This window comes from Halorubrum sp. 48-1-W, from assembly GCF_003287355.1.
Taxonomy (GTDB): Archaea; Halobacteriota; Halobacteria; order Halobacteriales; family Haloferacaceae; genus Halorubrum.
The window spans coordinates 1-55,567 of sequence record NZ_QMIM01000021.1; the positions used below are offsets into that span (position 1 = coordinate 1).

Below are 55,567 nucleotides of genomic sequence, written 5' to 3' on the forward strand. Positions count from 1 at the left end.
CGCCCTCCGGGCGCTCACCGGCACGCCACCGCAGAATCGTTCGTTCCTTCACCTGAATCGAGCGATCCTCGTTCGGATGTGAGAACCGTTCTCTGACACCCCCGACCGATCGGCATCGTACGACGTCTCTTCGGCGCGTCCGTTCGGCGTCCGACCGGGGCGTCCATCCCCGCCACGGGCGGACACACAACCCCTTTGACCCGTCGCGTCGTATCGACGGACGTGTTCTTCGACGAGGACGACGAGGGCGAGGTCTCCTTCGGGGAGAGTTCCGACGCCGAACGCGAGATGACGCCGGACATCCCGAAGGCACCCTCGGTGAAGACGTTCGACGACGACGGCGACTTCTCCGCTGCCGGCGACGTCGATAGCGACACCCTCCGTGCGTTCGTCGTCGCCGTGATCTACGCGAACGTCGCGGTCCTCCTCGTCGCGCTCGGCCCGCTGGTCTGGTACTTCGAGGGGTGGGGGCGGATCGGCGCGGGCCTCCTCGCGGTCGGGCTGGTGGCGGGGGTCCGGACGTACCAGACGTATCGCGCGTGGGACCGGTCGCGCGACGACGACGACGCGGACGAAGCCGGCGAGAACGACGACGACGTGGACGCGGATGCGGGTTCGATCGACGCGGGTACGGGCACGGCGGACGACGACGCGGACGTGGACCCGGCGGCGGCCCCCGACACCGATCGATCCCCGGAACGATAATCCGTGCCGGCGCCGTACCCGCTTCCCATGCAGACGGTCCGCGACGCCGACGGCGACACGTACCTCCTCGTGAAGCGGTCCGGCGAGTCGAGCCGGGTTCGGGATCCCGAGACGGGCGAGGAGCGGTACGTCGCGAACGACGCGCTGGAGGTCGTCGACGGCGAGTCGCCGCTCGCGACCGCCGCAGGCGGAGTACCGGAGCCGGTCCGCCGGACGATCCGGGCGGTCCACGACGACCGGACGCTGGGACTGCTCGTCGAGTTCGTCGACCGGGGGCCGCTATCGGTTCTCGCGCTCGGTGACGCCTACGACATGTGCGAGTCCGACCTCCACGGCCGGCTCGCCGAGTTCCGCGTCGCGGGGCTGATCGAAGAGGCAGACGTGGGCGGTCGCCGGGGATACGCCGCGACGCCGACGGCCGAGGAGGCGGTCCGGCTACTGCGCAGCGAGGGGACGGCAGAGGGGCCAACCGACGACGCGGAGCCGACCGACGACGCGGAACCGACCGACGACTCGGCGCCGGCTGAGGGCGGCTCGTAACGGGTCACCCCCCTCGGCGGTCTCCGTTCGGCCCGGTTCAGTCGTCCGCGAGCGACGCGACGTCGACCCCGGCAGCGTCCTCCCGGGTGACGGTCGACCGGTTCGTTCGCGGGTCCTTCTCGACGGTCACGAGCTCGTCTGCGGCGCCGACCAGCTCGTCGTCGTGGCTCACGATAACGATCTGTTTGACGCCGAACCCGCGCATCTCCTCGACGAGGTCCACGAGCCGGGAGACGTGTCCGGAGTCGAGGAAGACGGTCGGCTCGTCGAGGATGAGCGGCGGCGTCGGCGCGGCCCCCTCGATCCCCTCCGCGAGCAACCGGTAGATCGCACAGCGCAACGAGAGATTGAAGAGCGCCCGTTCCCCGCCGGAGAGCTGTTCGGGATCGAGCGCCTCTCCGTCCTTCTGGTAGACGGTGAGCGCGTACTCGCCGTCGAGTTCGATGTGCGAGTACGCGTCGTTGCCGTACACCAGCTCGAACGTCTCGTTGAGGGTGCGTTCGAGCTCGCGGACGTTGCGCTGGCGGAGCTCCGCACGGAGGTCGCCGTAGGTCGCCTCCAGCTCGGTCGCCTCCTCGTGAAGCGACTCGAGCCCTGCGACGGTCTCGGCGAGCGCTTCGCGTTCCTCTCTGAGCTCCTCTAACGCCTCGATCTCACCTCTCACGCCGCCGATCGCGTTCTGGAGTTCGGTTCGTCGCCCGTCGAGCCGGTCGAGCTCCTCGTCGACCTTCTCGAGGTACTCCTCCGCCTCCCGTTTCCGTTCCGTCGCCGTCTCGACCGCCGCCTCGTCGACCGTCTCCCGCAACGCGTCGCGTCGCTCGCGCTTGTCGGCGAGCCGGTCGCGCCGCTCGTCGTTCACCGCCTCGAGGTTCTGCCGCTTCTCGCGGCGACGCTCGATCGTCGCGTTCAGCTCCTCGACGGTCGACAGCCGGTCCTCGACCACGTTCACCGCCTCGCGGGCGTCCTCGACGGTCGCTAAGGCGTCCTCCAACTCGTCCACGTGCTCGGCGGCTTCCTCGGCCTCCTCGCGTTTCTCCACGGCGACCTCCCGGGTCGATTCGGCCTCCTCACGGAGCTCCGCTGCCCGTTCGCGTTTCTCCGCCACGGCGTCCCGCTTCGATCCGGCCTCCTCGCGTCTCTCCGCGGCTCGTTCCTCGAGGGTCGCGGTCCGCTCGTCGATCCCGTCGAGCCGTTCGGCCGCCTCGACGAGCGCGTCGAGCGACCCGATCCGATCGTCGAGGTCGCTCGCACGCTCGCGGGCGTCCGACAGCTCCGTCTCCAGCTCCGCGACGCGCTCGCGGTCCGCCTCGATCCCCGTCGTGTGGGGAGAGTCTTCGACGGGCTGGCCGCATTCGGGACACTTGTCCGCTGCGAGCAGTTCCTCGGCCTCCGCGACGCGCTCGCGGGCGTTCTTCAGCTCCGCCTCCAGCTCGGCGACCCGCTCGCGGACCTCGCCGTGTCGCTCCCGCAACGTCTCGCGACGCGTCCGCACCTCGTCGCGGTCGACGTCGGCGTCGACCGCCTCGAACCGCCCGCGGAGCGTCTCCGCCTCCGCTTCCAGCTCCTCGATCGCGGACTCGTGCTCCGCAACGGCCGACTCCGCGGCCTCGGCCTCCTCCGCGAGGTCGTCGGCCTCGTCCGTCATCTCCGCTGCGCGGTCGGCGAGGTCGTCGGCCTTCCCCGCGAGGTTCGTCGCCTGGTTGCGGAACGCCTCGGCGTTCACCCGCCGGTCGTCGAGCGACTCGCGGACCTCGGTTTCCCGGTCATCGAGCGCCTCCCGGCGCCTCGCTATCGCCTCGTCGGTCGCCGTCTCGAGGCCGGCCGCGTCGAGCCGCTCGTCGATCCCGGACTCGACCGACTCGATCCGCTCGCGGGTCTCGCGGATCGCCTCCCGGTGCTCGTCGCGTTCGCGTTCCGTCTCGCGGATAGCCGACTCGATCGCGTCGATCTCCTCCTCGAGTTCCGCCAGCTCGGTCCGTTTCTCCGCGTGGGTCGCGAGCGTCTCGGCCGCCTCCGCCCGCGTCTCCTTCGCGCGCTCCCGCTGGTCCTCGTAGCGGTCGATGTCCCCGGTCACCTCGGCGAGGTCGCTCTCGAGCCCGTTGAGCTGTTCGTGGAGGTTCTCGTCCTCCTTGCGTTCGATCCGCGCCTCCTTCTCGTCGAGCACGGCCCGCTTGGCGTTCAGCACGTCCTCCACGCCCAGGCGGGCGTCGCCCGCGCGCTCGCGGTACTCCTCGAGCGTGCCCAGCTGGAGGAGGTCGTCGATCACGTCCTGGCGCCCGCTCGGCGTGGCGTTGATGAGCGCGTTCACCTCGCCCTGTCGGACGTACGCACAGTTGACGAACGCGTCGGCGTCCATCCGGAGGAGCTCGGTCACGAACCGCCGAACCGCCGTCGCGCCGTCGCGCGTCGCGTCGCCGCCGGCAGTCGTCTCGAGCGAGCACGCGTGGTCGACGCGGTCGTCGTACCGTCGGAGCTGTCGCTCGATGTGATAGGCGACCCCGTCGTGGGTGAACCAGAGGTCGACCCCGGTCTCCTCCTCGCCGTTCGTGATCACGTCCTCGAGGGTCCCCTCCAGTGCCTTCGAGCCGTAGAGGGCGAAGAAGCAGGCCTCGAGCAGCGACGACTTGCCGCTACCGTTGATCCCGTGGATGACGGTGACGCCCTCGGAGAGCCGGAGGTCCGCGTCCCCGTACGGCTTGAAGTTCGAGAGCCGGATCCGGTCGAACCTCACAGGTAGTCCTCCATGGAGACCTGTCCGTCCGCCGGCGTCGGCGACTCGGTCGGTTCGTCGTCCGCGTCTTCGCCGTCCCTGCCGTCGCCGGCGTCGTGCTCCGTGTCGATATCGTCGGCGTCGTGCTCCGTGTCGATATCGTCAGCGTCGTCGTCAGCGTCGGCGTCACCGTCCTCGACGACCGTGTCGCCCTCGTCGTCGTCAGCGTCGGTGTCCCCGTCGTCCTCCGTGCCGTCTCCTTCCGTGCCGTCCCCTTCCGTGCCGACGAACGCGCCGGGATCGTCGAGTCGTTCCTCGACGCGGCCCTTCACCGTCTCGCGGACGTTGCTGTCGACGACCGTGTCCGACCGGACCACGTCGTCGACGTCGAGCCCGGCGGACGAGAGCCCCATCCCCTCGATCCGATCGCGGACGGCCGCCTCGGGGTCGGCGAAACTCACGTCGAACTCCTCGTCGGCCTCGACCGTCCGGCGGTCGGTGACGCGCGCGACGAGCGCGCCCTCCGCGTCCGCGAACGCCTCGACCGCCGCCGGGGTGACCGGGTCGCCCTCGCCCGTTATGTCGACGAGGACGACCGCGTCCGCGAGGTCGTGCTCGCGGACCCGCTCGCGGACGCGCGCTTCGCCCTCCCCGGGTCCGAGATCGACGCTCACGAAGACGAACTCCCGGGTGTCGAGCGCGCGCCGGCGGATCCCCACGCGGTCGTCGCCGCCGACTGCCGCCTCGTCGAAGGTGACGAGGTTGTAGCCGCGGCCCTCCCGCTCGCTAGCGCTCGCGCGCTCGGTCGACCCCGGATAGGTGACCCACGTCCCCGCGACCTCGGCGCGGTCGGGGGTGTGGTTGTCGCCGAGGAGCATCGCGTCGAAGTCGACGTCGCTCTCGGCGAGGACGGCCTCGGTGTCCCAGTCCGCGTGCGCGAAGGGCTCGAAGAGACCGTGGGCGACGAGCGCGGCGTAGTCGGCGTCGTGCGGCTCGAACGCGTACTCGAGCTCGTCGCGCCGGGAGACGGGGACGTGGTCGAGCCCGTAGAAGGCGACGTCGCCGACGACGGTCGGCGACCCGTCGAGCCGGGTCGCGAGCCCCAGCCGCTCGAGGAGGTCGAGCCACTGGCCCCCGCGCGTCGACTCGTGGTTCCCCACGACGGCGAGGAAGGGAACGCCGGCGTCGGCGAGCCGACGGAGGACGCCGATCGTCCCCATGAGGTCGGGGAGCTCGGGCCGGCGGTCGTGGAAGAGGTCGCCCGCGTGGACGACGGCGTCGACGTCGTCGTCGACCGCGTCGTCGACGACGGCCCCGAACGCGTCGAGGAAGTCCTGGCGTCTGACCGGCGAGTGGTACTGCTGGTACCCGATGTGGGTGTCGCCGGTGTGGATCACCCGTGTCATCTGGTCGGCGGTTGGCCCGTGTCGGATTTAGGGGTTCCGGGGCGGTCGGGGGCGGCGGCTTCGGGGCGGTCGGGAAGAGTGAGTCCGGGGCGGTCGGGGGTGGCGGCCTCGGAGCGGTCGGGGGCGGTAGCTCCCGACCCGTGGGGCCGGCCGTCGGCTCCCGAGGCTGCGGCCCGGTACCGGCGGTACGCCGCCAGCGCCTCCCGCCCGCGGTCGGCGAGGTCGTCGTCGCCGGCGCGGTCCGCCTCCGCGACCGCCGCGACCAGCCGGTCGAGCCCGACGGACTCGACGAACCCGGCCGCCCGGCGGAGGTCGGACCGGGCGGCGTCCGCCTCGTCTATCACCGCCACGTAGGGGCGGGCGCGGTGTCCGTCCGGGTCGCCAGCGCGGCGAGCGCTCGCTTGACGTCGTCTGTCGAGACCACACGGCGGCTGGGGCGACATGGGAATTAAACCCTCGGACGGCTGGCCAGTCGTCCACCGTCGACCTGCTCGTCGCGCGAGGTTTTTTCCCCACCCGGGTCGGGATCGGTTCACTAGATGACCGAACCCATCCACGAGCTACCGGACGAAACGCGGCGGGAACTCGAATCGTTCGTCACCGACTGGGTCACCGACGACGAGATCCCCGGAGCGAGCGTCGCTATCGTCCGTGACGACCGGATCGTTTACGCCGACGGGTTCGGCGCCCGCGACCTACGCGACAACGCCCCGGCGAGCCGGGACACGCTGTACGGGATCGGGTCGTGTACGAAGTCGTTCACGGCCCTCTCGGTCATGCAACTCGTCGGATCCGGCGACGTCGATCCGGCGGACCCGATCTCGGAGTACGTCCCGTACCTCGACAGCGTCGAGGGCGAGCCGATCACGATACACGAGCTCATGACACACACCTCCGGGATGCCGAGCGACGGGAGCGCGGTCGTCCTCATCGCGCGGTTGATGGGTGCCGACCCGATCGAGGTCCCGCTGAGCAGCGAGCAGGACTTCAGGCGTCACCTCGAGGGCTCCCTCCCGGAGCGCGTCCTCGAGGACGACCGGTTCTTCTACTACAACTCCGGGTTCACCGTCCTGGGTCACCTCGTCGAGGAGGTAACCGGACGCGCGTTCCCGGAGTACGTCGAAGCCGAGGTGTTGGACCCGCTCGGAATGGATCGGTCGACGTTCTCGGCGGACGCCGTCGCCGCCGATGACGACGGGCTCACGCCGTACTATACGGACGACGGGGCGACCGTCGAAGGGGAGTTCCCCGACGACGGGAACCTCCACGCGCCCGGCGGACTGTTGAGTTCCGTGACCGAACTGTCGGCATACCTCCGTATGAACATGAACGGCGGCCGGTACGAGGGGACTGAGCTACTGGATCCCGAGCTGCTCGCCAGGATGTACGAGCGGCACTCGACACGACGGACGACCCTCGACGGGTCGAGGGAGGACTACGGCTACGGGTGGATGATCTCGGACTTGCTCGGCGACACGCTCGTCGGTCACGGCGGGTCGGTCGGCGTTTCGAACGCGTTCGTCGGCTTCCTCGAGGAGGCCGAAATCGGCGTCGCGGTCGCCTGTAACACCAGCACGGAGACACATCCGATGTTCGTGGGTCCCGCCCTGCTGTCGCTCCTCGACGGTACCGACCCGGCGGAAACAGTCCCGATTTTCGCCCTCCGGGAGAAGCTCGGGGCGGTGACCGGGGAGTACGAGTCGTATCGGGGGATCCAGTCGGCAACGGTCGATCGGCGGGGCGGGATGCTCGAACTGACGCTGTCGACGGAGCTATCGAGCCAGACGTATCAACTCGTTCCCGAATCGTTGGATCCCACCGAGTACCTGTTCTATACGGTTGCCGAATCGGGCCACCGGATCCCAGTCGAGTTCCGACGCGAAGACGACGGGCTCTCGATGACGATCCAGCGGTGGCGGCTTCACTCCCGGGAGTGACACACCGACGATCGCGTCGTCGCCACGCCGATCGATCGGCAACCTCGTTTCCACTGCCGGGCGGACACGATCTCTCTCACGTCTTCCCCCTCACGTCTGTCCCCGGTACAGCGTTCGACTCACACAGCTAGCGAATACAGCCGCTTCCGGGCGTCGGTGAACGAGAACCGGGCGTCGATCACGTCCTCCTCCTCGAGCCGGGAGAGCGCGTACCGGACGGTCCGCGGCGGGAGGAGCGTCTCCTCGGCGAGCTGGCTCTGGGTCAGCGTGTCGTTGTAATCGAGGACCTTCGCGACGAGCTTGGCGCTCGGTGGCAGGTCGCGAACGGGCTCCCAGCGGTCCGAAACGTCCTCGTCGGCTGCGACGGGTTCCGTGGTGCTCATGCGTGGCCATCAGTAATTCATGCCGTTAAATAATATTTACTATCCTCTTTTATTACTATTGGGCATTCATTCTCCCGACGGGGCGGGTCCCGAGTGCCCCCACCCGAAACCTCTTATCCGCGAGACGCTTTATCCTCGACAATGAGCGACACCGTCGACGACGTCGACATGCCCTACGACGAGGGGTCGGCGTCGAGACAGGAGAAGATCGAGACCCTCCAGGAACGCCTGGAGGTTCTCGAGACCCAGAACGAAGAGATGCGCGACAAGCTCCTCGACGCGAACGCCGAGAACAACAAGTACCAACAGAAGCTCGAGCGGCTCACCCACGAGAACAAGAAGCTCAAGCAGTCGCCGCTGTTCGTGGCCACCGTCCAGGAGCTCACGGAGGACGGCGCGGTGATCAAGCAGCACGGCAACAACCAGGAGGCGCTGACGGAGATCACCGACGAGATGCGCGAGGAGATCGACCCCGACGACCGCGTCGCGGTCAACAACTCGCTTTCCGTCGTCAAGAAACTCGAGAAGGAGACGGACGTCAGGGCTCGCGTCATGCAGGTCGAACACTCCCCCGACGTCACGTACAACGACATCGGCGGGCTCGAAGAGCAGATGCAGGAGGTGCGCGAGACCGTCGAGATGCCGCTCGAACACCCCGAGATGTTCGAAGACGTCGGGATCACGCCGCCCAGCGGCGTCCTCCTGTACGGCCCGCCGGGAACCGGCAAGACGATGCTGGCGAAGGCGGTCGCCAACGAGACCGACGCCACGTTCATCAAGATGGCCGGCTCCGAGCTGGTCCACAAGTTCATCGGGGAGGGCGCGAAGCTCGTCCGCGACCTGTTCGAGGTCGCCCGCGAGAACCAGCCCGCCGTCCTCTTCATCGACGAGATCGACGCGATCGCCTCCAAGCGGACGGACTCGAAGACGAGCGGCGACGCCGAGGTCCAGCGCACGATGATGCAGTTGCTCTCGGAGATGGACGGCTTCGACGAGCGCGGCGAGGTCCGGATCATCGCCGCCACCAACCGGTTCGACATGCTCGACCCCGCCATCCTCCGGCCCGGCCGCTTCGACCGGCTCATCGAGGTCCCAAAACCCGACACCGCCGGCCGGGAGATCATCTTCCAGATCCACACCCGCAAGATGAACCTCGCCGACGGGATCGACTTCACCGAACTCGCCGCCATGGTCGAGGACGCCTCCGGCGCGGACATCAAGGCGATCTGTACCGAGGCGGGGATGTTCGCGATCCGCGACGACCGGACGCAGGTCACGCTCGAGGACTTCCTCGAGGCCTACGAGAAGCTCCAGGAAACCGACGACACCGGCGCCGACGACTCGCTCGCGTTCGCGTGATCGACCGGTCAGCGTCGAGTACTTCTCTCGATCCGATCGAGCTGTCGCCGACCGAGCCGTCGCAGACCGAGCAGGCGTCCGCCGGGCGAACGAATCGAAAGGCAGTGGTTTATGTCGAGCGCCGTCGTGCCCCGATCAACGAGGGACCATCGTGACGACCGAAGAGTTCTCGTGTCCGGGCTGTGACCAGACCATCGAGGTGAACGACGAGATGCGCGAGACCATTCTCGAGGTCGGCTGTCCGGTCTGTACGGCCGTCGTGAGTCCGGACGACTTCGTCCAGATCTCGTCCGGCAGTTCTTCCTGAGGGCCCGTTCTCGCTACTCGTCGCGGTCGACGGTGACCGTCCGGCCGGTCAGTCGGTCGGGGGCGAGCCGGTAGAGCTGGATGTCGAGAGCGGGCTTGTCGTCCGCCCAGATCTCGAAGAGCGGGCGGCGGGTCTCGCCGTACTGGGCGATCCGCTCGGGGGTGAGTTCGGCGGGGTCGACACGCTCGAGCGTCCCGACGGCGACGACGCTCGTGTAGGCGTCGCCGTCCTCCTCGTACACCACGATCCGAGCGTCGGGATCGGAGCCGAGGAACTCGCGCTTCTCGCTGTCGACGGTCGAAACCAGTCGCAGGAACGTCTCGCGTGTGTCCCCGTCGTAGCCGTAGGAGATCGGGATCGCGTACGGGGCGTCGTCGCGGGCGAGCGAGAGCACGCCGGTCTCGTGGCGGGCGAGGAACGCGTCGATCGCCGACGTGGACATCTCGGTCTCGCGCTTCGTCGTCATACCCTACGTCTCGACATACGGGGGGATAAACCACACGAGACCGACCGACGGCCGCGGCGCTCGCCGGGCTGGAGGCCGTCTCGCCGGCGGGTCACTCCACCGTCGGGGCGGTGAGGTCGGCGTCGACGACGGGCGCGCCGCAGACGACACAGCCGGCTTCGAGCAACGCCTCCCGCATCGCGTCGTCCACCTCGAAGGAGTGGCGACACTCCGGGCAGACGAACGTGTGTGTGGGTGTCGTCATGGATACGGATAGCACGGGCGTTCCTATCAAACGATCATCGAGTTCTCACGCCGTCAGAATCCGACCCGGCCGAGCACGGTCGCGACGTCGTCAGTCGAGCACGGTCGCGACGTCGTCAGTCGAGCACGGTCGCGGGCGTCGTCAGTCGAGCACGGTCGCGGGCGTCGTCAGTCGAGCACGGTCGCGAGGATCTTCCGTTGGGCGGCAGCGATGTGCTCGCTGAACGTCGACCGATCGATGCCGAGGTCCGCCGCGACCTCGCCCGCGTTCGCACCCTTCGGGTGATCGAAGTAGCCGGCGTCGTACGCCGCCGAGAGGACCTCCCGCTGTCGTTCCGTCAGTTCACTCCGGTCGAAGGTGACCGGGTCGCTCTCCTCGGGCGTCGTCGACGACTGTAACAGCCGAAGCACCTGCATGTCCGCACACGACTCCTGGAGTTCCTCGAGGACCGTCCGCAGCGTCGGGAGGTCCGTCGCGTGAAACGTCACGAGGAGCCGACCGTCGCGGACCGCCGTCTCCGTCGCCGGGACCCCGTGGCGGTCGAGCACCGAGAACGGCGACTCGTCCACGCAGGGCACCTCGAACCGGTATGCCGCCTTCCGGCCGTAGTCGAACACCGTCTCGACGTTCTCGGGGACGTCGAGGTCGGCGTCGGCGAGGAACTCGATGACGACGGTGTCGCCGTCGGGAGCCTCGTCCCCGTCGGCCACGGCCGACGCGGGGGTAACCCGACTCCGCGCCACGCTGTAGATCGGGATCGACCCGTCGACGACGCCGTCGAACGGCGACGGCGACACCGTCGGCAGCGAGACCTCCGCCCTGATACCGGCTCCCATCGTTCGTTACTCCCCGCCACCGGACAAAACGTTGGTGGCCCGTCGCGCTCGCGGGGTGTCGTATAAAACACCCCGCATATACAGGGACGGGGTTCGGGGGGATAGAGCCCCGATCGGTAGGTATGAAACGCAACCCGTCCCGCGTGGGTGGACCGACGACGCTGACGGAGGCCGACGACCTGGATACGGCGTTCGACGCGCTCTCGGACGCCGACTGCCGGCGGATCCTCGCCACGGTGGACGAGCCGATGACCACGAGCGAGATCGCCGACGACTGCGACATCGCGCTCTCGACGGCGTATCGCAAAGTCGAGCGACTGAGCGAGACCCCGCTTCTCACCGAGGGAGTCCGGTTCGACCCCGACGGCGACCACGCAGCCGAGTACTCGCGGGGAGTCACCGACGCCACCGTCGAACTCACCGACGCCGGCGTCCGGCTGACGGTGGAATCCGAAGCGATCGACGCCATCGGTACAGCCTTCGACACACCGGAGATCTCGGCCGACTGAACCGGAACGACCGACGACGCGGTTCGTTTTCGATCCTGAGAACTGGACGACTACGGTTATATATCCCTTTCGCGGAACGTCCCCGTATGACCGGTCCGCCGGACGCCGCCACCCTCCTCGATCTCACTCGGGAGACGGTCGCCGTGACCGACGGGGAGGGCGTCTTCAGCTACCTCAACGCGGCGGCCGGCAACCTCCTCGGCTTCGATAGGGACGACCTCGTGGGCCAGAACGTCTTCGAGCTCGTCCATCCGGACGACGAGCCCCGGTTCCGGACGGTCTTCGCCGACGTCGTCGACGGCGGCGTCTCCCCGCGGGAACCGTCCGAACTCCGGTACGGGACCGCCCACGGCGACTGGCTCTGGGTACAGGTCGATCTGTACCCGCCCGAGGAGACCGGCATCGACGGATACGTGTTGAGCCTGCGGGACGTTACCGAGGAGGTCGAGTCGATCCGTCGGCTGGAGACGATCGTCTCGAAGTCGCCGGACGTCCTCTGGATGTTCGACGCCGACTGGTCGGAGCTGTTGTTCGTCAACGGATCCATCGCGGACGTGTTCGGCCTGACGGCGGGCGAACTCCGTGTTCACCCTCGGCGGTTCCTCGAAGTCGTCTACCCCGGCGATCGCCCGTTCGTCGAACGCGCGATGGCCCGGCTCTCGGCCGGCGAGACGGTGCGGATCGACTACCGGGTCGTGCCGTCCGAGGGGGAGATCAAGTGGCTCCGTGTGCCCGGCGAGCCGGTCTACGCCGACGACGGCGACGAGATCGTCGCGGTGGTCGGGTTCGCCCGCGACGTCACCGACGAGTACCGACGCAATCGCCAGCTCACGGTGATGGACAACCTGTTGCGTCACACCGTCCGCAACGACATGAACGTCGTGATGGGGACCGCAGCGCGGATCGCCGACCGGACGACCGGACGGCCGGCGGCGGACGCCGAAACGATCCGGGGGGTCGCCGAGGAGTTGCTCGAGACCGCGGAGAAACAGCGGGACGTGATCGATCTGCTGGGGCGAGGCGGCTCGCCCGGCCCGACCGCGGTCGAACCGATCGTGCGGGACGCGGTCGACGCGGTGCGGGCTGAGGAGCCGACCGGCGAGCTCTCCGTCTCGTGTCCCGCCGACCCGGTCGTGCTCGCGATCGACGACCTCGAGTACGCCGTCGTCGAACTCGTCGAGAACGCGGTCGACCACGCCGAGTCGACCCCCGTCGTCCACGTCGAGGTCGACGTCTCCGACGACACCGTGGAGATCGCGGTCCGGGACAACTGTCCACCGATCCCGGCCGAACAGCGCAGGGTGATCACCGACGAGTGGGAGATGGACCACCTCAGACACACCGTCGGAATGGGGTTGTGGCTGGTGTACTGGGTCGCCGACCGCTCCGGGGGCGAACTCGCCTTCGACAGGCATCCCGACGGGAACGTCGTCTCCCTCTCGCTCCCGAGGGCGTCCGCCACCGCACTCGACGATGCTCCGGTCGCAGACGACGTGGGACGCGACGGGATAACGGCAGGGAGCGGAACGCCTCGAACGAGCGGGAACGTCACTGACGGCGGGAACGTCGCTGACGGCGGGGACGTTGTGGACGACAGGGAGACAGCCGCGGACGGGAGCGGTCCCGGTTCGGGACGCGAACGGGACTCCGGGGGCGGGGTCGCCCCCGAGTGACGGGCGGGACTCGACCCGTCGCGTCGACCGGCGTTCCCCGAACGGTAGCGTGGATTCTCGGCCCCGGGAATCAGTCACCGTCATTAAAGCCGTGGTCCCCGTAGACGGGAGACGATGGGTACGCTCAACGAACTGTTCGACCCGGACCGGGTCGCGGTCGTCGGCGCGACGGCCCGCGAGGGGGCGGTCGGCCGCGCCGTCACGTCGAACCTGCTCGCGGACTTCGACGGCGAGACGGTTCCCGTCAACCCGAACTACGACGAGGTGCTCGGGACGCCCTGCGTCGACGAGGTCGGCGACGCCGACGCCGACGTCGCGGTCGTCGTCGTTCCCCCCTCGATCGTGTTGGACGCCATCGAGGCGTGCGGCGAGGCGGGGGTCGGCAACGTCGTCGTGATCACCGCGGGGTTCGGCGAGACGGGCCAGGACGGCGCGGCACGCGAGCGCCGCCTCGCCGAGATCGCCGACGAACACGAGTTGAACCTCGTCGGCCCCAACAGCCTCGGGATCATGTCGACGCCCTCGGGCATGAACGCCACGTTCGGCCCCGAGAACGCCCTGCCCGGCGGGCTCTCCTTCATGAGCCAGTCGGGTGCGTTCGTCACCGCGGTCCTCGACTGGGCCAACGACAACGGCGTGGGGTTCAAAGACGTCGTCTCGCTCGGGAACAAGGCCGTGTTGGACGAGACCGACTTCGTCGACCACTGGGGCGACGACGAGGGGACCGACGTGATCATCGGCTACCTCGAGGGGATCGAGGACGGCCGCGGGTTCATCGAGACCGCCCGTGAGACCGCCGCCGACACCCCGATCGTGGCCGTGAAGTCCGGTCGGACGAGTGCGGGCGCGCAGGCCGCGTCCTCACACACCGGCACGCTCGCCGGCTCCGAGAAGGCCTACGAGGCGGGTCTCGACCAGGCGGGCGTCATCCGCGCGGAGTCGGTCGACGAGCTGTTCGACGCCGCGGGCATCCTCGGTAGCCAGCCCCTTCCCGACACCGACAGCGTCGCGATCGTCACGAACGCCGGCGGCCCGGGCGTGATGGCGACGGACGCGGTCGGCGACGCCGGCCTCGAGCTTGCCTCCTTCACGGCCGAGACCACCGACGCGCTCCGCGAGTCGATGCCCGACGGGGCGAACGTCCACAACCCCGTCGACGTGATCGGCGACGCGGACGTCGACCGGTTCCGCGAGGCGCTCGAGACCGTCCTCGCCGACGGGGACGTCGGGGCTGGGCTGGTGTTGGCCGCGCCGACCGCGACGCTCCAGTTCGACGAGCTGGGCGAGGCGGTGCGCGAGACCGTCGCGAACGTCGACGCGCCGGTGGCCGCCTGCCTGATGGGCGGCGACCGGACCCGCGAGCCGAAACGGAAGCTCCAAGAAGCGGGGATCCCCTGCTACTTCGATCCCGCCCGCGGGATCGAGAGCCTCGCGACGCTCGCGGAGTACCGCGACATCAGAGCGCGCGAGTACGCCCAGCCGATGTCGTTCGACGTCGACCGCGAGCGCGCCCGCGAGGTGCTCTCGTCGGTCCGTGACCGCGACGACAACCGCCTCGGCGTGGAGGCGATGGCGCTGCTCGACGCCTACGGCATCCCCACCCCGACCGGCGAGATCGTCGGCTCGCCGACGCGCGCGAGCGAGGTCGCAGCCGGGATCGACGGCGACGTGGTCATGAAGATCGTCTCGCCGGACATCCTACACAAATCCGACATCGGCGGCGTCGCGGTCGGCGTCGCCGACGCGGACGTGGCCGACACCTACGAAGACCTGATCACTCGCGCGCGGAACTACCAGCCGGACGCGACGATCCTCGGCGTCCAGGTCCAGGAGATGGTCGACCTCGACGACGGCGTCGAGACCATCGTCGGGATGAACCGGGACCCGCAGTTCGGCCCGCTCGTGATGTTCGGACTCGGCGGGATCTTCGTGGAGGTGATGGAGGACACCGCCTTCCGCGTCGCGCCGGTCTCCGAGCCCGAAGCGCGCGGGATGACCGAGGAGATCCGCTCGGCGCCGCTGTTGCGCGGGGCACGCGGGCGCGACCCGGTCGACGTCGACGCCGTGATCGACACGATCGGCCGGCTCTCACAACTCGTCACCGACTTCCCCGCGATCATGGAACTCGACATCAACCCGCTCGTCGCGCTGCCCGACGACGACGGCGGCGCGAACGCCGCCGCCGTCGACGTGCGACTCACCGTCGACCCGGAGGAACTCGACTTCGAGGAACCCAACCAATGACAGACACCACCACACTCGTCACTGCGACCGGAGAAGGCACGGGAAAGACCGCGATCACCCTCGCGCTCGCGCGACTCACGGCCGACCGCGACGGGAGCGTCGGATACATGAAACCGAAGGGCACCCGCCTTCAGTCGAACGTCGGCAAGACGCTCGACCGCGACCCGATGCTCGCCCGGGAGGTGCTCGACCTGGACGCCGAGATGCACCAGATGGAGCCCGTCGTCTACTCGCCGACGTTCGTCGAGGGCGCGATCCGCGGGACCGAGGACCCGACCGCCCTCCGCGAACGGATCCGCGAGGAGTTCGACGAGCTCGCAGCCGACCGCGACCACATGTTCGTCGAGGGCGGCGGCGACTGGACCACCGGGGGCGTGGTCGACCTCACCGACGTCGACGTCGCCGACCTGCTCGACGCCCGGGTCGTCCTCGTGGCGGAGTACGGGACGCCGGCCGACCTCGACCGGGTCCTCGCCGCCGCCGACGCGTTCGGCGACCGGCTCGCGGGCGTCGTCTTCAACAAGGTGGGCGACACCGCCTTCGATTCGCTCGATCACGACGGCATCCCGTTCCTCGAGTCCCGCGGTATCCCGGTGTTCGGGGCGCTCCCCCACGAGAAGGAGCTCGCGGGCGTCACCGTCGCGGACCTCGCCGACGAGCTCGGCGCGGAGCTCCTGACCGAGGGCCCCATGGACGCGTTCGTCGAGCGATTCCTCGTCGGCGCGATGGGCGGCGACGAGGCGCTACGGCACTTCCGGCGCGCCCGCGACGCCGCGGTGATCACCGGCGGCGACCGTGCGGACGTCCAGGCCGCCGCCCTCGACGCCTCCGGCGTCAAGTGTCTCGTGCTCACCGGCGGTCACCGGCCCTCGGGCGCGGTACTCGGCCGGGCCGCGGAGGCCGGGACGGCCGTGCTCGCGATGAACACCGACACCGCGACGGCGATAGACCGGGTGGAGGCGGTGATACGCGGCGGCCGGACCCGCGACGCCCGAACTGTCGACCGGATGGCGGAGCTGCTCACTGCGCACGCGGACCTCGACGCGATCGTCTGAGCGTCCCCGACGAACGCGGTCGTCTGAACGTCCCCGACGAGGGACGACGACGTCGACGAAGCCGACCCCAGATCGGGTGAACGTCTGACGTACTGTTTTCACGATGGGAGACGAGGGGGGCGTATGACTAGTCTCTCGGAGGCGTACGGGGGGAAAGGGCGCTCCGAGGTCGACCCGCGGCGGCTGTCGCTCGGTGCGGGGCTGTTCGGCGGCGGCACGCTACTTCTCGTCGTGGGGATCCTCGTGGCCGCGGAGGTGGTCGTCCCGAGCGGGTACAGTTCGGGGGCTGCGAGACGTCTCGGCGGGATCCTCGGCGGCATCGGCGTCCCGCTCGTCACGCTCGGCGTGATGGCCGTCCTGCCGGCCGACCGGCGCACCCGGGCAGCGGCCGTCGTCGGGGCAGCGATCATGACGCTCGGCGTGGCGCTGTTCTCGCAGGCGTACCCGAACCACTGGGTCGGCGGCCCGCGCCCGGAGCTCGTGGACCTCACGCTCCCGACGGCGGGCGTCTACTTCCTCGGGGCGGCGACCACGATGTGGTGCGTGTTCGTCGGCGTCGCCAACTTCAAGACCCGCAACGACCCGGGCGGGACGGTGACGATGGAGGTGACCCACAAGGGCGAGACCAAGGTCATCGAGGTCGACCGCGACCAGGTTCGAGGGCTCGGCGGCGGGGTCGGGCTACTGGGTGGGACGCCCGACGGCGACGTCGAGACGCAGACGAACCGGTCGGACGCACCGACGGGTTCCGGTGCGGACGGCGGCAGGTCGACCCAGAGCGGTGGGATCGGCGGCTCGGCCTCGGGCGGCGGGGTCGGCGGCTCGGCCCCGAGCGGTGGGGTCGGCGGCTCGCTCGGCACGCCGTCGGCGGCCCCGTCGGGTCGCAGCGACGGCGGGAGCTCGGCGACCGACCTCTCCTCGCCGCTGGACGGCAGTGGGTCGGGCGGGGATGATGGCCCCGCATCGACCGTTCCGACACCCGACACGCCGACGGCCCCGAACGGTTCACGGGGTCGGTCACCGGAGGAGAACGCCGTCGCACGCGACGGTCCCGGCGACACCTACTGCGGGAACTGCGCGGAGTTCGACTACGTCCGGACCGACGACGGGATACAGCCGTACTGCGGCCACTACGACGAGCTGATGGACGACATGGAGGCGTGCGAGCAGTGGACGCCGCGGTGACCGTCCCGTTCGGCTCCGTTGAGATCCTCAACGAGTGACAGGTACGGAATTCGTTCGCGGATGCTCACTACAGGTGAAGGAACGAACGATTCTGCGGTGGCGTGCCGGTGAGCGCCCGGAGGGCGCGAACCGACCGCGAGGGAGTCGGTGGTCCGACGCGAAGCGGAGGACCACCGACGAGGCTGGGGAGGTGTGAGGTGCGGTGCTGTGCGGTGCGGGTGGGATTCAAAGGGGCAGTCGTGAGGACGAAGCACGGCGACGTAAGCACTGGAAGGAGCGAGCAGTGCGAGCGACTGAAGCGCACAACGAGCCGCGCGAGTCCTCGCGACTGGGGCTTTGGAGGTATTCACCTCGCCAGCAACGATCTCGTTCCTATCAAGTCGATCTCTCACGAAACAACGGTACTATTAGCATTCGGTATAGACTGACTGTTTCAGGCGATTACACGCCTAATTAATAGAATTTCAACGAAGCCTCCCGTCCCGTGTTCAGCCTTCAGGTCGGCTCCCCGGTCGGGAGCTGTGACTCGGCGATCGCGAACGTGAGCGTGCTCAACACGCCGAGCAGGGTCCCGACCGCGAGCGCCATCGCCAGGTCCGCGAGCTCCAGCGAGGTGACGCCCGGCGCGGGCGGGAGGAGGAACCCGGACACCGCGTACAACACGACCGCGATGGCGACGACGTAGAACGGGGCGTTGAGGTACCGCCACCGGAAGCGCCCGGCGAGGTACTCGTCGGTGATCTGCCCGAGGCTGGAGGTCACGCCCGCCACGGCGAGCCACTGGACGAAGCCGTGGACGAACGCGGTGACCGTCGCGGTCGCCGGGAGGCTCCCGTCGACGACGCCGCGGACCGCCTCGACCGTCTCGGTCCCCTGGACGCCCCCGACGAGGATCAACGCGAGCGCGACGACGTACGTGATGAGCGTCACCCGACCGGCGTAGAGCACGTTCCGGACCGCGTCGGCCGCGCCGTCGACGGTCTCCTCCAGCCCCAACCCGCGGAACAACGAGTAGAGGCCGACCCCGCCGGAGATGAGTCCGAGCACGGCCGCCCCCTCCACGTCGAAGAGGTTCGCGACCACGACGAGCGGGTAGATGAGGAGCAGTATCCCGAGCGGAACGAGGATGGTCCCGCGGGTCTCGGGGTCGGCGAGCACCTGCTTGATGGTGTAGTACAGCGACTCGAGGTCCTGTGCCTGTCGGACGACGACGCGGCGGACCCCGTCGATCCGCATCCGCGAGCGGATCACGGGGAGCACCGACTCGTCCTGGGCGCCGTCGGTGATCACGATCGCGGAGACGTCCTCGCCGGTCGACAGCTCGGCGAGCACCCGATCGACCTCCGCGCCCACCGCGCGGTTGGCCTTCACGTCCGGGCCGTCGACGCCCGTGACGGCCGCGACCTCGACCGTCTCCCCCTCGCCTGCCAGCTCGTCGTGGACCGTCACGCCCTGGAACAGGACGTTCACGTCCGAGTCCTCGGGGTCGGCCGTCGCGAGCGCGACCGCGGCCTCGGTGACCTCGTCGTCGCCGATGACGGGGGTGGGGATCCCCGTCTTCCGGCCGAGGTCGTCGTCGAGGTCGACACAGAGGACGAGCAGCATTCACCGGGGGTATGCGAGGGGTCGGCATATGCTTTCGGCTCGGCGTGGCGGCGTCCGGAGACGGACGGTGAGTACGACCGTCGTCGCTCTCGCCGGTCGTGTAGCGCGGACGCCACTCCGGACGGGCCTTGATGACGCTGGCCGCCGTTGACCGGGACATGCAGGAGTTCGATTTCCTCGTTATCGGGTCGGGATCGGGACTGGACGTGGCGAACGCGATGGCCGGCCAGGGGAACTCGGTCGCGGTGATCGAGGAAGGCCGGCTCGGCGGCACGTGTCTCAACCGCGGCTGTATCCCCTCGAAACGGCTCCTCTATCACGCCGAGGTGCTGGAGACGATCGAGGCTGCCGGCGAGTTCGAGATCGACGCCGAGGTGACCGGTGTCGACTTCGCGGAGATCGTCCGGAAGGTGAACGACGACGTCTCCGGGAGTTCCGAGTCCATCCGTCGAGGGCTCTCCTCATCGAACAGCCACGACCTGTTCTCGGGGACCGGCAAATTCGTCGACGAGCGCACGGTCGAGGTCGTCGACGGCGACGACGAGGGCGCCACGCTGCGGGCCGACACCGTCCTGATCGCCACCGGCACGCGGCCGTCGATCCCGCCGATCGACGGGATCGAGGCGGTGGAGTACCTCACGAGCACGGAGGCGCTCCGGCTCGAATCGCCGCCGGACCACCTCGTGATCGTCGGCGGCGGGTACATCGCGGCCGAGCTCGGCCACTTCTTCGGGACGTTCGGCAGCGACGTGACGATCGTCGGCCGGCGCGATCACCTCCTCCCCGAAGCGGACGGGGAGGTCGGCGAGGCCTTCACCGACCGCTACGCCGACCGGTTCGAGGTGTATACGGGCTACGAGGCCGTCGCAGCCGACGAGGCTGGCGGCGAGGTGACCGTCGAGGCCTGCCCGTACCCCGAGGCCGACTCGGTCCGGGCGGGCGGGGAGACGGTCGGGGCGCCCGGGGACGCCGAGGACGTCACCGTCACGGGCGACGCCCTGTTGGTCGCGGCCGGTCGCCGCCCGAACACCGACATGCTGAACCTCGACGCCACGGGCGTGAAGACCGACGCAGCCGGCTTCGTCGAGACCGACGAGTACCTCCGGACGGACGCCGAAGGGGTGTGGGCGCTCGGCGACGTCGTCGGCGAGTACCTGCTGAAACACAGCGCGAACCACGAGGCCAGGACGGTGATCCGGAACCTGCTCGGCGACGAGCCCGAGCCGGTCGACTACTCGGCGATGCCGTTCGCGGTGTTCGCCTCGCCCGAGGTGGCCGGCGTCGGCGCGCGAGAACGGGACCTCCGCGAGACCGACGTCGAGTACGCCACCCGGACCTACCCGTACGACGAGACGGCCCGCGGGAGCGCGATGCACGCCGAGGGATTCGTCAAGGTCCTCATCGACCTCGACGGCACCATCGAGGGGTGTCACATCGTCGGCCCCGAGGCGTCGAACCTGATCGAGGAGGTCGTCGTCGCGATGACCGCGGGTTCGGGGACCGTCGCGGACATCCGTGAGGCGGTCCACGTCCACCCGGCGCTCTCCGAGGTCGTCGACCGGGCGTTCTCCGGGCAGTTCTCGCGAGGCGGCGGACACGACCACCAGCACCACCACGACTAACCGTCACGGCCACTCTACAGCCGAACACGGCCACTTCCCGATCGGCCGAGCGGTTTTGTCGCTCCCCACCGAACGGCTCGTATGAACGATCGCGGTCACCTCCCTCGGCGTCGGCTGTTGGCCGGCGTCGGGAGCGGCGGCGCACTGGGAGCGCTGGCCGGCTGTGCCGAGAGCGACAGCGACGACGACACCGACACTGACGGTGACGCGGTCGACGGAACCGGATCGGAACCGCCCGGTGCTGACGAACTCGACCTCCGAGAGGCGAACGTCGTCGACGTCGCGTTCGAGCCGGCCGACGACGGCTACGCGTTCGACGTGACGCTCCACCACGACGACGACGGCGAGGAGGGCTACGCGAACTGGTGGCAAGTCGAGCGCCTCGACGGGACACGGCTCGGCCACCGCGACCTGCTCCACGCCCACTCGGAACAGCCGTTCACGCGGTCCGAGACGGTCGAAATCCCCGACGACGTGACCTGTGTCGTCGTCCGCGGACACGACGAGACCCACGAGTACGGCGGCGTCGCCGCCGTGGTCGACCTCGACGCGAGGGAGGTGCGTCGCGTCGATCAGGGTCCCGAGCCGCGGTCGTTCGACGCGTCGGACTGCCCGTGACGCGGTCGAGCGCTCGCGCCGCCCCACCGACCAGGAGTGGTACGACATCGCATGTCGAATCGGCGTCTCGAACACACACCCGCGGACGGGTTTTGTACCGGAGGTGGCTTTTCGAGGGTACGATGGCAAAAGCCGCAATCGTGATCCTGGCCGGCAACGAATCGCACGCCGACTACGGCCGCCTGGCGAACGGGCTGGAGGCCGCGAAGGAGTTCGCCGAAACCGACGGCGACGAGGTCGAGGTCATCTTCGACGGCGCGGGAACCCAGTGGATCCCGGAGCTCGAAGACGAAGAGAGCGACTACCACGAGCTCTACCAGGCGGTCCGCGACGATGCGGCGGTCTGTGACTTCTGCTCCGGCGCGTTCGGCGTCGACGAGGCGGTCGCAGACTCCGGCCTCGTCACCCTCGACGAGTACGACGGCCACCCAAGCATCCGTTCGCTCGTCGACGACGACTACGAGATCATCACGTTCTGAAAGCCCCGCGTCACCGTACCCTCGGAGTTCGGGTCACCGCACCCTCGGAGTTCACGTTGAGTGGCTCGGTACGCGCGACACACCAGTGAATCGATGTTCGTTGGGGGGTTACAGCCAGATATCGGGTTTCGGGGGTTACAGCCAGATATCGGGTTAGAGTTCGATGCCGGCTTCCTCGATCAGTCGATGGCCGGAGGCAACGAACCGGTCGAACTCCTCGTGGACCTTCGGGTTCGTCAACTCGCCGTCGCGTTTGACGACCTCGCCGTCGACGAGGACGGTGTCGATGTGTGAGGGGTCCGACTGGAACACCACCGTCTGGACCGGCGAGTGCGAGGGGGCGGTGATGAAGTCGGACGCGTCGAACAACACGAGGTCGGCGCGCTTGCCGGGCGTGATGGTGCCGATCTCGTCGGCCATACCGAGGGCTTCGGCCCCCTCGATGGTGGCCATCTCGAGGGTGTCCTGGGCGGTGATGCTCACCCCTGTGACCTCCTCGTCGCCCTCGAGGACCGCCTGGTTGTCGAACATCCGTTGGACCTGCATGCCGATCCGCATCTGACTACCCATGTCGCCGCTGACGTTCGAGCACACGTCGACGCCCCACGTCGGACGACCGCCGGCTTTCAGCACCTTTCCGGTGACAGGGATTCCGTGGCCCATCTGCATCTCGACCTCGGGCGTCGACGAGAAGGAGACCCCCTGCTCGACGGCGTAGTCGACGTCCTCCTGGGCGAAGTGGTTCCCGTGGGCGACGTTGACGTCGGGACCGAGGTCGTCCTCGAGGCAACCGAACCCCTGGTAGTCGTCGCCGTACACCGACGAGGGCCACAGCGCGGCCCCCATGTGGATCGTCGAGAGCACGCCCATCTCTCGAGCCAGCAGCAAGTCGCTACGGGCGGTCTCGTCGGTACAGAAGTCCGGCCCGCGGAGCCCGAGCGCCAGGCCGAGCAGGTCGTCGTCGCGGATCCGTTCGTCGTAGAGGTCGCGTACCTTCCCCTCGGGGAGGCCGACGTCGCTTTCGTACCACCACTTCGCCGCGTCGTCACCGGGCGGACCGTAGGTGTACACCGCGCGCAGGCCGGCGTCCTTCAAGGCGTCGACGGCCCGTTCGCCGTGTTCGAGGGTGTTGGGGTACGACCAGTCCAACGTCGTGGTCGTGCCCGTGTGGAGCTTCTCGAACGCGCCGAAGAGGCCGCCGAGGTACATGTCCTCGGGTCGATAGAGCCCGGTCATGTTGCCGAGCATGTGATCGAAGTACTCGTTCATGAGCGACCAGTCCCCGGCGATGCCCCTGACCTGAGTCTGTGCGAGGTGGATGTGTGAGTCGACGAACCCGGGGACGACGACGTGGTCGGAGGCGTCGATCTCCTCGGCGTTCGATGCCGACAGCCCGGTGCCGACCTCGACGATCTCGCCGTCCTCGATCAGGACGTCGGCCTCGTCGAGATCCCCTACGTCGGGATCGAGCGAGACCACGGTCCCGTTCCGCACGATCGTTTGTGTCATGTTCGATGAGAGGGTTTGACCAAGAGGTTAAAACTTTACCGGGCGGTAAAGTCGTGTCGAGACCGCGAGATGGTCACCGTATTTCGGATGAAGGTCTCGAACGACGGTTCGCACGTTCCCTTCTCAACCGTTCTGGGTTGGCCGATACCGGGTAATCCCGGATCGGTCGATCAAGGTGAAGCGCCGATCTATCGCCCAAGCGGTGGCGTCGCTATCGCCCAAGTGGGGGCGTCGCCGGCGCGAAGGGCCGGCTACCAGAGGCGCGGAGCGCCTTACGATTGGGGCTTTGGACGTCTGGGGCCTTGGAGGTGGTCTCCGAAGTCGCCATCACCGCCCCCACAAAGTCACCATCACTGCCCCCGCAACGAAACGCCCTGGATCACACGGTCCGTACGACTAGCGGACGAATCGAAAAGGATAGTCACCCGAATCGAGACCGGACCCGACGGAGCAATCGTATTATGTACCACACACGTAGAGTACCGGTATGAGCGAGTCATCGGACGAGTCCTCGGGCGAGTCCTCGGACGTGGCCGCCGGCGATCCGTCTGACGGGTCCTCGATCGGATCGTCGGACGAGCCCGTCGATAGCGGCGACGACACGGTCTCGGCTAAGGACACGAAGGAGGTGATCATGGAGGCGACGTTTCGCGCGCTGAGCAAACACGGGTACAAGGACCTACGGATGCGCGACATCGGCGAGGAGATGGACCTCACCCGACAGGTGATCCACTACCACTTCGACGGGAAGTACGACCTCATGTCCTCGTTCCTCGAGCACATCATCGACCAGTACGAGGGCAGCGTGGTCGTCGAACGCGACGCCGATCCCCGAACAGAGCTCCGCGCACGGATCGATCAGTGTCTGTTCGGGCCGGAGTTCGAGCAGTTCGGCCACTGGGACCGGATGAAGGTGTACCACGAGCTGTACACGCAGGCGCAAAACGACGGGGTACACCGCGAGGTGTTCAACGACCACTACGATCGGATCCGCGGTAGCATCGTCGAGGTCGTCGAGGAAGGGATAGAGGAGGGCGTCTTCCGTGACGTCGACGCCGAACGGATGGGCCAACTCATCACCGACGTCATCCACTCCGCCCGCGGCCGGCGCATCTCGCTCGGCCACGAGGACGCCCCCGAGGAGGCACGGAAGGCGATGAACGAGTTCGTCCTGGACTCGTTGGAGCGAACGGAGTAGCGTGTAGCCGGAACCGATCGACTCCGCCTACCCGTCTCCGTCCCCGTCTACTCGTCTTCGTCCCCGCCTCCACCTACTCGTCTTCGTCCCCGCCTCCACCTACTCGTCGTCGTCCTCACCGAAGACGCCGAGTTCCGCGAGGCGGTCGATCTCCGCCTCGGAGTAGCCTCGTTCGCGGAACACCTCGCGGTTGTGTTCGCCGAGGAGCGGCGGCGGGAGTTCGAAGCCGCTGGCCGCGTTGCGGAACTTGAGCGGGTGCTCGATCACGGGGACGTCGCCGAGTTCCGGGTGTTCGATCTCCGTGATCGTCCCGCGCGCGTCGATCTGGGGGCTGTTGAGGGCCTCCTCGACGCTGTACACCGGGCCGGCGGGGACCCCCGCGTCCTCGGCGATGACCTCGATCCACTCGTCCGTCGTCTTCTCGGCGAGGGTGGCTTCGATCTCCGCTTCCAGTTCGTCGAGGTGTTCGACGCGGTCGGCGTTCAGCTCGAAGCGGTCGTCTTCGGGAAGGTCAGGGCGGTCGAGCGCCTCGCAGAGTTCGCCCCAGAGCTTCTCGTTGAGGATACAGATGTTGATGAACCCGTCCTTCGTCTCGAACGTCTGGTACGGCGCGAGCACCGGGTCCTTCGTCCCCATCCGCTTCGTCTCCTCGCCCGCGAAGACCATCCCCGCCTGTTTGGTGAGCCACGGGAGCGCCGCCTCCAACATGCCGAGGTCGATGTACTCCCCCTCACCGGTCCGTTCGCGCCGGTAGAGCGCGGTCGTCGCGCCGAAAGCCGCCCACATCGCCGTGATGAGGTCCGTCATCGGGAGCCCGACCTTCACGGGTTGGCGACCCGCCTCGCCCGTGACGCTCATGATCCCGCTCATTCCCTGGATGAGGAGGTCGTATCCCGAGCGCTCGCGCCACGGACCCGTCTGTCCGAACGCGGAGATCGCGAGGTAGATCAGGTCGTCGTTGTGCTCGACGAGCGTGTCGTAGTCGACGTCGAGCCGCTCCGCGGTTCCGGGACGGAAGTTCTGGATGAAGACGTCGGTCTCCTCGACGAGCTCGTACAGAGCGTCCTTGGCGTCGGGGTTCTTCAGGTCGAGTTCGAGGCTCTTCTTTCCGTAGCTCAACGTCCAGTAGTACGGCGACTCCCCCTTGATGAAGGGTGGACCGGAGTGTCTGACGGCGTCGCCGTACCCGGGCTGTTCGACCTTGACGACTTCCGCCCCCTGGTTCGCCAGCATCGCCGAACAGAAGCCACCGGTGACGAACGTCGAGAGGTCGAGCACCGTCACCCCCTCCAAGATCTTTCCACCGTCGGCTCCGACCTTCTCGTTGCCGTCAGTCATGGAAACACCCGAAACGTGGTCGAAATACCCACGATCGGGGCTGTTCGTCGTCGGTTCGGTGATCGGGACCGCAGATCGACGTCGCGGTCACCGCGCAGATCGACGTCGCAGTCACCATCAAGTAACCCGTGGATCCGTACCATGTGTAGTAGATGGTTTGCTGACCGGATGGAAAAACTATCGCCCATCGCAGGATGATCACAGGATGTCGATGTGTGTCACAGGATGTCGATGTGTGTAGCTCACCGTGGTCCCCACCCTTTCGAGTAAGCCCCCCACCCCTTCGTTTCGAGTGGAGACGGGAGGAGAGGTGGGTTGGTCGTTCCGAAGTCGCTCGCGGAGAGATATATACGGGTAGAAATACGTTCAAACAATACAAACTCTAATGAATTTTTATTTGAAGGATTGTCGAGGGTACTGTTATACGTTATATGTGATAAATCTACCTATCCCAAAAAAGCGTCTCTACCACCCCCACCCCGTGATACCAGTTCCACCCGAAATGAAGGGGTGGGGGGGTCCACGGAGTGTGTACCACGTTCGCCTCCGGATAGTACCGAATTAATAACATATTAGTGTGCGTATATCCGATACTGCCGGGTTGGACCGCCGATCCGGGCCACCTAACTGAACGGTCGAGTCGATCTCCGCGATATCTAGTTCGGAGAGGAACACTTTTGTAGCACGTCTTCATCTGGTTCGACTGCATCAATTGGACACACTCGCACGCCGAAGCGCCCTCTGATCGGGCCATCTCGGACGTATTCGGCATCTCTCTACTCGTGCGGGTGCGGTCTCCACCTGAAATACAAGGGTACAAAATGGACAACGGGGAACACACGTCACACACGACCGATTCAGGGAACGAGGCCGAACCGGAAGACGACGGACCGGATTCGGATGGAGTTGACGGTACCGGCAACGCGGATTCCGATCCGACTCTCACTGACACTACTAACACTACTGACACCACTGACACTGATACCACCGACACCACCGACACTACCGACGATACGATCACCTCCGTTCAGAATTCTGACGGGGGTCTCGGCGGAGTTGACACCGACGATATCGACCCCAACGGAACTGGCCTCAACGGGAGTGAAACCGGGCGAGACGACGAGTTCGATGCCGGGAGTCGCGACCGATCCTCGACCGACGTCGATCTGGACGGCGTCGTCCTCGACGACGACGACAACCAGGGCCTGTTCGACGATCTCCTCTCGGGTGAACCGATCTTCGAGAACAAGGAAGTCCTCCGTCCCTCGTACACTCCTCACGAGCTACCGCACCGAAACGACCAGATCAACCGGATGGCGACCATTCTCGTCTCGGCGCTCCGTGGGGAGACGCCATCGAACATCCTCATCTACGGGAAGACGGGGACCGGCAAGACCGCCTCCGCGAAGTTCGTCTCCCAGGAGCTCGAGTCGACTTCCCAGAAGTACGACGTTCCCTGCGAGGTCGAGTACATCAACTGCGAGGTGACGGACACCCAGTATCGAGTGCTCGCACAGCTCGCGAACACCTTCATCGAGAAGAACCAACGGATCATCTCCGACCGGCTCGACCGATACCGCGAACTCGAATCGGCGGCCACCGACGACCCGACCGCGCTCGAATCGACCGAGTTCTCCACTCGGGAAGCGCTCCGATCCCGGATCGATCGTTTGGACGCGGACGCCGAAGGGATGGAGGAGGTGCCGATGACCGGGTGGCCGACGGACCGCGTGTACACGACTTTCTTCGACGCGGTCGACTACCACGAGCGCGTGGTCGTCATCATGCTCGACGAGATCGACAAGCTCGTCGAGAAGAGCGGCGACGACACGCTGTATAACCTCTCGCGGATGAACTCCGAGCTCGACAACTCCCGCATCTCGATCATGGGGATCTCGAACGACCTGAAGTTCACCGACTTCCTCGATCCCCGGGTCAAATCCAGTCTCGGCGAGGAGGAGATCGTCTTCCCGCCGTACGACGCGAACCAGCTCCGGGACATCCTCCAACACCGCGCCGACATCGCGTTCAAAGGGGACGCGCTCACCGACGACGTGATCCCGTTGTGTGCGGCCTTCGCTGCCCAGGAACACGGGGACGCGCGTCGCGCGCTCGACCTCCTCCGAACCGCGGGCGAGCTCGCGGAGCGCTCGCAAGCCGAGATCGTCGCCGAGAAACACGTCCGGCAGGCCCAGGACAAGATCGAACTCGACCGCGTCGTGGAGGTGGTCCGAACGCTCCCGACCCAGAGCAAGATCGTCCTCTTCGCCGTGATCCTCCTCGAGAAGAACGGCGTCCACAACATCAACACCGGCGAGGTGTTCAACATCTACAAGCGCCTCTGCGAGGAGATCGACGCCGACGTGCTCACCCAGCGCCGCGTTACCGACCTCATCAGCGAGCTCGACATGCTCGGGATCGTCAACGCGGTCGTCGTCTCGAAGGGACGTTACGGCCGAACGAAGGAGATGGGGTTGTCGGTTCCGGTCGAGGAGACCGAGGCGGTCCTCCTGTCGGACTCGCGGCTCGGCGACATCGAGAACGCACAACCGTTCGTTCAGGCTCGATTCGACAACTGAGGGGACTTTGCGACTTTCACAACCGAGAAAACCTCACACAGCGACGGCGGACCCTGACCCTTCCACCGACGTTCGAACCCCGCCGGTTTCGGTTCCGTGAACCCCGTCCCTTTCGGGGATTCCTTCGATCCCGGTGTCGGTCGTCGACGACACCACGACGGTCCCGAGCACGTCGCTCACCTCCGCCTGCCCGGTCGTTATCAGCCGGACGTACCCGAGGTACGGCACCCGAACCCTGGCGACGCCGGTCACCCATTCGGCGGCCACGGGCTCGGCGAGCCCGTTCGCCTGGTCGTACTGGCGGTTGTTGTCGCCGAGGGTGACGAACCCGGCGTGTGGTGCGGGACAGTTCCGGAGCTCCGCACAGTCGTCGGCGTTGTGGTACCGATCGTCGGCCCGGTCGTACCAGTTCTCGCCCTCCTCGACGTGAAACATCGCGCGGTGGATGATCGGCGACGCCTGCCTCCCGGGGGGTTGATAGATCACGACCGAACCGTAGTCGCCGAACGTTCGGTAGCCGCTTTCCTCACCCACCTCGTGGGTCACGACTCCGAGGTCGTTGTCCCCGACGTCAGGCGCGAGCCGTCCGGGTTCGGTGACGAACACCAGGTCGCCGGTCTTCATGTTGGGCTCCATGCTCGCCGATTCGACCGCGACCATCGGCGGCCAGACGCCGCTGACCGCGAACAGGATCAACCCGATCAAGAGTACGATCGCGACGCTGGAGAGCATCTCCCGGAGCCACATGAGCGGCCCCTCCATGTCGTGACGGAACCGGTAGAGCAGGCCCGGATCCCTCTCACCGCTTCTCGTGTTCACCGTTCGAATGTCGGCGTCCGGATCCTCGCCGCCCATCTCCGTTTTGACTCCGCCGTCATCGGTCGTTTCGACTCCGCCGTCATCGGCCGGATAGTCGGTGTCCGAATCGATGCCGGTCTCGGTGTCCGAATCGATGCCGGTCTCGGTATCGGCACCGCTATCGGCCGGATCGTCGACGGGCGAGTCGTTCCCGCTCGTCGCCGGCCGATCTTCGGGGTCCATCGTGCCGGATTTGGCGGCTTTCGGTGATAAGTTTCCGGGTCCCGTCCGACGAGGCCCCCGGGGCAGGGCCTGCTTTCAAGCGTCCAGTCTCAGACGCCTCGTTTCAATTGATCCGGCGGATCCGGCCAGACCGTGACAGTTCGACTGCGCCGTCGATCGGGATCGACGGAAAAAACTCGATCGGATCGTCGTCTCTCGGTCCCGGACTCCGGTCGCTGTCGACTCAGTCGTCGTCGACTCAGTCGTCGTCGACGATCACTTCGACGGGGCCGGCGTCGGCGCTCTCGTCGTCGTCCGATCCGGTTCCGGGCGTTTCCGAACCCTTCTGTTGCCAGTAGAGCCCGCCCGCGACCGCGAGAACGACCCACGAACGCCAGTTCGCGAGGTTCAGCGTGTAGCCGATCCCGAACGGCTTCTCGACTAACATTCCCTTCTCCGGTTGCCAGTACGACGAGAGGAGCCGACCGAGGCTCGGTCGATCGAAGTTGTACGGGATCCCGAGGATCTCTCCCGACGACGGTTTGTCTCCCATACCCGTACCTCGCGCGCCGGACATAAAAATCGTGTCGACGACGACCCGCTCAGCGATACCGGCCCCGACCCCGTACCTCGCGGAGCCGATCCAGGACCGCTGTCGCTCCTTCCTCCCGATATCCGTCCTCGAACGCGTCGATGAGCCGATCGGGATCCGTCGCCGTCGCGGTCACCGACCCCTCGAACACGTGGAGGTCCATCGCGTGGTCCTCGACGTGTCCGGTGTGATACCCCAGACCGAAGTCGATGAGGTACGTCGGATCGCGAGCGCCCCCGGAATCGGATTCCCCATGCCCGATCCTGACGTTTCGTGTCGTGGGGTCGCCGTGAACGAACCCCGCATCGTGGATTCGCGCGAGGTGTCGACCCACGGACCGGACCGCTCGTCCCGTCCGATCCGCTCGTCCCGTCCGATCCGCTCGTCCCGTCCGATCCGCTCGCTCTCCGTTGTCCCCACTGAGAGCCCTCGCCAGGTCACGTTCCCCGACGTACTGGAGGGTCAGCGTTGCCTCCGGAACGTCGACGTCGTACACGAGCGGCGTCGGGACCCCCGCCCGCCGTGCCTCGCTCGTCAACCGAGCTTCGGCGACCGTCCGATCCCGCCGAAGCGAGCGGTCCAACGCCGGATGTCGGTACCCCTTCGGGATCCGACGCTTCCGAACGATCGGCCCGTCGACGTCGTCAGTACCGTCGGCGTCGTCGGCACCCTCGGAGTCGTCGACGCCGTCGGCGGCCACGACCTCCACGACCGCCTCGGCTCCCCGACGGTCGCGGTCGTCGTCGTTCTCCGGATCGCCCCCGCGTTCGGTCCCGAGCCGGGCGACGGACGGCTCGTCGTCCCGCCACGTCACCGGCACCTGATCCGGCCGAAAGTTCGGATCGATACGTGACTCGCGGATCTCGAGCGTGTCGCCCGCTGTAGCCATCTTCGCGCCGAGCACCGCGATCATCCCGGCGTTGTCGCGGAGGTACCGCGGCTCGGGCGCGTGAAACGCCGCATCGCGGGCTGTACACATCTCCGCGAGCATCTCGCGGAGCCGGTCGTTCTGACCGACGCCCCCACCCAACACGAGTTCGTCCGCCCCCGTCAACGAGAGCGCCCGCTCGGAGACCTCCGTGAGCATGGCGAAGACGTGCTCTTGAAGCGAAAAGCAGACCTCCTCGACCGGCTCGCCGGCGTCGTACGCGTCGTTCGCGGCCGAGCTGATCCCCGAAAAGGAGAAGTCCATCCCCTTGACGACGTACGGAAGTTCGAGGAGTTCGACCGCGTCGGACCCTCCCTCCGCCCCCGAGACCTCCGCGGCGGCGGCTTCGACCTTCGGCCCGCCGGGATGGCTCCACCCGACGTGCCGGGTGAACTTGTCGATCGCGTTGCCGACGCCGGCGTCCATGGTCTCGCCGAGGACGCGGTACCGCCCGTCGTGGTAGCCGAGCAGGTGGGCGTTCGCGCCCGAGGCGTTCAGACACACCGGGTTCGAGAAGCCGGATTCGTGGCGGCCGATCTCGAGGTGGGCGACCATGTGGTTGACGCCGACGAGGGGGACGTCGAGCCCGCCCGCCAGCGAGCGCGCCGCGGTCCCGACCGTCCGGAGACACGGGCCGAGCCCGGGTCCGCGGGAGAAGGCGACGGCGTCGATCGCGTCCGGGCCGTACGTCGCCTCGGCGGCGTCGAGCACCGTCGCGACCACCTCCGGGATGGCCTCCGACATGTGCTCCGCGGCCTCGCGCGGGTGAATACCGCCGCTATCGGGTTCGTAGGGATCGGATTCGATACGCGTCGAGCCTGTCTCGGTGTCGTGGAGGGCGGCGCTCGCACACCACGCCGTTCCTTCGAGACCGAGAACTCGCATTCGGTCGCCGTCTCAGGCCTCTTCGCCGTCGTCGCCGTCGGCACCGATCTTGTTCCGCTCGAGCATGTAGTCCTGCTCGACGTCGAGCGCGTCCCCTGCGGAGTCGTACACCTTCGCGTAGCCGATCGTCTTGCGCATCCCGAACTTCGTGTCGAGTTCGTGAACGACGACCTCCTCGGAGGCCTTGTCGAGCTTGGCCGCGAGCGAGTCGCGGACCGAGAGGCGGGAGGGGGTCGCCTCGTCGTGGACCGTCTCGAAGCGGATGTCCGTTCGGTGCAACATGGGGTTTTCTTCCTCGGAAATGATGTCGACGTCCATGGTTCAGTTACGTGTACTACCCCCCGAACGCTGTAAAAGGATTTCGAAGCGGGTGGAGGGCCGTTCGAAGGGTTCTCCCGCCCGTTCGGTTGCCAGCAGTTCGTTCCGGCGGTTCAGTTACGGTTCGTTCCGGCGGTTCCGTTCTGCTGTCGGCAGTCCGATCCGCAGGTCGGTCCACACCCCTCGCTCGAACCCCTTCCTTTCCACTGGAACTCAGGCCGTCAAACGACTGCCCTCGGTCCAGTACGGTGATTTTCGACCCGTTCCGGAGTTGATCGACCCGGCTCGAACACTTTCGCTCCGGTAGGTCGGTTCGGTCCGTCACGGGCGGTTCCGCTCCGGATCGGATCGGCGTCCCGAGCCGCTATCGGGCGTCGCCGTTCGGAGCGTTCGACCCGGACAGACCGAGGATATCGAACGCGGCGTCGACGTCGCCCGCGAGCCGCTCGAACAGTTCGCGGGCCGTCCGCCGGCGCTCCGGGGTGATCTCGACCCGAACCATTCCCTCGCCGGGTTGCCCGTACACGACGCTCGCCCCGTCGGGAGCGGAGAGGATCGCCGGTAACGCGGCCAGGTCCTCCTCGCCGTCGACTTCGATCGTGACCGGGTCCGGGTCGGCGAGCGCGTCCGCGAGCGCCTGGAGGAGCGCCACGGTGAGCGTCGCCGGAGGATTCTCGACGTGAACCCGTTTCTCGTCGCCGGCGGCGAGACCATCCGATATCTCCGTCCGAACGGCCTCCCGCTCGGTCTTGCCGTCGACGAGCGCGACGTCCGGAACGCGACCCGCCTCCCGGAGGTGGTACGTCACGACGTCGCCGACGGCGACGATCGGCGCGTCGGGCGCGTCGTACGCTGTCCGGCTCTCCGCCGCGGCCGCGAGCAACACGTCGGGGTCGGTCGTCACCGGCCCCATCGGGTGTTTGAACGCGTCGCGAAGCGAGTCGGGAAGGGTCACGATCGGGTCCGCCATGCCTGGCCGTACGGCGTCGTCGTATGAAGAGTCGTGTGGTCGCTCGCTGTCTCAGGGGATCGCGGACGGGCGGATCGGCGGTTCCACGGGAAACGTGGGGGTCTCAGATCGTGTGGTGGTGCGGTAGCCAGGTAACGGCGGCTATCTGACCTTCAGCGCGTACGATCCCGACTTCGAGACGTTCATCTCCTCGGCGATCTGGCTCTCCTCGGGGTTCGTGACGATGACGTAGCCGGCCCAGTCCTCCGTCAACGAGGAGGACCCACAGAGCTCGCAGGTCTGTGCGTCCGGGTCGTTGACGTAGTGGCACTCGCGGCAGGCGAGCCGATCCTCCGCCATCAGTCGTCCTCCCCGGTCGCGCCGGCCTCGGCTCGCCGGCGACGGTCGCTCTCGAGCCAGTCGTGCTTGCCGAGCCCCGGCTGTTTGGCGGTGAGCCCGATCTTCGAATCGCGGGGGTTCCGCTCGTCGACGCTCTTCGTGACGACCCGCACCCGGACCGCGTCGTCGACGCCGAGGCTCTTATCGGAGTCCGAGGAGGCGAGCTGCTGGTTCGCCCCGTCGAAGGTGAGGTACTCGTCCGTGATCTGCGAGACGTGGAGCAGGCCGTCGACCGGTCCGATTCCGACGAACGCGCCGAACTCGACCGTCTCGACGACCGTCCCGTCGACGACCTCCTGCATGTCGGGGTCGAACGTGAGCGCGTCGAACTCGGCCTCGTAGTAGACGCCGGGGCGGTTGTGGAGGACCGCCCCCTCCCCGATGTCGTGGACCTCGATGACGCTCACGACGCTACCGACGTCCTCGTCCATTCGTCCTTCCAGCTTGTCCTGGAGCAGGGCCTTCACCCGCTCGTCGGTGACGTCCGCCAGGTGCTCCGGCGGGACCTCGACCGTGTCCTTGAGTCGAACTCGTTTGTACATGTGCGTGGGTTGTGTCTGTGATCGCGTGTGTCGTCCGATCGCGCGTGTCGCGTCCGTCGTTTCCGTCGGCCGGTTCGTCTCCGCCCGCGAGCCGCCGCCACCGTCGATCCCGGTTTCTCGACGATGTCGGTGGCCGTCCAGCCCGCTTCAGCTACGGGTCCGTTACCGTGAGTGTGTTCCGCCCCCGTAAACAGATTACCGGTGTGTCCGCGTCCAGTACCCGTTCCACGAGCGGCCGGTCGAGCGTGACCACGTACGCGACCCGACCCGCCCGCGCGAGATCGACGAGCGCGTCGTCGCCGTACGCCCCGTCGACCTCGATCGTCCGGGCCCGGTCCGCGAGGTCCGCGCCGACGCTCGCCGCGGTCGCCGCCTTCCCTGCCCCCGATCCGAGCTCGACGAGCTCGTCGACGACCGCGGACGGCACGACCGGGTCGTAGCTCCCGAGGAGCCGGTCGAGCTCCTCGAACAGCCGCACGTTCGCCTCGACCGGGGCCATCAGCGCGCTCGCGTCGAGCGCGACGACGGGGCGGTCGTCGTCGGGGCGGTCGTCGATGTCGGGGTCCTCGTCGGTCACGCTACGACAGCGTCCCGACGCCGATCAGCCGCCACCGCGCGCCGACGCGACGGTTGATCGCGATCTGTGCGCCCTCCTCGGCACACACCGGGCGCTTGAGGCGGACCTCGCACTCGCCGTCGCGCGCGCTCGTCACCGCGCCGACGGTGGTCGCGGTGCCGACGGTCAACATGAGGGGCTCGCCGGTCGATATCTCCTCGATGTCGCTGTCGCCGCTCTCGTCGTCCTCCCCGCCGACGACGCGGTCGAGGAGGTCGACCTGCATCTCGAACTCGTGTCGGGTCGGCGGGAGCGTCCCGGGCTCGCCGGCGACCTGTCCGGCGAGCGCGTCGCCCTTCGTCAGGCTGGGGTCGAGTCCCGTCCCGACGCCGAGCAGACCGCCCGGTTTCGCGGACTCGACGCCCTGCTCGCCGGCCTGAAGCGACCGGATCGACGTCTCGAGGGCTCGCCACTCCGTCTGTCCCTCCTCTTCGACCTCGCGGCCGGGGCGGATCTCGAGCCCGTCGCCGACCGACAGCTCACCCTGGACGAGCGAGCCGCCGACGACGCCGCCTTTGAGTTCCGCGGCGGTCGCGCCGGGGCGGTTGATGTCGAACGACCGGGCCGCGAACATCCGGGCGTCCTCGTCGGGGTCGCGCTCCGGGGTCGGGATCTCCGTCTCGATCGCCTGGATGAGGAGGTCCAGGTTGACCTCCTGGCCCGCCGAGACCGGGACGATCGGCGCGCCCTCCGCGACGGTCCCGTCGATGAACTCCCGGATCTGTTCGTAGTTGTTCACCGCGCGGTCGCGGTCGACGAGGTCGACCTTGTTCTGGGCGACCACGATGTTCTCGATCCCGATGAGGTCGAGCGCCATCAGGTGTTCCTCGGTCTGTGCCTGCGGCACGTCCTCGGTCGCGCTCACGACGAGGACCGCCCCGTCCATGATCGACGCGCCCGAGAGCATCGTCGCCATCAGCGTCTCGTGTCCGGGGGCGTCCACGAACGACACGGTCCGTAGCGGCTCGCTTTCGGAGCCGTCGGGGCACTCCTCGTCCGTCGTGTAACACTCGGGCTCGTCGACGCCGGGACAGCGGCGGAACGTCGCGTCCGCGTACCCGAGCCGGATCGAGATCCCGCGTTTCATTTCCTCGCTGTGCTGGTCGGTCCACGAGCCGGACAACGCCTGGACGAGCGTCGTCTTCCCGTGGTCGACGTGACCGACGAGACCGATGTTCACCTCCGGTTGTGTGTTGGCTTGGGTCACTGTGTTCCCTCCTAACGGAGCAGTCTTACCCGAATTTTCGCCCCGTGCGAGTGATAAAGTTGCTGTTATAGCGGCGTCGTGGCTCCCCGTCACCCCCGTTTCGAGTCGATCCGCGTCATCGGGTATCGATCGGATCGACGTCGAGGGCGACCTGAACCGGAACGATGCCGTGCCCGCCGTTCCGACGCCGATATACGGCTCACGTCCGTAGTCGGGGCCACGATGGGATACGCGTGTCCGGTGTGTGCGACCCCGCAACGCGACGGCGAGCACCTCGCTCACCACCTCGCGTTCACGGCGATGCTCCACGGCGACGACCACGAGGCGTGGCTCGACGACCACGCCCCGGGCTGGGAGACGGCCGACCCCGCGGGCCTCGCCGAGGACGTCGTCGACCACGCCGAGCCCGCCGAGTACCACGAGGTGTTCGAGGACACGACCGACCGGGGTCGACCGGACCTCGATCCGGGGATGGGCAGTGGCCACGACCACCCTCACGATGACGGCAGACACGGCGGTACGCCGATCTCCGGAGCCGGGACGACCGACCCCGAAACGGCGGCCGCCCTCCGAGAGGCGCGCGACCTGACGCGCCGGATGTACGAGGACGAGGGCGAGGAAGACGAAAACGACGGGACGCCCGAGTCGGACGACGGCTCCCCCAGTGACGGCTCCTCCGGCGACGATCCCTCCAGATAGTACGCACGCGTGATCCGTCCGCGTACCCGAACGGTCTTTTCGCTCGCCGGCAACGACCACGCATGGAGACGAGGGGCGTGTTCGCGCCGACGACCCGCGAGGAGGCGATCGACCGCTACGAGGCCGTCGGCTCGGCTGCGCGGGTGATCGTTCGGGAGACGGCCAAGGCGATGGAGTTCGACGCCGACGAGTACGCGGAGCGGGTCACCCCGGCCGTGGTCGAGACCGCCCGCGACGCCGCCTTCGCCGAACTGCTCGTCGTCCACCTCGCCGACCGCGACGAGTTCGACGGGTGGCTCGAAGCGAGCGAGTTCGACCCCGACGCCGTCGTCGAACTCGGCTCCGAGCACGTCGATCGGGTCGCGTGGCACCCGGTCCCGTTCGCGGGGACCGTGGTCGCGACGACGTTCCAGGACCGCCCCGACGCGGCAGCGAGCACCCTCCGACGCAACGCCTTCGGCCGGGTGTACCGCGACGTCTTCGACGCCGGTGACGAGGGCGGGCGCGGATCCGAGGCGGACGAATAGGGTCGGAGCGACGCTGTCCGGGTGGACCCGACGAACACCGTTAGGTGTCCAGGGGACGTATCCGGATCATGCCCAACCGATCGACCGGGACCCCCGTCATCCTGACGGTCGCGTCCGTGGCGGCGCTCGTGTCCGTGGCGCTCGCGTCGCTCGCGACGGTCGCCGTCCACCCGGTGGCCGCCCACGTGGACTACGTCACCGAGGACTCCGGGGACCCGATCGACGCGGTCACGTTTCTGGTGGAGGTCCTCTCGGACCCGTTCAACGCTGTGGTGTTCGGCGTATCCGGCGCCGTCGTGGTCGCCGGGATCGCGGCGTACCTCTGGGTGCGGCCGACGATCCGCGACGTGGTCGTCCTCCGGGAGAAGCTCGTCAGCTACGGCGACCTGGTCCCGTGGATGTTGCGGCTCTCGATCGGACTTCCGCTCGTTGGGGCCGGCTTCCAGGGGTACCTGTTCGCGCCGACCCTATCGTTCGATCCCTCCGCGAGCCTCCTGCTCAGAGCGCTCTTCATCGGGATCGGGTTCTGTGTCCTCTTCGGGCTCGCGACCCGGATCGTCTCCGCGGTCGGCCTGCTGACGTTCGGGTGGGTTCTGGTCGCCGTCGACCCGGGGGTCGTCATCGCGATGGAGTACGTCCCGATCCTGCTCGCGTTGCTCGTCGTCGGCGGCGGTCGCCCGAGCGCGGACGACATGCTGTTGGCGGTCGCGAGCACGCCCGACACCTACTACGGGCGGATCGACCCGGTCCACCACCTGAAGGCGTTCCTCGACGACTCGATGGCCGCGCTCCGCGAGTACGTCCCGACGCTCCTCCGCGTCGGCATGGGCGTGACGTTCGTCTACCTCGGGCTGATCGAGAAGCTCGCCGATCCGGGACGGGCCCTGCTCGTCGTCGAGAAGTACGACCTGACCGCGGTCGTCCCGGTCGACCCCGGGCTCTGGGTCGTCGGCGCGGGCGTCTCGGAGGTCGTGGTCGGGCTGGCGCTGGTCGCCGGCTTCTTCACCCGCGGCGCGGCCGCGGTCTCGTTCGTCCTCTTTACGACCACGCTGTTCGGGCTCCCGGACGACCCCGTGTTGGCACACGTCGCGCTGTTCGGGTTGGCCTCGGCCGTGTTCACGCTCGGGTCGGGCCCCCTCTCGTTCGACCGGTGGTTCGGTCGTCCCGCCCTCGAGGAGGGAGAGTCGGCGATCCCGACGGATTGACCGGGGCCTCCCCGCAGTCGAGGACTCGTCCCGTCGAACGGGGCCTCTCGAACGGCCCACGCTTATGGACCGCCGCGTCCTGCCTCCCGTATGAACGTAGACATCGGTAACGCGCTCGGCACCCAACCGGGGCTCACGGAGGAGACCCTCGACCGGCTCGACGACCGCGTCGCGGACGCCCACGACCGGATCGCCCGGGGGATGGAGACCGACGAGTTCGGCTACGCCTCGCTGTCCCTGCCCGAGACGGCCGACCCGACGGCGATCCGCGAGGCGGTCGCCCCCTTCGAAGACCCGGTTGCGGTCCTGACCGTCGGGATCGGCGGGAGCGCGCTCGGCGCGGCGACGCTCGCGGACGCGCTCGAGAGCGACGTGGACGCGTACTTCCTCGACAACGTCGACCCCGACCACGTCGACGGCCTACTCGCCGACCTCCCGCTGGAGGAGGTCGTCGTCAACGTGGTCTCCCGGTCGGGGACGACCGCCGAGACGCTCGCGAACTTCCTCGTCGTCCGCGAGGCGATGGACGCGGCGGGCGTCGACTGGACCGAGCGCACGCTCGTCACGACCGGCGAGGAGGGAAACCTCCGACAGCTCGCGGAGACCCACGACCTCCCCGCGCTCGACGTCCCCAAGGGGGTCCCGGGCCGCTTCTCCGTGCTCTCGACGGTCGGGCTCGCGGTCGCCGCCCTCCAGGGCCACGACGTCGAGGCGGTGCTCGAAGGGGGACGAGAGGGGATGGACGCGCTCTCCGGGTCGCTCTTCGAGTCGCCGGCGTACGCCTACGGCGCGACGACCTACGCGCTCGCGGAGCGGGGGGCGCTCACGAACGCGTTCATGCCCTACGCGGAGTCGCTGGAGACGTTCGCGGAGTGGTTCGCCCAGCTGTGGGCCGAAAGTCTCGGGAAGGACGGGATCGGGCAGACGCCCGCCCGCGCGCTCGGCGCGACCGACCAGCACTCACAGCTCCAGCTCTATCGCGCGGGGCCGCCGGACAAGCTCGTCACGCTCGTCCGGCCGACCGATCGCGCCGACGTGCCGGTCCCCGAGACCGACCTGGAGGGGCTCTCCTACCTCGGCGGCTCGTCGCTCGGCGACCTCCTCGACGCGGAGTTCGAGGCGACGGAGGCGAGCCTCACAGCCGCCGACGTGCCGAACGTCCGGGTCGAGGTCGACCGCGTGGACGAGCGCGCGCTCGGCGAACTGCTGTACGGGATGGAGGCCGCCTGCGTGCTCTACGGCGAACTGGCGAGTGTCTCGACGTTCACCCAGCCGGCCGTCGAGTGGGGGAAGCGGGCGGCCCGCGGCCTGCTCGGCGGCGGTGAGTTCGCCGAAACAGCGGCGGTCGCCGACAAGCGCGAGTTCCGGATCGACTAACACGCCGCGTCGCCTAGCGCCGACGATGACCGAGGAGCTCCCCGCGCCGGTCGACGCCGCCCTCCGCGTCGCGAGCGCCGTCTTCGCGATCGTGTTCGCGCTCGTCGTCGCGAGCGCGCTCGCCACGCCGTTCGCCGACCTCGCGGTCCGGCTCGGCCTCGTCGCCGACGGCGGAAACGGGTGGCAACTCCTCCGGACGCTCGGCCAGTTCGCGGGCTTCCTCGTGGCCGTGGCCGGCTATCTCGTGTTCACCGACCAGCGGGACCTCCTCCGGTTCTCGCGGCCGTCGCTCCGGGAGGTCGGGATCGTCTTCGGCGCGGGGATCCTCCTCTTGGGGCTCCAGTACAGCTCGCTTTTCGCCCTCCGGGAGGTCGGACTCTCGACCGGGCAGAACCAGGCGGTCGTGCCCGCCGGCGACCCCGTCGGCTACTACCTCGCGATGGTCGCCGTCTCGCTGTTCGTCGTCGGCCCCGTCGAGGAGGTCCTCTTCCGGGGGGTCGTTCAGGGCGGGCTCCGCCGGGCGTTCGACGCGCCTCCCGCGATCCTGCTCGCGAGCGTCCTCTTCGGGCTCGTCCACCTCTCGGGGATCCAGGGGACGGCTGTCGAGCGGTGGGCGTACGTCGCGGTCGTGATCCTGTTGGGGTGCGTGCTCGGGTACCTCTACGAGCGGACCGGGAACGTGTTGGTGCCCGGGCTCGCCCACGGCGTGTACAACGCCGCGATCTACGCGGTGTTGCTCGCGAACGCGGTTTGAGGCGGGTTCGTCGAACCCGTGTCAACGACCGGGACGGGCGTTCGACCCTGCCAATATATTTCGACTAGAAAAAGAAATATATGTGCTAATCCCGTCACGCGACGTATGGCGGACGATACCCACCGCGACGGTCCACCGCCGTTCGAGAGGCCGTTCGAGGACGAGGACACGAAGCAACGCGTGTACGGTGCGGTGCTTCACGCCAGAGAGCCGATGACGGCCGCGGAGATCGCCGACCGGGCGGACTGCTCGACGGAGTCGGCGCGGACGCACCTGTCCTTCTACGCCGAGCTCGGCATCGTCGTCCGCCACGAGGGTCGGCCGGCCGGGTACGAGCGCAACGACGACTACTTCGAGTGGCGACGGGTGAACGAACTGGCGCGGAGGCATACCGTCGACGAGCTACAGGCTCGTGTGTCGGAGCTGACCGACCGGATCGAGTCGTACCGTGCCGAGTACGACGCCGACTCGCCCGCCGACGTCCACGTCCTCGAGTTCGACGCGGAACGGATCGACGACGTCTACGCGGACCTCGGCGACTGGGCTACCGCCATCGAGGAGCGTCGTCTCCACGAGCGCGCCCGGAGGGATGCCGCCGGTCCCGCGGCGTCGTCGTACGGCTAACATGGTTCCGGCGGACGACGGCGCGAGTCCCGCGCCGATAGACCGGTCGGTGATGGAGCGGATGGGTTCCCGGTTCGCCGGAAGCCGAACGGTCGAGTCCGCGACGATCGTCGAGGAGGGCGGATTCCACCTCCGCGTCGAGCTGTCGGGAGACTACTACCCCAACGAGGTGTCCGCACGCTTCGAGATCCGCTGGTACCGCAACGACGACTTCTCCGTCCACTACCAGGAGGTGTGGCGGGACGGCGCGTGGCAGTGCCGATGGGACCGCCATCCGAACGTACACAACTCGCGGGACCACTTCCACCCGCCGCCGACTGCCGGTCGTATCGACGCGGAGGACGGCCGGTGGCCGGACGACCATCGGGACGTGTGTCGTCTCGTTCTGGACTCCCTCGAGGAACGCGTCGAGACGCTGTGGGACCGTCGGTAGCCGGAGGGCTCGGTGAACTGTGGGTCCATCGAATCGACTTTCGGTCCCTTTCCGGTCCCTTTTCCGTCACTCGTGGGCTTCCGTGGCTTCCACGAGTCGATCGCGAACTACTCCGAATCCCGGAGCAGGAGGTAGATGACGACCACCAGAAGCATCACGTCGATGCCCGCCACCACCGTCAGTGGCGTCCCGAACCCCCACTGCCAGGCCCACTCGTTTCCCCTGGATCTGGCGTCGCGGTACAGCCATCGACCGACCGTCGCCCAGAGGACCACGAGGGCGAACAGGAGCCACAGCTCGTCCCGGGCCACGACGACGCCCGGAAGGATCTCGTCGGTCGTCACCTGCGCAGCGGAGGGCGGATCGAGCATTCGATCCGACGTCCGTGCGCGTGTTAATTAGTCCGTCGCTCCGGCCAGTCGTCGTCTCGAAGCGGCACTACGGAGTTGTCGACGCGGTGACGGTCTCCCGAACCCCACCTCGCGGCCTCCCGCCGACGGCGAGGTCCGGGACGGCCGCGGTTCGAGGCCGGAGCGGTCGTGTCGCTTCCCGGACCGGATCACCCGCCCGCGGCGCGCTCCGTCACCGTGACTTCGCCGGAGAGCTCCTGTGCGGAGGCCGGAGCGAGCGTGATGTCCTCCGCGTCGAAGCGTCGCTTCACCGCCCGGCGGAAGTCCGATCGGAGCGTCAGGACGTCCGCGTTTGCGGGGTCTTCGATCCACAGTTCGGCCTCGACCGTGATCGCGTTCTCCCCGAGTTCGACGACGCGCACGTTCGGTGCCGGGTCGTCGAGGACCGACTCCCGGTCCGTCGCGACCTGCCGGAGTTCCATCAGGGCCCGCTCGAGGTCCTCGTCGTAGGCGACGTACACCCGTTCCGTGACCCGGTACGTGTCGCGGCCGTAGGGCCGCGTCAGCGCGTTGGCCGTGAGGTCGGTGTTCGGGACCGAGATCGTCTCGTTGTCCGGCGTCCGGACCCGCGTCACCCGGAAGTCGACCGCCTCCACGATCCCCTCCCCGCCCGGCCACGCGATCCAGTCGCCGACGTTGAAGTCGGGATCGGCCACGAGGAAGATCCCGCTGATGAGCGACCCGAACACCTGCTGGCCCGCGATGCCGAAGACGAACGTGATGGCCGCGATGACGACCGCCGACCGGGTGAGCACGTCCCCGTAGCCGGCGGCGACCACGCCCGTCAGGGTCGCGAACCCGAGCAGGGCCACCTGGAGGTACGTCTCCACTGCGGACTCGATCGTGGGGTTGTTTCGGTTCCGCGCCCGCACGATCCGGAGCGCGGACGGAACGACGACGACCCGGCCGACGAGGTAGACGACCGCGAGCGCGCCGAGAAACCAGAACAGCTCCGAGAACACCCGATCGTACGCCGAAAACAGCTCCGTCGTTCCCCCCGGCAGTGATATCCGGCCGGTCGGTCTCTGGCCGATCATACTGTCATGTGGCGGCGAACGAACAAAAAGCCCGTATCGATGGCGGGTGTGGATCCCCGTCCCCAGGGCTCGGTTGACGTCGATTCCGTTGAAATCTGATTCTTCAGATATATTCTCACCTGAAACAGCCGGTCGATGAGAGCTACTAATGGTACGGTTGTTTCGATCGAGATCGGCTTGATAGGAACGAGATCGTTGCTGGCGAGGTGAACACCTCCAAAGCCCCAGTCGCGAGGACTCGCGCGGCTCGTTGTGGTTCTCGTCGCTCACTGCGTTCGCTCCTGCGGTCCTTACGCCGGTCGGAACGAACTGCAGTCACTCGGTCTTGTGTAGTCGCCAGCGCTGGACGAACAGGTCAACCTCTCCCGGCTCGGTAACCTCGAACTCGACAGAGACTCGCTCGCCGGTGGCTGTGACCGCTTGGAACGTGTGGTTGTCGGGGGCAAGGCTGATCGGCTGGAGCTGGAGTGTCCGGTCGCCCGTGTAGCCATCGAGCGTCAGCGTCAGGGCAGCACCGTCCCGTTCGACGACCGCCGACTGAATGCCTCGATAGGACTCATAGGTGCCAAGTAGGGGGTCGGCTTGTTCGTCGAGCGCAAGCTGTGGGACGACTTGCGTTGGCTCGACACCGCGGAGAAGCGCGAGCACACCAAGCATCGCTGTCGTCGGGCGGTGTTCGGAAGCAATGTTACAGCCGATCGTGACACCCACCTCAGCGTCCTCGAGAAACCCCATCGCGGCGGTGGTCGTGCCCATCATCCCGCCGTGGCTGACGAGGCGGTCCGCAAGATACGAGCGGATACCCCACCCGTACCCGTAGTGGCGTGCGGTACCGTCGAGCAGTTCTCCACGGGTCGCGTGCGGCTCGTGCATCCGAGCGATCTGCTCGGCGGCGACGAGGTCGCTCTCGCCGATCGCGCCGCCGTGCATCATCGCTGTCAGGTAGGTGGCTAGTTCCTCAACGGAACTGTACAGCCCACCTGGGGCGTACAGCGACGCATCAAAGGCGAGTTCGCCGGCAACAGTCTCGTCGTCTTTACGATAGTAGGGCACCATCCGGTCAGCCGCAGCCTCGAAGCCCGCACGGGTGAACCCCGAGCGAGTCATCTCCAATGGCGCTAGAATTCGTTCGCGGATATAGTCCGCGTAATCATCGCCGCTGACGATTTCGATGATCAGCCCCAACAGCGTGTAGCCGGCGTTGTAGTAGAAAAACGGGTTCTTGTTCTCGAGCCGACGTTCTGTGGTTGACCCTGCGACGTGCCGGCGGAAGTCGTCGCCTCCGCTGACGGGCACCTCGATGTCGCCGGCGCCGGTGAGCCGCCGGATCAAAACGCTGAGGCTACCGTCGCTGGGCATCCCCGACGAGTGGGTCAACAGCTCGTGGATCGTCACCGGCTCGCCGGGCACCTCGCTCAGATGTGGCAGGTAGTCGTCGATGGGGTCCTTGACAGTGAGTTCACCGGCGGCGGCCAGTTGCATAATTCCCAACGCGGCGAACGACTTCGAACAGGAGCCGATTCCGTACAGCGTCGCCGGCGTCGCTGGCGTATTCGACGCCAGCTCACGCGCCCCGTAGCCCGTAGCGTACGCGAGGTCGTCACCATCAATGATAGCGAGACTCGCGCCCGGAATCCGGTCGTCGCTGAGCCACTCGGTCATGAACTCGTCGATCGCCCTCGTCGTCGTGTCCGAGAGTGTCGTCTTCTCCGTCATACCATGGCCTCGGGGCGCGGGTGCTTCAAACGGTGGGGAGCGCCTGTGGATCCAATCTTAAGAGCGAAAACCTACGACCTGTGTTGCCGATTCTGACGATCACTAGTGGCGACCGCTCACCGTCGCGCCGCCGCGAATCGATAGCGTACTCACCTGTCCCGACCGGAACCGGATCCGAACCGTCGCTCGACGAGGATCACCACGGAGGCGTTCACGCCGTTCAGTACCGGTCTTTCCCCCACCGGTGGTCGTCGTAGGTGGCCTGCTGGTCGCTGTCGAACCGCTCCTCGAACTTCCGGCGGAGCGCCGACTTCTCCGTGGCGTCGATCCGCGCGAGCGCGTCGGCCTTCCCGACCGCAGCGGGCGGCCCCCGGGTCGTCGCCACCTCCGCGAGCACCTGCCGGGTCAGCCGGTCGCGCGTTTCCTCGTCGCGGGTGAACGCGTAGGGGGCCTCCAGCTTGTAGGTCACGTCGGTGCGCGGGTCGTACAGCACCATGAAGGTGGGTTCGTACAGTTCGGGGTCGAGCCCGCGGTCGATCCCGAGCGCGTCGGCGTCGGCCGCCATCGTCCCGTCCGCGCCGCCGCGGCTGTGGAACCAGGTGGTGAACGTGAGGTCGTCGTCGAGGCGGGAGCGGGCCCCCCGCCCACCTCCGCTCCCGCTCCGTCCGGTGCTTCCGGCCCGTCCGGCGCTCCCGTCCTCCTCCCGCAGTTCCAGGAGCCGGGTGAAGAGCGCGGTGTCGTCGGGCCAGGGCGACTCGAACCCCTTCCGGGCCAGCGCCCGCACGACCGTCCGGCTCGAGGGGTTCTTCACGAAGCCGGCGAGGGGGACGTCGCGCTCGACGAACCGCTCGACGAGCCGGACGTACTTCTCGACGACCGCCCGCGGCTTCGCCTCCCGCGCGAGCTCGCCGAGTTCGGGGTCGCGGTCCCCCCAGGTGAACAGCTCCTTGGGGTAGATCGGGCCGTCCAGTATCAGGAGCTCCCCGACCTCGTCGGCGTGGTCGAGCGCGTGGGTGCCCTCCGCGAGGTAGAGCGCGAGCGCGTGGACGACCCCCTCGGCGTACCGGTTCACCCGCGGCGCGTGGAGCACGCGCTGGCGGGTGTGGCCCGCGTCCCGCTCCGTCCACTCGCCGTCGAAGTCGGCGGTCGAGTCGCCGGCGTGGACCGTCGCGACGATCGTCCGGTCGCGGTGGAGGTCGAGGTCGGTCGGCTCGGCTGCCATCGCCGCGTGGGCCACGTCGACGACCAGGCCGTTCTTGAACGTCGTCGGGTTGATCGTTCCGGAGTCGAGCCCGTGTACCGTCCCGAACGGCCGCTCCGCGAGCGCCACGTCGTCGATGGATACGCGCCGGCGCTCGTGGTCGGCGACGGGCTCGATCACGACCCGGCCGTCACGCCGGAGCCCGGTGAGCCAGTCGTCCCACACCCGCCCCGCGAGGTCCTCGTGGTCCGTCGTGTCCACGTCGCCCGCGATCCCGTACGCGAGCCGCGCGATGTTCTCGACGTGAATGGGGTCGAGGGTCACACCCGTACTGTGGTTCGGCGCGAGTTAAAGGTGAGTCGGCTTCGGCGGTACGTCGATCGGGACGCTACCGCTCCCGAACGTCGTCGGGGGCGGACGCCTCCCCTCCCGTTTCGGCGTTTCGTTCGTCCTCGCCTTTCCGTTCGTCCTCGCCTTTCCGTTCGTCTTCACCTCCCCGTTCGTCCAAGAGCCTGTTCCTGAACCGGTCGAGCCCCAGCGTGAGAACGAAGAAGCCACCCCCGACGTACAGGAGCGACTGCGGTTCCGCGACGAGTCGACTTATCAGACCGTTCCCGTACCCGATCACGGTGCTCAGATACCCCAGTACCGACGCGGTCCACCCGAGCCCCGTGAGCCCGGTGAGCTGGTTAAGCAGGTCTTTCTCGGTGTCGTGTCTGGATTCGCTCGGCATGGAACTGTTAATACTCGCTTAACTGTGCGTATCCGACGACGGTAGATAAGTTTATTTCACAGCATCGTGACTGTATTTCTTCTGTGACTGTCTCGATCGAACCGACGTGACCTCCCTCGGATCGATCGGTGCTCGGGTGCCCCGCCCCCGGCCTCCGCCGGGAGCGAACGGGGGGACCGGAACGGCTACGCGTTCCCCGGCTCGTCGCCTACGACGCGTTCGAGGACGGGCAACACTCGTTTTATTTCCGCGCCGTCCTCGACGAACACCAGCGTCCGCGGCGGGCGTACCGCCTTCGGCCTGACACGTAGCCCGGCCTCGCCGGCGGCGTCGGCGACCCGTTCCGGCGCGCGCCGGAACTCGATCCGCACGCGGTCCGGCTGGACGTACACGTCCGCGACGACGTCGCTGTCACCCGTTTCGCCGGCGTTGTCCCCGCCGGAAACGTCGACCAGCCGGAACGCCAACGCGCCGTCGGCTGTCGGCTCCACGTCGGGGTCGGCGTCCGCCACGTCGAGGTCGCGGAGTCGCCCGCGGTCGCCGGTCACCTCGGAGGCGAACAGCTGGCCGATCCGGACCCCGTCCGTCAGTCGGTCCGCGACCATCACTCGCCCCCCGCCAGCTCCGCTCGTACGTCCTCGACGAGGTGGTCGACGCGCGCGCCCTGCTCTTTCGCGTAGAGGACGGCGGCCGCCTCGATCGTCACCGCGAGCGCGCGCTGGCGCTCGTTGATCCCGGCGACCGCCCGCTGCTTTTCGACGCCCGCGGAGACGATCGCGTCGAGGGCGGTCTCGAAGGTGGACTGTTCGCGCAGCACGTCCTCGTCGGGCCGAAAGTCTTCCGGGACGACGACCTCGTCGGGGTCGAAGCGCGCGACCAGCTCGCCGTCCTCCTCGTCGACGAGCCCGCGTCCCACGGCCACGTCGACGAGCCGCTTCGCCTGGTCCGGCGAGAACCACTCGCGTTCGAGCGAGAGCGCGACGACGAACTCGCCCTCGCCCAGCCGCTCCGCGGCGTGTCGCTTGAACGGGGCCGCGACGGTCGCTTCGAGGCTCATGTCCCACCCGGGGCCGTCGACCGGGGTAAACGTACCGGGTCGGGAGGCTTCCCGCTCACCCGTCCGCCACCTCGACGAGCCGGGTCGCGGTCGCCTTCCAGGCGATCCACACGTCCGTCCCCGGTCGGATCCCGAGCCGCTCCGCGCTCCCGTCGGTGACGAGCGCCCGGACCGTCGCGTCCCCGGCGTCGACGCGGACCGCGTGGACCGTCTCGCCGCGGTCGACCGCCTCGACCCGCCCTCGACGTCGGTTCCGCTCGCTCGTCTCGGTCGGCTCGCGGTCTGCTCCCGCCGGACGAACCGCCACGGCGTCCGCGCCGATCCGTACCTGGACGCGGTCGTCGGCTGTCAGCCCCTCGTGGAGCCCCCACACCGTCCCGATCGGCGTCTCGACCGCGGCCAGCTCTCCGTCGACCGTCGCGACCGTTCCCTCGAGGACCGTCTCCGGCACGCCGGCGGTCGCCTCGATAGCGGCCGACAGCCGGTCGTAGCGGCCGAGGACCCGGCTCCCGCGATCGGTCAGCCGGCTCCCGCCGCCGCCGCTCCCGCCCCGGTTGCGCTCCACGAGGGCGCCGAAGGCGGCCTCCAGGGCGTCGATCCGCGAGAGCGCGCGCGCTCGCGAGCGCCCCAGATCGGCGGAGGCCCGCGCGACCGATCCCGTTCGAGCTATCGCGCGGAGCAGGGCCGCGTCGCGACCGTCGAACTCGACGTCGCCCTCGACGAGCGTCGCGCGGCCCCTCCCGGTCGCGTCTCCCATCACACGGGAGTACCCGCGGCCGGCGAGTTAATCCCTCCGGCGGTACGCCGAGGGAGACTCGCCGCTCGAGTCGGCGCGTCGTTTCCCGGCGGATCAGTACACCAACTCGCCGTCGATGAACCGTCGAGTCCGTGGGTCCCGCGGGTTCTCGAACACCCGCTCGGTCGGGCCGATCTCCGATATTCCTCCGTCGAGAAGCACTGCGACGCGGTCCGCGACCCGCTCGGCCTGGTGCATGTCGTGGGTCGCGACGCCGACGCCGATGTTCCGGTCCCGCGCCTCGGCGATCGCGTCCTCGATGACCGCGGTGTTCCGCGGGTCCAGATCCGAGGTCGGCTCGTCGAGCAGCAGGACGTCCGGCTCGTACGCCAGCGCGCGGGCGAACGAGACGCGCTGCGCCTCGCCGCCCGAGAGCGACGCCGCGTGCTGGCCCGTCTTCTCCGTCAGCCCGACGACCTCGAGCGCCTCCGTGACGGCCTCGTGGGTGCCGTTCGCCCCCGCGATCGCCCGCAGTTCGTCGCGGAGCCGCTCGCCCCACGACCGCCGGACGCGTAATCCGTACTCGACGTTGCGGGCGACCGGCGCGTCGAAGAGGCTCGCCTCCTGGAACACCATCCCGATCCGCCGTCGCAGGGCGAGCCGTTTCGCCTCGTCGACGCCCCACACGTCCGTGCCGTCGAAGGTCACCGTGCCCTCGTCGGGCTCGAGCGAAAGCGCGAGCATTCGGAGCAGGGTCGTCTTTCCGACGCCCGACGGCCCGATGATCGCGACCACCTCCCCGGTTCCGACGTCGATCGCGAGGTCCTCGAACACGCGGTCGTCCCCGTACGACTGGCAGACGTCGGTCGCGCGGAGCATCAGCGCTGTACCCCCTGGTCGCCGAAGCGGACGACCACGGCGTTGACCGCCAACACGAGTGCGACCAGGACCCCTCCGAGCACCATCGCCGTCTCGTACTGGCCCTGGCGGGCCTCGAGCTGGATCGCGGTCGTCAGCGTCCGCGTCTTCGATATCCCGTCCGAGCTCGTGATGTTGCCACCGACGATGAGCACGGAGCCGACCTCGCTGATGGCGCGGCCGAACCCCGCCAGGATCGCCGTCGCGATCCCGTAGCGCGCCTCCTTGAGCACGACCAGCGCGGCGTCGAGGCGCGTCCCGCCGAGGACGCGCGCGGCGTCGCGGACGTCGTCGCTCACGCCCGTGATGGCCGCGAGACTGATGGCGGTGATCGGCGGCGTCGCGAGCACGAACTGTGACATGATCATCGCCTCCTTGGTGAATATCAGCTCCAGCGACCCGAGCGGGCCCTGGTTGGAGACGGCGAACAACACGAGGAGTCCGACGACCACACTCGGGAACCCCATCCCCGTGTTGATCACCGACTTGACGAGTCCCTTTCCGGGGAAGTCGGTGAAGCCCAGGAAGATGGCCACCGGGACGCTGAACAGCGTGCTCAGGGTGACGGCGATGAGGCTCACGTACAGCGAGACGTAGACGATGCTCGAGACGTACCCCTCCCTGAACGGGAGGTCGACGAGAGCCACCGCCGACTCAGTGAGGACCACCACCGGTCCGACGAGGGCTGCCGCCGGCTGGACGACCGATTCGACTGGCACGCTTACCCGTCGGACGACTCGCTACTCCAGCCTTCCGGAACGTACTGCTGGAAGTCCGAGTCCTCCGAGACGGCCTCGGGGAAGAACAGCTGTTCCCCGTTCATCTGGTACTCCGAGATTGCCTCCTGGGCCTCGGGACTCGTGATCCACCCGATGTACGCCATCGCGAGGTCGTAGTTGGCGTTCTCGTGGACGCCGGGGTTGACCGCCATGATCCCGTAGGGGTTCGAGAGGATCTCCGGGCCATCCTCGATCGGACCCTGAACCAGAATGACGAGGTCGATCTCCGAGCGCTGGGAGATGAACGTGCCGCGATCCGAGAGCGTGTACGCGCCCTGCTGGGTGGCGTTGTTCAGCGCCTCGCCCATCCCGGTGCCCGTCTCCTGGTACCAGTCGCCGCCGGGGTCGACGCCTGCCTCCTCCCAGAGGTTCAGCTCCTTCGTGTGCGTCCCGGAGTTGTCGCCGCGCGAGACGAACGGGGCCTCCGCGTCGGCGATGGCGACGAGCGCCTCCGTCGCCGACTCCGTCCCCTCGATCCCCGCCGGATCGTCCTCCGGCCCGACGATGACGAAGTCGTTGAACATGAGGTCACGCCGGTTGACGCCGTAACCGTCGCTCATGAACTCGTCCTCGAGCCCGCGGGCGTGGACCATCACCACGTCGGCGTCGCCGTTCCGCGCCGACTCGAGGGCCGCACCGGTCCCCTGGGCGACCGCCTCGACGCTCACGCCGTACATGTCCTCGAAGTCGCCGTGGATCTCGTCGAGCAGTCCCGTGTCGTAGGTGCTCGTCGTGGTCGTGAGCGTGAGCGTTTCGCCCGCCACGCCCGCGCTCTGTTCCTCCTCACCCGTGAGCCCGGAACAGCCGGCGAGCCCGGCGAGCGTCCCCGTCCCTAGCGCCGTGAGCACCTCCCGACGATGTATCGACATAGATACATCGACCGTGGCGACACACAAATACGTTGTGGTCGTGGACGAAACCGGATCCGGCTACTCACTCTCGGTTCCGATCGGCACGGGACCCCTCGATCTCGGATCGAGAAACACGGATGGCGTCGTTTGGTGGTCCGGTACCGCGTCAGCAGCTCCCGACCCCCGTCTCCCGTTTCCCATCGACTCGCCGTTTCTCGTCGTGATAGACGTAATTGAAAACCGTTACTCCTCCGCGGCGGCGCGCGTCGCGATCACGGAGCGCGAGGGGGCGACCTCGTTCCCGTCCACGGCCGCCCGATCCGTGCCTCGCGGTGTCGTGGAGCCTCGTAACGGACGCGTTTATACGCCTCGGCGGGGTATTCCGAGGTATGATATTCGAGGGCCTCCCGACGACCCCCCGTTCGGAGGAGCTCGTCGACAAGGCGTTCTCGCGGGCAGCCCGCGCCGGTCGCGCGAAGCGCGGCCACGAGGCCCAGGAGTCGATGCTGCGGACGGCGGGAAACGTGCTCTCGGACAACCTCGAGAACGTGGTCGTCTCCTGGCCCGACTTCGGCTTCGACGTCGACCCGTTCTACTACGAGCTTGCCGACGCCATCGTCGACGTCGACCGCCTCCGACAGGCGCTCGCGCAGGTGATGTGGGCGAGCCGGCGGATCGAGTCGCTCCGCGACGAGTACACGACGAAGATCCGTAACTCAGACGTCGACACCGCGCGGAAACACCGCAAGCAGGCGTTCGCCCGCATGGCGGACGTCATGGACCAGATCGAAGACGACCTCCGGTACATCGGCGACTCCCGCGACGACCTGCGCGACTTGCCCGACATCCGGCCGGACGAGCCCGCGATCGTCGTCGCCGGCTACCCCAACGTCGGCAAGTCGTCGTTCGTCAACCGGGTCACCCGCGCCTCGAACGAGATCGCGGAGTACCCGTTCACGACCCGCGGCGTTCACGTCGGCCACTTCGAGCGCGACCACGTCCGCTACCAGATCGTCGACACGCCGGGCCTGCTCGACCGACCCGAGGACGAGCGCAACGACATCGAGCGGCAGGCGGTGAGCGCGCTCGAACACCTCGCCGACGTCGTCCTCTTCGTGCTCGACCCCTCCGGCGACTGCGGCTACCCCCTCGACGTCCAGCTCGAGCTCCGCGAGGAGGTCCGGGCGCTCTTCGACGAGTCGATCCCGCTTCTCACCGTCGCGAACAAACACGACCGCTTCGACGCCGTGCGCGCCGAGGCCGTCGACGCGACGATGAGCGTCACCGAGGACGAGAACGTCGAGCGCGTCCTCGAGATGGCCGTCGAGGCGGTCGCCTTCGTGCCGGACCTCCCGACGCGCGACCCCGAGGAGTAGTCCCCTCCCGAACCCTGCGGCGTCGGCCTCGCTCACTTGACACTCGGTTCCTCGTCGTCGTTCCCGGCGTCGTCGTTCTCGTCGCCGTCGTTCCCGGCGTCGTCGTTCTCGTCGCCGTCGTTTCCGTTGTCCCCGTCGTTTCCGTTGTCCCCGTCGTTTCCGTTGTCCCCGTCGTTCCCGGCGTCGGTTCCGTCCTCCGTATCCCTGTCGTCGTGATCCGTGATCACCGCCGGCTCCGGCGGCCGGTCGTCCTCGTCGTTCTCGTCCTCGTCGGGGTCGTCGTGATCGGTGACGATCGCGGGCTCCGACGGTTCGTCGTCGGCTTCTCCGCCCTCCTCCCGGTCGTCGTCCACCCCGTTCGGGCCGACCGCGTCGGCGTCGTCGCCCCGGTCCTTCCGGACCTCCGTCCCGCTCGAGCCGTCCGGGTCGCGTTCGACGGCCCCGTTCGGCGGGCCGGTCTCCCGCCGCCCGGAGCCGAACAGCCGGTCGCGGATCGACCGACTGCTCGGCCGCTCGGCGAGCAGTACCGAGCAGTCCACGTCGTGGATCACGTCGAGGTGGAGCGAGTTCGAGACGAGCCGCGAGAGCAATCCCTTCTCGGTCGCGCCGATGACCACGAGCGTGTGCTCTTTCGCCTCCCGGACGATCGCCGCCTCGACGTCGCCGCCGTCGTCGACGACCCGTTCGGCGTCGTCGACGTCGTTCTCGTCGGCCCACGCGGCGAGGAAGCGCTCACCCCGCTCGCGGTCCGCCGGTCCGTCGACGACGTGTAACAGCGTCACCTCGGCGTCGGCGGTTCGCGAGAGCACGCTCGCCACCTCCGCGCCCAGTTGCGAGTCCGGGCCGCCGGACGTGGGCAACAGGACCCGCGAGGTGTCCAGGTCGGTCTCGCTCAGGATGAGGAAGTCACACGGGAGCTGGTTGGTGAGCTCGTCTATCGGCCGCTCCGCGCGGGCGGCGTTCCAGAGCTGGTCCTCGCCCCACCCCATCAGCACCGCCTCGGGACGGGTCCGGCGGGCCATGTTGAACACCTCCTCGAAGGAGCGGTGCGTGACCACCGTCGAGGTCGACACGTCGACGTCGTAGCCCTCGGCGGTCTCCCGGAGGCCAGTCATCCCCTCCGCGGAGACGTCGGCGATCCGGCCCGCCCCCGCCGACAGCGACATCCGCTCGGGGGCCTGGACGACGTGGACGATGTGGACGAGCCCGTCCTCGTGGTCGCTCGCAAGTCGGCTCGCGAGCTCGACGATCGGTCCGTCAGTCCGCGGGTTCGAGATGGGGACCATGATCCGGTGGCCCTCGCTCGCGAACAGCGTCGCCTCCGTGGCGTCGAGGATGGGGACGTACGACCGCCCCGCAGCCCGGCCGAGCAGCCACTCGGGCACGGTGAGCCGGCGGTTCATCCCCTCGAAGCGCGCCTCCTCGAGCCGCTCCTCGCTGGTCTGGAAGTAGTTGACCAGCGTGACGAGCACCACGCCGCCGACCGTGTTGCCGAGGAGCACCGGGAGCACGAACCCGAACAGCCCGTCGTAGAGGGTGACGTCGCCGCCGTAGAGCCCGATGGCGCCGACGAACAGCAGGTACAACACCTCCGTAAAGGAGACCACGACGTGGTAGAGGTTCCCGAGCGGGATCGCGAGGAACGCGAGGTAGACGACGAGCAGGCGGGTGACGGAGTTCGTCGAGGCGAAGCCGACCCAGACTACGCCGGCGACGATCAGCCCCGCCACCGCCGCCTTGAAAAAGAGCGGCCAGAAGCCGACGTCGAACCCGCTACTGGAGACGTAGATCGCGGCGTCGACGGTGTCGCCGGAGAAGACGCCGCCGTACGAGAGGACGAGCGCGCCGACCGCGCCGCCGGTGAAGTTGCCCGCGAGGACGATCCCCCAGTGGCGCAACAGCGTCGGGACGCTGGCGAGCCGCTCGAGGGTCAACGCCACCGGCGGTAGCGTGTTCTCCGTGTACAGCTGGTAGCCGCCGATGATGATGTAGATGAACCCCAACGGGTACAACGCGACGCTCAATATCGGGTGGCCGTCGGTCGCGTCGGTCAACGAGACGTACAACAGGAACGTGATCGTGATCGCCAACCCGGCGGCGACGCCGCTGAAGAACAGCTCGCGCCGGCCCGAGGTCACCTCCTCGTCGGCCGCGGCAACGATCCGCTGGAACACCTCGTCCGACGAGAAGCGGTCCCGGACCGCCTCGCCGACGGCGGGCGCACCGCTTCGCGATCGCTCGACCACCTCTCGCATGGAGTCGTCGTCGGGGTCGGTGGGGCCCGTCACTGCCCTACACAGGGAAACCGTAATAAAAAGTACTTGCTCTTTCCCCCGACCGAGGGGCTCGGACGCCCGCCTCGGACTCGCGCACTTCGTGGCTGTTCACGCCCGGTCGACGGTCACGAGCCGGACCTCGACGCGCGGATCTCCGGGAGCCACCGCGTCGATCCGCCCCTCGAGTGTCGTCGCCGCCCCGTCGATCGAGACCCCGGGCGGCGCGCCGACCGTGACGACCACGCGCTCCGTCTCCCGCGGCGGGATCGTCCCGGTGCGTTCGATCTCCAGTTCGAGCAGCTCGGCCTCCGGATCGAGCGCCGCCAGTTCGTCGCCGACCGCGTTCCGGATGTCGGTCTCCGTGGTGGACGCGACGTAGCTGTCGTAGGTGACGCCGCCGAGGAACACGCTCAACATCGCGATCGCGGCGACGAGGACGACGACGCGTTTCACGAGCGCCGCCTGCGCCTCGTCCTCGCGGAACCAGTGCTCGGGGCGGTACCCCTCGTACCACAACATCACGAGCGCTGCGAGGTTGATCGAGAGCACGTTCACCGCGACGATCACGCCCGCGCCGATCACGAGCCGCGGGATCGAGAAGGCGATCCCGATGCCGACGGCGGCCGCCGGCGGGATCAACGCGACCGCGATCATCACGCCGACGAGCGTGGCTGAGATGCCCGACATGAGCGAGACGATCCCCGCGACGCCGGCCCCGATCGCCACCGCGAGCACGAGCACGCTCGGGGCGAGCCGCTCCGCGACCTCGGCGAGTTCGAGCGGGTCGATGCCAGGTGGAACCAGTCCCAACGTCCGGAGCGACACGGCGAACAGCGTCGCAGCCCCGATCGCGACGATGACGCCGAGCAATTGCATCCGAACCCCACGCCGGAAC

At 68.1% G+C, this 55,567-nt stretch carries 55 protein-coding genes (1 of these 55 cut by a window edge); 23 read left to right on the forward strand and 32 right to left on the reverse strand.

All coding sequences use genetic code 11. The features are described from left to right. The first annotated feature begins 222 nt into the window (after positions 1-222). On the forward strand, positions 223-705 hold the full coding sequence (locus tag DQW50_RS10550) for a hypothetical protein (RefSeq protein ID WP_112079245.1): 483 nt from the start codon (positions 223-225) through the stop codon (positions 703-705). A 27-nt stretch (positions 706-732) separates the two neighbouring features. Further along, the gene (locus DQW50_RS10555) at positions 733-1,245 is read left to right on the forward strand and encodes a hypothetical protein (protein WP_241964393.1); all 513 of its coding nucleotides are present in this window, start codon (positions 733-735) and stop codon (positions 1,243-1,245) included. Between the two features lie 37 nt (positions 1,246-1,282). Here DQW50_RS10555 and rad50 read toward each other — a convergent pair whose 3' ends face one another. From rad50 to DQW50_RS10570, 3 genes are read right to left on the reverse strand one after another with little or no spacing between them, the layout of a single operon-like run. After that, positions 1,283-3,976 carry a DNA double-strand break repair ATPase Rad50 gene (gene rad50 / locus DQW50_RS10560; RefSeq protein WP_112079246.1) on the reverse strand — a complete coding sequence of 898 codons (2,694 nt, stop codon included), beginning with the start codon at positions 3,974-3,976 and terminating at the stop codon, positions 1,283-1,285. Next, positions 3,973-5,361 carry a DNA double-strand break repair protein Mre11 gene (mre11, locus tag DQW50_RS10565; RefSeq protein ID WP_112079247.1) on the reverse strand — a complete coding sequence of 463 codons (1,389 nt, stop codon included), beginning with the start codon at positions 5,359-5,361 and terminating at the stop codon, positions 3,973-3,975. Before mre11 ends, rad50 begins: the two co-directional genes overlap by 4 nt. After that, entirely contained in the window at positions 5,358-5,804 is a 447-nt protein-coding gene (locus DQW50_RS10570) for a hypothetical protein (RefSeq protein ID WP_241964394.1), read from the reverse strand. Before DQW50_RS10570 ends, mre11 begins: the two co-directional genes overlap by 4 nt. A 96-nt stretch (positions 5,805-5,900) precedes the next feature. Here DQW50_RS10570 and DQW50_RS10575 point away from each other — a divergent pair, with 96 nt between their 5' ends. Then, positions 5,901-7,298, forward strand: coding sequence for a serine hydrolase (locus DQW50_RS10575; RefSeq protein WP_112079248.1), 1,398 nt, complete (start codon positions 5,901-5,903; stop codon positions 7,296-7,298). Positions 7,299-7,417: 119 nt separating this feature from the next. Here DQW50_RS10575 and DQW50_RS10580 read toward each other — a convergent pair whose 3' ends face one another. Then, on the reverse strand, positions 7,418-7,681 hold the full coding sequence (locus DQW50_RS10580; protein WP_112079249.1) for a helix-turn-helix domain-containing protein: 264 nt from the start codon (positions 7,679-7,681) through the stop codon (positions 7,418-7,420). A 141-nt stretch (positions 7,682-7,822) separates the two neighbouring features. On the opposite strand from DQW50_RS10580, the gene DQW50_RS10585 reads away from it, so the two are divergent. Together DQW50_RS10585 and DQW50_RS10590 are read left to right on the forward strand one after the other, a co-directional pair. After that, on the forward strand, positions 7,823-9,040 hold the full coding sequence (locus DQW50_RS10585) for a proteasome-activating nucleotidase (RefSeq protein ID WP_112079250.1): 1,218 nt from the start codon (positions 7,823-7,825) through the stop codon (positions 9,038-9,040). Between the two features lie 151 nt (positions 9,041-9,191). Then, positions 9,192-9,347 (forward strand): zinc ribbon domain-containing protein, encoded by a 156-nt coding sequence (locus DQW50_RS10590; protein ID WP_112079251.1) that lies wholly within the window; start codon positions 9,192-9,194, stop codon positions 9,345-9,347. A gap of 13 nt (positions 9,348-9,360) precedes the next feature. Here the strand turns inward: DQW50_RS10590 and DQW50_RS10595 are convergent, their stop codons facing one another. The 3 genes from DQW50_RS10595 to DQW50_RS10605 all read right to left on the reverse strand — a co-directional run bounded on the left by DQW50_RS10595 (position 9,361) and on the right by DQW50_RS10605 (position 10,893). Then, on the reverse strand, positions 9,361-9,813 hold the full coding sequence (locus DQW50_RS10595; RefSeq protein ID WP_112079252.1) for a pyridoxamine 5'-phosphate oxidase family protein: 453 nt from the start codon (positions 9,811-9,813) through the stop codon (positions 9,361-9,363). A 91-nt stretch (positions 9,814-9,904) separates the two neighbouring features. Then, entirely contained in the window at positions 9,905-10,057 is a 153-nt protein-coding gene (locus tag DQW50_RS10600; RefSeq protein ID WP_112079253.1) for a zinc ribbon domain-containing protein, read from the reverse strand. Between the two features lie 167 nt (positions 10,058-10,224). Next, on the reverse strand, positions 10,225-10,893 hold the full coding sequence (locus DQW50_RS10605; protein WP_112079254.1) for a helix-turn-helix domain-containing protein: 669 nt from the start codon (positions 10,891-10,893) through the stop codon (positions 10,225-10,227). 122 nt (positions 10,894-11,015) lie between these two features. Between DQW50_RS10605 and DQW50_RS10610 the strand changes: the two genes are divergently transcribed. The 5 genes from DQW50_RS10610 to DQW50_RS10630 all read left to right on the forward strand — a co-directional run bounded on the left by DQW50_RS10610 (position 11,016) and on the right by DQW50_RS10630 (position 17,559). Then, on the forward strand, positions 11,016-11,402 hold the full coding sequence (locus DQW50_RS10610; RefSeq protein WP_112079255.1) for a helix-turn-helix domain-containing protein: 387 nt from the start codon (positions 11,016-11,018) through the stop codon (positions 11,400-11,402). Positions 11,403-11,488: 86 nt separating this feature from the next. Beyond that, positions 11,489-13,075, forward strand: coding sequence for a PAS domain S-box protein (locus DQW50_RS10615; protein ID WP_112079256.1), 1,587 nt, complete (start codon positions 11,489-11,491; stop codon positions 13,073-13,075). A 114-nt stretch (positions 13,076-13,189) separates the two neighbouring features. Next, complete coding sequence (locus tag DQW50_RS10620) at positions 13,190-15,319, forward strand: acetate--CoA ligase family protein (protein ID WP_112079257.1); 2,130 nt, start codon at positions 13,190-13,192, stop codon at positions 15,317-15,319. Beyond that, complete coding sequence (locus tag DQW50_RS10625) at positions 15,316-16,374, forward strand: phosphotransacetylase family protein (protein ID WP_112079258.1); 1,059 nt, start codon at positions 15,316-15,318, stop codon at positions 16,372-16,374. The genes DQW50_RS10620 and DQW50_RS10625 overlap by 4 nt, the downstream gene beginning before the upstream one ends. A gap of 123 nt (positions 16,375-16,497) precedes the next feature. Further along, entirely contained in the window at positions 16,498-17,559 is a 1,062-nt protein-coding gene (locus DQW50_RS10630; RefSeq protein ID WP_112079259.1) for a hypothetical protein, read from the forward strand. 495 nt (positions 17,560-18,054) lie between these two features. On the opposite strand, the gene DQW50_RS10635 is transcribed toward DQW50_RS10630, so the two are convergent. Then, positions 18,055-19,164 (reverse strand): DUF373 family protein, encoded by a 1,110-nt coding sequence (locus DQW50_RS10635; RefSeq protein WP_112079260.1) that lies wholly within the window; start codon positions 19,162-19,164, stop codon positions 18,055-18,057. 158 nt (positions 19,165-19,322) lie between these two features. Here DQW50_RS10635 and DQW50_RS10640 point away from each other — a divergent pair, with 158 nt between their 5' ends. The 3 genes from DQW50_RS10640 (at position 19,323) to DQW50_RS10650 (ending at position 21,883) form a co-directional block, all read left to right on the forward strand. After that, positions 19,323-20,786, forward strand: coding sequence for a dihydrolipoyl dehydrogenase (locus DQW50_RS10640; protein WP_112079261.1), 1,464 nt, complete (start codon positions 19,323-19,325; stop codon positions 20,784-20,786). Between the two features lie 81 nt (positions 20,787-20,867). Continuing rightward, positions 20,868-21,404 carry a hypothetical protein gene (locus tag DQW50_RS10645; protein ID WP_112079262.1) on the forward strand — a complete coding sequence of 179 codons (537 nt, stop codon included), beginning with the start codon at positions 20,868-20,870 and terminating at the stop codon, positions 21,402-21,404. A 122-nt stretch (positions 21,405-21,526) separates the two neighbouring features. Then, on the forward strand, positions 21,527-21,883 hold the full coding sequence (locus DQW50_RS10650; RefSeq protein ID WP_112079263.1) for a DsrE family protein: 357 nt from the start codon (positions 21,527-21,529) through the stop codon (positions 21,881-21,883). 153 nt (positions 21,884-22,036) lie between these two features. On the opposite strand, the gene DQW50_RS10655 is transcribed toward DQW50_RS10650, so the two are convergent. Further along, on the reverse strand, positions 22,037-23,392 hold the full coding sequence (locus DQW50_RS10655) for an amidohydrolase family protein (RefSeq protein WP_112079264.1): 1,356 nt from the start codon (positions 23,390-23,392) through the stop codon (positions 22,037-22,039). Positions 23,393-23,879: 487 nt separating this feature from the next. Here DQW50_RS10655 and DQW50_RS10660 point away from each other — a divergent pair, with 487 nt between their 5' ends. Next, positions 23,880-24,590: a TetR/AcrR family transcriptional regulator gene (locus DQW50_RS10660; protein ID WP_112079265.1), complete on the forward strand. Its 711-nt coding sequence runs from the start codon at positions 23,880-23,882 to the stop codon at positions 24,588-24,590. Positions 24,591-24,689: 99 nt separating this feature from the next. Here DQW50_RS10660 and DQW50_RS10665 read toward each other — a convergent pair whose 3' ends face one another. Then, on the reverse strand, positions 24,690-25,928 hold the full coding sequence (locus DQW50_RS10665; RefSeq protein ID WP_112079266.1) for a CaiB/BaiF CoA-transferase family protein: 1,239 nt from the start codon (positions 25,926-25,928) through the stop codon (positions 24,690-24,692). Positions 25,929-26,749: 821 nt separating this feature from the next. Here DQW50_RS10665 and DQW50_RS10670 point away from each other — a divergent pair. Continuing rightward, positions 26,750-28,507: a Cdc6/Cdc18 family protein gene (locus DQW50_RS10670; protein WP_112079267.1), complete on the forward strand. Its 1,758-nt coding sequence runs from the start codon at positions 26,750-26,752 to the stop codon at positions 28,505-28,507. Between the two features lie 33 nt (positions 28,508-28,540). Here the strand turns inward: DQW50_RS10670 and DQW50_RS18475 are convergent, their stop codons facing one another. From DQW50_RS18475 to DQW50_RS10715, 9 genes are all read right to left on the reverse strand, one after another. Next, positions 28,541-29,548: a S26 family signal peptidase gene (locus DQW50_RS18475; protein WP_241964395.1), complete on the reverse strand. Its 1,008-nt coding sequence runs from the start codon at positions 29,546-29,548 to the stop codon at positions 28,541-28,543. 238 nt (positions 29,549-29,786) lie between these two features. Beyond that, positions 29,787-30,080: a DUF5808 domain-containing protein gene (locus tag DQW50_RS10680; protein WP_112079268.1), complete on the reverse strand. Its 294-nt coding sequence runs from the start codon at positions 30,078-30,080 to the stop codon at positions 29,787-29,789. Positions 30,081-30,129: 49 nt separating this feature from the next. Further along, complete coding sequence (locus DQW50_RS10685) at positions 30,130-31,932, reverse strand: bifunctional N(6)-L-threonylcarbamoyladenine synthase/serine/threonine protein kinase (RefSeq protein WP_112079269.1); 1,803 nt, start codon at positions 31,930-31,932, stop codon at positions 30,130-30,132. 12 nt (positions 31,933-31,944) lie between these two features. Next, a complete protein-coding gene (locus DQW50_RS10690; RefSeq protein WP_112079270.1) occupies positions 31,945-32,250 on the reverse strand; it encodes a 30S ribosomal protein S24e in 306 nt (101 codons plus the stop codon). A gap of 364 nt (positions 32,251-32,614) precedes the next feature. Further along, a complete protein-coding gene (locus DQW50_RS10695; protein WP_112079320.1) occupies positions 32,615-33,208 on the reverse strand; it encodes a GTP-dependent dephospho-CoA kinase family protein in 594 nt (197 codons plus the stop codon). 153 nt (positions 33,209-33,361) lie between these two features. Then, complete coding sequence (gene spt4 / locus DQW50_RS10700) at positions 33,362-33,559, reverse strand: transcription elongation factor subunit Spt4 (protein ID WP_112079271.1); 198 nt, start codon at positions 33,557-33,559, stop codon at positions 33,362-33,364. Continuing rightward, the gene (locus DQW50_RS10705; protein ID WP_112079272.1) at positions 33,559-34,140 is read right to left on the reverse strand and encodes a DNA-directed RNA polymerase; all 582 of its coding nucleotides are present in this window, start codon (positions 34,138-34,140) and stop codon (positions 33,559-33,561) included. Before DQW50_RS10705 ends, spt4 begins: the two co-directional genes overlap by 1 nt. A 151-nt stretch (positions 34,141-34,291) precedes the next feature. Beyond that, complete coding sequence (locus tag DQW50_RS10710; protein WP_157964859.1) at positions 34,292-34,717, reverse strand: twitching motility protein PilT; 426 nt, start codon at positions 34,715-34,717, stop codon at positions 34,292-34,294. A 1-nt stretch (position 34,718) separates the two neighbouring features. Next, positions 34,719-35,963 (reverse strand): translation initiation factor IF-2 subunit gamma, encoded by a 1,245-nt coding sequence (locus tag DQW50_RS10715; protein ID WP_112079273.1) that lies wholly within the window; start codon positions 35,961-35,963, stop codon positions 34,719-34,721. Positions 35,964-36,185: 222 nt separating this feature from the next. Here DQW50_RS10715 and DQW50_RS10720 point away from each other — a divergent pair, with 222 nt between their 5' ends. The 7 genes from DQW50_RS10720 (at position 36,186) to DQW50_RS10750 (ending at position 41,582) form a co-directional block, all read left to right on the forward strand. Continuing rightward, a complete protein-coding gene (locus DQW50_RS10720; protein ID WP_112079274.1) occupies positions 36,186-36,662 on the forward strand; it encodes a DUF5810 domain-containing protein in 477 nt (158 codons plus the stop codon). Between the two features lie 62 nt (positions 36,663-36,724). Then, positions 36,725-37,189 carry a DUF5809 family protein gene (locus DQW50_RS10725; RefSeq protein ID WP_112079275.1) on the forward strand — a complete coding sequence of 155 codons (465 nt, stop codon included), beginning with the start codon at positions 36,725-36,727 and terminating at the stop codon, positions 37,187-37,189. Between the two features lie 68 nt (positions 37,190-37,257). After that, entirely contained in the window at positions 37,258-38,394 is a 1,137-nt protein-coding gene (locus tag DQW50_RS10730) for a DoxX family protein (RefSeq protein ID WP_394338588.1), read from the forward strand. Positions 38,395-38,484: 90 nt separating this feature from the next. Further along, entirely contained in the window at positions 38,485-39,771 is a 1,287-nt protein-coding gene (locus tag DQW50_RS10735) for a glucose-6-phosphate isomerase (RefSeq protein WP_112079276.1), read from the forward strand. A gap of 25 nt (positions 39,772-39,796) precedes the next feature. Beyond that, positions 39,797-40,525 carry a CPBP family intramembrane glutamic endopeptidase gene (locus DQW50_RS10740; protein WP_112079277.1) on the forward strand — a complete coding sequence of 243 codons (729 nt, stop codon included), beginning with the start codon at positions 39,797-39,799 and terminating at the stop codon, positions 40,523-40,525. Positions 40,526-40,630: 105 nt separating this feature from the next. Beyond that, complete coding sequence (locus DQW50_RS10745) at positions 40,631-41,149, forward strand: transcriptional regulator (RefSeq protein WP_112079278.1); 519 nt, start codon at positions 40,631-40,633, stop codon at positions 41,147-41,149. A 61-nt stretch (positions 41,150-41,210) separates the two neighbouring features. Next, the gene (locus tag DQW50_RS10750) at positions 41,211-41,582 is read left to right on the forward strand and encodes a hypothetical protein (RefSeq protein ID WP_394338589.1); all 372 of its coding nucleotides are present in this window, start codon (positions 41,211-41,213) and stop codon (positions 41,580-41,582) included. Positions 41,583-41,689: 107 nt separating this feature from the next. Here DQW50_RS10750 and DQW50_RS10755 read toward each other — a convergent pair whose 3' ends face one another. From DQW50_RS10755 to DQW50_RS10805, 11 genes are all read right to left on the reverse strand, one after another. Then, a complete protein-coding gene (locus DQW50_RS10755; protein WP_112079280.1) occupies positions 41,690-41,953 on the reverse strand; it encodes a hypothetical protein in 264 nt (87 codons plus the stop codon). Positions 41,954-42,141: 188 nt separating this feature from the next. Next, positions 42,142-43,029 carry a mechanosensitive ion channel family protein gene (locus DQW50_RS10760; protein ID WP_112079281.1) on the reverse strand — a complete coding sequence of 296 codons (888 nt, stop codon included), beginning with the start codon at positions 43,027-43,029 and terminating at the stop codon, positions 42,142-42,144. Between the two features lie 315 nt (positions 43,030-43,344). After that, entirely contained in the window at positions 43,345-44,745 is a 1,401-nt protein-coding gene (locus tag DQW50_RS10765; RefSeq protein WP_112079282.1) for a serine hydrolase, read from the reverse strand. Between the two features lie 220 nt (positions 44,746-44,965). Next, on the reverse strand, positions 44,966-46,270 hold the full coding sequence (locus DQW50_RS10770) for a DNA double-strand break repair nuclease NurA (protein ID WP_112079283.1): 1,305 nt from the start codon (positions 46,268-46,270) through the stop codon (positions 44,966-44,968). Positions 46,271-46,334: 64 nt separating this feature from the next. Next, positions 46,335-46,679 (reverse strand): hypothetical protein, encoded by a 345-nt coding sequence (locus DQW50_RS10775; protein WP_112079284.1) that lies wholly within the window; start codon positions 46,677-46,679, stop codon positions 46,335-46,337. 185 nt (positions 46,680-46,864) lie between these two features. Continuing rightward, positions 46,865-47,284, reverse strand: a complete 420-nt coding sequence (locus DQW50_RS10780) for a hypothetical protein (protein ID WP_112079285.1) — start codon at positions 47,282-47,284, stop codon at positions 46,865-46,867. After that, positions 47,284-47,736, reverse strand: a complete 453-nt coding sequence (locus DQW50_RS10785) for a DUF2240 family protein (RefSeq protein ID WP_112079286.1) — start codon at positions 47,734-47,736, stop codon at positions 47,284-47,286. The genes DQW50_RS10780 and DQW50_RS10785 overlap by 1 nt, the downstream gene beginning before the upstream one ends. Before the next feature lie 55 nt (positions 47,737-47,791). Continuing rightward, positions 47,792-48,493 carry a TOBE domain-containing protein gene (locus DQW50_RS10790; RefSeq protein ID WP_112079287.1) on the reverse strand — a complete coding sequence of 234 codons (702 nt, stop codon included), beginning with the start codon at positions 48,491-48,493 and terminating at the stop codon, positions 47,792-47,794. Positions 48,494-48,586: 93 nt separating this feature from the next. Then, entirely contained in the window at positions 48,587-49,351 is a 765-nt protein-coding gene (locus tag DQW50_RS10795) for an amino acid ABC transporter ATP-binding protein (protein ID WP_112079288.1), read from the reverse strand. Continuing rightward, the gene (locus DQW50_RS10800; protein WP_112079323.1) at positions 49,351-50,037 is read right to left on the reverse strand and encodes an ABC transporter permease; all 687 of its coding nucleotides are present in this window, start codon (positions 50,035-50,037) and stop codon (positions 49,351-49,353) included. The genes DQW50_RS10795 and DQW50_RS10800 overlap by 1 nt, the downstream gene beginning before the upstream one ends. A gap of 74 nt (positions 50,038-50,111) precedes the next feature. Continuing rightward, positions 50,112-51,038, reverse strand: a complete 927-nt coding sequence (locus DQW50_RS10805; protein ID WP_112079289.1) for a substrate-binding domain-containing protein — start codon at positions 51,036-51,038, stop codon at positions 50,112-50,114. A 371-nt stretch (positions 51,039-51,409) separates the two neighbouring features. Here DQW50_RS10805 and DQW50_RS10810 point away from each other — a divergent pair, with 371 nt between their 5' ends. Further along, positions 51,410-52,396, forward strand: a complete 987-nt coding sequence (locus tag DQW50_RS10810) for a GTPase (protein WP_112079290.1) — start codon at positions 51,410-51,412, stop codon at positions 52,394-52,396. Positions 52,397-52,428: 32 nt separating this feature from the next. Here DQW50_RS10810 and DQW50_RS10815 read toward each other — a convergent pair whose 3' ends face one another. Further along, positions 52,429-54,651, reverse strand: a complete 2,223-nt coding sequence (locus DQW50_RS10815) for a formate/nitrite transporter family protein (RefSeq protein ID WP_112079324.1) — start codon at positions 54,649-54,651, stop codon at positions 52,429-52,431. A gap of 129 nt (positions 54,652-54,780) precedes the next feature. Next, a protein-coding gene (locus tag DQW50_RS10820; protein WP_321169401.1) for a TIGR00341 family protein crosses the window boundary here: on the reverse strand, positions 54,781-55,567 show its 3' portion. The gene runs 506 nt beyond the window's last position; the window shows 787 of its 1,293 coding nt (coding positions 507-1,293); its start codon lies beyond the right edge, outside the window; it ends in the stop codon at positions 54,781-54,783.

Excerpts from the sequence above, each read along its gene's own strand:
- DQW50_RS10555 (WP_241964393.1), top strand. The coding sequence starts at position 733 with ATGCAGACGGTCCGCGACGCCGACGGCGACACGTACCTCCTCGTGAAG.
- mre11 (WP_112079247.1), bottom strand. The coding sequence starts at position 5,361 with ATGACACGGGTGATCCACACCGGCGACACCCACATCGGGTACCAGCAG.
- DQW50_RS10570 (WP_241964394.1), bottom strand. The coding sequence starts at position 5,804 with ATGTCGCCCCAGCCGCCGTGTGGTCTCGACAGACGACGTCAAGCGAGC.
- DQW50_RS10575 (WP_112079248.1), top strand. The coding sequence starts at position 5,901 with ATGACCGAACCCATCCACGAGCTACCGGACGAAACGCGGCGGGAACTC.
- DQW50_RS10580 (WP_112079249.1), bottom strand. The coding sequence starts at position 7,681 with ATGAGCACCACGGAACCCGTCGCAGCCGACGAGGACGTTTCGGACCGC.
- DQW50_RS10585 (WP_112079250.1), top strand. The coding sequence starts at position 7,823 with ATGAGCGACACCGTCGACGACGTCGACATGCCCTACGACGAGGGGTCG.
- DQW50_RS10595 (WP_112079252.1), bottom strand. The coding sequence starts at position 9,813 with ATGACGACGAAGCGCGAGACCGAGATGTCCACGTCGGCGATCGACGCG.
- DQW50_RS10600 (WP_112079253.1), bottom strand. The coding sequence starts at position 10,057 with ATGACGACACCCACACACACGTTCGTCTGCCCGGAGTGTCGCCACTCC.
- DQW50_RS10605 (WP_112079254.1), bottom strand. The coding sequence starts at position 10,893 with ATGGGAGCCGGTATCAGGGCGGAGGTCTCGCTGCCGACGGTGTCGCCG.
- DQW50_RS10610 (WP_112079255.1), top strand. The coding sequence starts at position 11,016 with ATGAAACGCAACCCGTCCCGCGTGGGTGGACCGACGACGCTGACGGAG.
- DQW50_RS10615 (WP_112079256.1), top strand. The coding sequence starts at position 11,489 with ATGACCGGTCCGCCGGACGCCGCCACCCTCCTCGATCTCACTCGGGAG.
- DQW50_RS10620 (WP_112079257.1), top strand. The coding sequence starts at position 13,190 with ATGGGTACGCTCAACGAACTGTTCGACCCGGACCGGGTCGCGGTCGTC.
- DQW50_RS10625 (WP_112079258.1), top strand. The coding sequence starts at position 15,316 with ATGACAGACACCACCACACTCGTCACTGCGACCGGAGAAGGCACGGGA.
- DQW50_RS10630 (WP_112079259.1), top strand. The coding sequence starts at position 16,498 with ATGACTAGTCTCTCGGAGGCGTACGGGGGGAAAGGGCGCTCCGAGGTC.
- DQW50_RS10635 (WP_112079260.1), bottom strand. The coding sequence starts at position 19,164 with ATGCTGCTCGTCCTCTGTGTCGACCTCGACGACGACCTCGGCCGGAAG.
- DQW50_RS10640 (WP_112079261.1), top strand. The coding sequence starts at position 19,323 with ATGCAGGAGTTCGATTTCCTCGTTATCGGGTCGGGATCGGGACTGGAC.
- DQW50_RS10645 (WP_112079262.1), top strand. The coding sequence starts at position 20,868 with ATGAACGATCGCGGTCACCTCCCTCGGCGTCGGCTGTTGGCCGGCGTC.
- DQW50_RS10650 (WP_112079263.1), top strand. The coding sequence starts at position 21,527 with ATGGCAAAAGCCGCAATCGTGATCCTGGCCGGCAACGAATCGCACGCC.
- DQW50_RS10655 (WP_112079264.1), bottom strand. The coding sequence starts at position 23,392 with ATGACACAAACGATCGTGCGGAACGGGACCGTGGTCTCGCTCGATCCC.
- DQW50_RS10660 (WP_112079265.1), top strand. The coding sequence starts at position 23,880 with ATGAGCGAGTCATCGGACGAGTCCTCGGGCGAGTCCTCGGACGTGGCC.
- DQW50_RS10665 (WP_112079266.1), bottom strand. The coding sequence starts at position 25,928 with ATGACTGACGGCAACGAGAAGGTCGGAGCCGACGGTGGAAAGATCTTG.
- DQW50_RS10670 (WP_112079267.1), top strand. The coding sequence starts at position 26,750 with ATGGACAACGGGGAACACACGTCACACACGACCGATTCAGGGAACGAG.
- DQW50_RS18475 (WP_241964395.1), bottom strand. The coding sequence starts at position 29,548 with ATGGACCCCGAAGATCGGCCGGCGACGAGCGGGAACGACTCGCCCGTC.
- DQW50_RS10680 (WP_112079268.1), bottom strand. The coding sequence starts at position 30,080 with ATGGGAGACAAACCGTCGTCGGGAGAGATCCTCGGGATCCCGTACAAC.
- DQW50_RS10685 (WP_112079269.1), bottom strand. The coding sequence starts at position 31,932 with ATGCGAGTTCTCGGTCTCGAAGGAACGGCGTGGTGTGCGAGCGCCGCC.
- DQW50_RS10690 (WP_112079270.1), bottom strand. The coding sequence starts at position 32,250 with ATGGACGTCGACATCATTTCCGAGGAAGAAAACCCCATGTTGCACCGA.
- spt4 (WP_112079271.1), bottom strand. The coding sequence starts at position 33,559 with ATGGCGGAGGATCGGCTCGCCTGCCGCGAGTGCCACTACGTCAACGAC.
- DQW50_RS10705 (WP_112079272.1), bottom strand. The coding sequence starts at position 34,140 with ATGTACAAACGAGTTCGACTCAAGGACACGGTCGAGGTCCCGCCGGAG.
- DQW50_RS10720 (WP_112079274.1), top strand. The coding sequence starts at position 36,186 with ATGGGATACGCGTGTCCGGTGTGTGCGACCCCGCAACGCGACGGCGAG.
- DQW50_RS10725 (WP_112079275.1), top strand. The coding sequence starts at position 36,725 with ATGGAGACGAGGGGCGTGTTCGCGCCGACGACCCGCGAGGAGGCGATC.
- DQW50_RS10730 (WP_394338588.1), top strand. The coding sequence starts at position 37,258 with ATGCCCAACCGATCGACCGGGACCCCCGTCATCCTGACGGTCGCGTCC.
- DQW50_RS10735 (WP_112079276.1), top strand. The coding sequence starts at position 38,485 with ATGAACGTAGACATCGGTAACGCGCTCGGCACCCAACCGGGGCTCACG.
- DQW50_RS10740 (WP_112079277.1), top strand. The coding sequence starts at position 39,797 with ATGACCGAGGAGCTCCCCGCGCCGGTCGACGCCGCCCTCCGCGTCGCG.
- DQW50_RS10745 (WP_112079278.1), top strand. The coding sequence starts at position 40,631 with ATGGCGGACGATACCCACCGCGACGGTCCACCGCCGTTCGAGAGGCCG.
- DQW50_RS10750 (WP_394338589.1), top strand. The coding sequence starts at position 41,211 with ATGGGTTCCCGGTTCGCCGGAAGCCGAACGGTCGAGTCCGCGACGATC.
- DQW50_RS10755 (WP_112079280.1), bottom strand. The coding sequence starts at position 41,953 with ATGCTCGATCCGCCCTCCGCTGCGCAGGTGACGACCGACGAGATCCTT.
- DQW50_RS10760 (WP_112079281.1), bottom strand. The coding sequence starts at position 43,029 with ATGATCGGCCAGAGACCGACCGGCCGGATATCACTGCCGGGGGGAACG.
- DQW50_RS10765 (WP_112079282.1), bottom strand. The coding sequence starts at position 44,745 with ATGACGGAGAAGACGACACTCTCGGACACGACGACGAGGGCGATCGAC.
- DQW50_RS10775 (WP_112079284.1), bottom strand. The coding sequence starts at position 46,679 with ATGCCGAGCGAATCCAGACACGACACCGAGAAAGACCTGCTTAACCAG.
- DQW50_RS10780 (WP_112079285.1), bottom strand. The coding sequence starts at position 47,284 with ATGGTCGCGGACCGACTGACGGACGGGGTCCGGATCGGCCAGCTGTTC.
- DQW50_RS10785 (WP_112079286.1), bottom strand. The coding sequence starts at position 47,736 with ATGAGCCTCGAAGCGACCGTCGCGGCCCCGTTCAAGCGACACGCCGCG.
- DQW50_RS10790 (WP_112079287.1), bottom strand. The coding sequence starts at position 48,493 with ATGGGAGACGCGACCGGGAGGGGCCGCGCGACGCTCGTCGAGGGCGAC.
- DQW50_RS10795 (WP_112079288.1), bottom strand. The coding sequence starts at position 49,351 with ATGCTCCGCGCGACCGACGTCTGCCAGTCGTACGGGGACGACCGCGTG.
- DQW50_RS10805 (WP_112079289.1), bottom strand. The coding sequence starts at position 51,038 with ATGTCGATACATCGTCGGGAGGTGCTCACGGCGCTAGGGACGGGGACG.
- DQW50_RS10810 (WP_112079290.1), top strand. The coding sequence starts at position 51,410 with ATGATATTCGAGGGCCTCCCGACGACCCCCCGTTCGGAGGAGCTCGTC.
- DQW50_RS10815 (WP_112079324.1), bottom strand. The coding sequence starts at position 54,651 with ATGCGAGAGGTGGTCGAGCGATCGCGAAGCGGTGCGCCCGCCGTCGGC.